Origin of the sequence: Ectopseudomonas chengduensis (assembly GCF_900102635.1) — a bacterium.
GTDB lineage: Bacteria > Pseudomonadota > Gammaproteobacteria > Pseudomonadales > Pseudomonadaceae > Aquipseudomonas > Aquipseudomonas chengduensis.
Map to the genome: position 1 here is coordinate 1 of NZ_FMZQ01000017.1, position 56728 is coordinate 56728.

A 56728-nucleotide genomic window follows, 5' to 3' on the forward strand; every position below is an offset into this window, starting at 1 on the left:
TGCAGAAGGCCTGCGCAGTGACCATTTGCGTCTCAGTCGACGCCTGATTGAGTACGCGATAGAACTGATCGAGTTCGGTTTGCAGGGCCGTGCGCGGCTGATTGAGCAGGAACAGGACGAGGTTCTTGAAGGTGAGCTGGCGTCGGCGGGTAAAGTCTTGAGGATTCTGGCGGTGGGCGGCGATGAAGGCGGGACAATCGAGCGGGCTGGTTATTTTTTGTACAATTTTCAAGCCAGGGTTTGGCTGGCGGTGTCAAGCGATGCGGTATAGGTAGTCAAAAGGGCTTCTCCCATGCACTGATTTGAGCGCTAATTATATGATATTTATGGATAATTTCCAAAGTTGATGACATTGAGCTTTAGCCTGTCCCAGCGAGCGAAGCGAGTGATTTGAGCCGCTTGTTAGGCAGGGGGTTGGTTGTTGTTTTTATGAAATTGCTCATACTGGTTTTGAGCTGCAACTTGCTCATTGCTGCTGTAGTACTCTGGAAGTAAAAGAAATTTCCACGCCAACTGATTAGCAGGGTCGAGTCTATTGGTTCTTGCGGCTTGATCAAGTTGGTGTGATGTCAATATTTCACTAAGAGCTATTGGGCTAGATGTGGAGCTAATATATTCACTGCACATTGAGTAGTAGCAGTTGATTAGCTCTGAGTATAACTCTTGTGCGGCAAACGCTATTTCTGAGCTGCTGCCGCAAGACCTTAGAACACCGCAGGCGCGCTCCGCATCCCGCCAAGAGCAACTCATGACTCTTCTGAGTTGATATAGGAGTGCGCGGAACTCAGAGGGAATATAGATTGATATTTTTGACAAGGCTGAGACCATCTTCTTGTCTTGCTCAAGTCTCAATCCCTCTAGCCTTTCTGGGTAAGACATGTTGTTGGCTATTGCGTGAGCATAAGTATTGAACATTAAATTGTGTTCGCTTATTGCGCTGTTGATTTTTTCGAGTAGCGGCAAAACTCTTTCTAATTTTACTTTTTCAAATTCTGCGTTTTTTAAAGTTAATTCTTTTTGAATTGAGAGTGCATTCCCAACTTCTTGCTTTTGTTGCTCTAGCTTATTTTTCCACCAAATCTCGAAGGCTGATTTTAAAACAAATTTCCATAGGCCTGTAATGAATGCCAGCACCGTTGCCCACTCAACTAGGTTAAGTTTGTTTATTAGTTCCATGGTAAATTCCAATTGGCTGCTCCGTTGAAGCCTAACTATAAATAGACACCAAATGCTGCATAACCTGCGGGCGATTCTGGTGGATAACCTTCCTGGTCATTTTCAAAATCCTTCTCTAGCTCGCGGGAGGTAGCGAGGCGATGGGGTGTTTGGGAGGTTATACACCATGTCGGATAACTGCTGGCAAGTGGCAATTACGCGAAGGCGGGGAAGGTTGGGAAGGGCGTAGGGAAGATCGCGAGCAAGCTCGCTCCTACAAAAGCAGGGCGGGGAGGGGAAGGCGCAGCGGTGAGCCGCTGCGCCTTTTGTTTCAGCGGTTGAAGCGTTCGACCAGGGCGTATTGGCCCTGTGCGGTGTTGGTCAGAGCCTCGCTGAGTTTGGCGGTGCTTTGTGCTTCGCCAGCGGTTTGATCGGCCAGTTGTGCGATGGTGATGATGTTCTGGTTGATCTCGTCGGCGACGGCGCTTTGTTCTTCCGCCGCTGCGGCGATCTGGTTGGCCATATCGGCGATATTGGCCACCGAGTCGCTGATGCCGGACAGCGCCTGATCAGCCTGCAGTACGCGCTCGACGCCTTCGTCGGCCTGCTTGCGGCCGATTTCCATAGTCAGCACGGCCTCTTCGGCGGTGCGCTGCAGTTTGGCGATCAGGGCGTGGATCTGTTCGGTGGACTCGGCGGTGCGTTGTGCCAGCGAACGCACCTCGTCGGCCACCACGGCAAAGCCGCGGCCCATTTCGCCGGCGCGGGCGGCTTCGATGGCGGCGTTGAGGGCGAGCAGGTTGGTCTGGTCGGCGATGCCCTTGATCACGTCGACCACGCCGCCGATTTCGCTGCTGTCCTGGGCCAGGCGAGTCACGGTTTCGCCGGTATCGCCCACCGATTGCGACAGGCGCTGGATGGCTTCGCGGGTTTCAGCGGCGATGGTGCGGCCTTCGCTGGTCAGGCGGTTGGCTTCCTGGGTGGCGATGGCGGTGCGGGCGACGTTGCTTGCCACTTCCAGAGTGGTGGCGGCCATTTCGTTGACTGCGGTGGCGACCTGCTCGGTCTCGCTGCGCTGGCGCTCGAGGCCGGCCGAGCTGTTGTGCGCCAGCTTGTCAGCTTCACGCGCTTGCAGGGTCAGTTGTTCGGCGGTGTCCTGCAGGCGGGTGAGACAGGTTTTCAGCCGTGCTTCCTGGCTGAGCATGGCCATTTCCAGGCGTGCTTCGGCGCCACGGCTGTCGGTGTACATCTGCGCGATCAGCGGGTCGGAGGTGGTTTGCTCGGCAAGGCGCAGCAGGCGTTTGACGCCGCGCGTCTGCCAGGCGATGCCAGCCAGACCCAGCGGCACGGAGAGTGCGGCAGCGAGGATGAAGCCCCAATTGCTGCCCATCCAGTGGCCGATCATGAAGCCGATCTGGCTGACCAGGATGAAGGGCATCCACGCCTGGACGATGGGCAGCCACTGGTTGCTGGCCGGAACGGCCGACTTACCGGCGTTGATGCGGGCGTATAGGACTTCGGCGCGGCGCACCTGCTCGGCGGTCGGTTTGACACGGACGGATTCGTAACCGACGACCTGGTTGTTTTCGGTCACGGGCGTGACGTAGGCGTTGACCCAGTAATGGTCGCCGTTCTTGCAGCGGTTCTTGACGATGCCCATCCACGGGCGGCCCTTCTTCAGGGTCGTCCACATATGCTCGAACACGGCCGATGGAACGTCCGGGTGGCGCACGATGTTGTGTGGTGCGCGCAGCAGTTCTTCACGACTGAAGCCGCTGATGTCGACGAAGGCGTCGTTGCAGTAGCTGATTTGTCCTTTGAGGTCGGTGGTGGATATCAGGCGTTGTTGTGCAGGAAAAGTGCGCTCACGCTGAGTGACCGGCTGGTTGTTACGCATGGCAGGTATCCGTCGTTGTAATGCCCTGTCATCGGCCGGCGAGCGGCGAAGTTGAGGGCTGAATCCATTTTTGGCGAGTGTAATCGCTTTTTGAATGGCGTCACATTTTTGTCACGGCATGAGCCGTCCTTGGCCCGACGGGGAGGCCCTGCCGCATGACACGGCAGGGCAGGTACATCACTTGGCGATCATCTGGCGCAGCACGTAGTGCAGGATGCCGCCAACCTTGAAGTACTCGACCTCGTTGAGGGTGTCGATGCGGCACAGCACTTCGACTTCCTCATGCGTGCCGTCTTCACGGGTGATGATCAGCGTCAGTGGCATCTGTGGGCGCAGTTCCACGCCTTCCAGACCTTCGATGGCCAGCACTTCCTTGCCGGTCAGTTTCAGGCTGGTGCGGTCGGTACCGGGTTTGAACTGCAGCGGCAGCACGCCCATGCCCACCAGGTTGGAGCGGTGGATGCGCTCGAAGCTCTCGGCGATCACCGCCTTGACCCCCAGCAGGTTGGTGCCCTTGGCCGCCCAGTCACGGCTGGAGCCAGTGCCGTATTCCTTGCCGGCGATGATCAGCAGCGGCGTGCCTTCGGCCTGATAGCGCATGGCGGCGTCGTAGATCGCCAGCTTCTCACCGCTGGGGATGTGCAGGGTGTTGCCGCCTTCCTCGCCGCCGAGCATTTCGTTGCGGATACGGATGTTGGCGAAGGTGCCGCGCATCATCACTTCATGGTTGCCGCGGCGCGAGCCGTAGGAGTTGAAGTCGGCCTTGTCCACGCCATGCTCGCTCAGGTAGCGCCCGGCCGGGCTGTCGGCCTTGATGTTGCCGGCCGGGGAGATGTGGTCGGTGGTCACCGAGTCGCCGAGCAGGGCGAGGATGCGCGCCTGGCGGATATCGGTGATACGTGGCGGATCTTCGGCGATGTGCTCGAAGAACGGCGGATGCTGGATGTAGGTGGAGTCGCCCTGCCAGGCGTAGGTGTCGGCCTTGGGCACGTCGATGGCCTGCCATTTCTCGTCGCCGGCGAAGACTTCGGCGTATTCCTTGCGGAACATGGCGGTGTCGACCTGGGCGATGGCCTGGGTGATCTCGGCCTGGGTCGGCCAGATGTCCTTGAGGTAGACCGGCTGACCGTCCCTGCCGGTGCCGAGGGCGTCGCGGGTCAGGTCGAGGCGCACGCTACCGGCCAGGGCATAGGCGACCACCAGGGGTGGCGAGGCCAGCCAGTTGGTTTTCACCAGCGGGTGCACGCGGCCCTCGAAGTTGCGGTTGCCGGAGAGCACCGAGGCGACGGTCAGGTCGGCCTGGGTGATGGCTTTCTCGATCGGCTCACGCAGCGGGCCGGAGTTGCCGATGCAGGTGGTGCAGCCGTAGCCCACCAGGTCGAAGCCGAGTTTCTCCAGGTAGGGCGTCAGGCCTGCGGCATTGAAGTACTCGGTGACCACCTTGGAGCCGGGGGCCAGCGAGCTCTTCACCCAGGGCTGGCGCTGCAGGCCTTTCTCCACGGCCTTCTTGGCCAGCAGGCCGGCGGCCATCATCACGCTGGGGTTGGAGGTGTTAGTGCAGGAGGTGATAGCGGCGATCACCACGGCGCCGTCTTTCAGGCGATGGGTATGGCCGTCGTCCTCATAGTCGATTTCGCCGCTCTGCTTGTCGCCACCGACGGCGGTACCGCCGCCGCCTTCGCTGAGCAGGCGACCCTCTTCCTTGGCGGTGGGCTTGAGCTGCAGGCCGATGAAGTCGTCGAAGGCCTGGCTGACCTGGCCCAGCGAGACACGATCCTGCGGGCGCTTGGGCCCGGCCAGGCTGGCTTCGACGCTGCCCATGTCCAGGCTCAGGCTGTCGGTGAACAGCGGCTCGGCGCCTGGCTCGCGCCACAGGCCCTGGGCCTTGCTGTAGGCCTCGACCAGTTGCACGGTGGCATCCGGGCGGCCGGACAGGCGCAGGTAGCCGAGGGTGATCTCGTCCACCGGGAAGAAACCGCAGGTGGCGCCGTACTCGGGGGCCATGTTGGCGATGGTGGCGCGGTCGGCCAGCGGCAGATCGGCCAGGCCGTCGCCGTAGAACTCGACGAATTTGCCCACCACGCCCTTCTTGCGCAGCATCTGGGTGACGGTAAGCACCAGGTCGGTGGCGGTGATGCCTTCTTTCAGCTTGCCGCTGAGCTTGAAGCCGATCACTTCGGGAATCAGCATCGACACCGGCTGGCCGAGCATGGCCGCTTCCGCCTCGATGCCGCCGACGCCCCAGCCGAGCACGCCGAGGCCGTTGATCATGGTGGTGTGCGAGTCGGTACCCACCAGGGTGTCGGGGTAGGCGAGGGTGACGCCGTCTTCCTCCTTGGTCCACACGGTGCGCGCCAGGTACTCGAGGTTGACCTGGTGGCAGATGCCGGTGCCCGGCGGTACCACGCTGAAGTTGTCGAAAGCGTGCTGGCCCCAACGCAGGAAGGCGTAGCGCTCGCCGTTGCGCTGCATTTCCAGCTCGACGTTGTCGTGGAAGGCGCTGGAGGAGGCGTAGCGGTCGACCATCACCGAGTGGTCGATGACCAGGTCCACCGGCGACAGCGGGTTGATCCGCTGCGGGTCGCCGCCGGCCTTGGCCATGGCGTCGCGCATGGCAGCCAGGTCGACCACCGCCGGCACGCCGGTGAAGTCCTGCATCAGCACGCGCGCTGGGCGGTACTGGATCTCGCGGTCGGAGGCGCGCTGGTCGAGCCAGTCGACCATGGCTTGCAGATCCTGCGGCTGCACGGTCTGGCCGTCTTCGTTGCGCAGCAGGTTTTCCAGCAGGACCTTGAGTGACTTGGGCAAGCGGTCGATGTTGCCGAGGCGCTGGGCAGCCTCGGGCAGGCTGAAGTAGTGGTAAGTGGCGTCGCCGACTTTCAGTTCGCGGCGGCAGTTCAGGCTATCGAGGGAGGGCATTGCACATCTCCTTGGGCCCGCACGGTTCGGGCTGTGTCTGATGGCGGCAGACCTTCAAGCTAGTTCGGCTTGAGCAGTCTGGCTAGCGCATATCCTTTATCGGTTGCTATGCGCTGCCTGTTCTGGGTGGCCGGGCCTCATCGAAACGCGATGGCTGGCGGCTCCCTATCTGTGGGCAGCGCATATGTAGCTGGACAGGTTTAGCGGCTCTGGGTTCCGGTCTCGGGTATCATGCGCGCCTTGAGGAGACCCTTTGATGAATACCCTGTTTCTGCATTGCCGCCCCGGTTTCGAAGGGGAGGTTTGCGCCGAGATCAGCGACCTCGCCGCACGCCTGGATGTACCGGGCTACTCCAAAACCAAGCCTGGCAGCGCGTGTGCCGAGTTCGTCTGCAGCGAGGCGGCCGATGGCGAGCGCATGATGCGTAGTGTGCGCTTCAACAGCCTGATTTTCCCCAGGCAATGGGCACGCGGTGGTTTCGTCATGTTGCCGGAGAGCGATCGCATCAGTGTGCTGCTCGACGCCCTGGCGGACTATCCGGTGTGCGGCAGCCTGTGGCTGGAAGTGGTGGATACCAACGACGGCAAGGAGCTTTCGACCTTCTGCAAGAAGTTCGAGGCGCCGCTGCGCAAGGCCTTGCTCAAGGCCGGCAAGCTGGTGGACGACGCGAAGAAGCCGCGCCTGCTGCTGACCTTCAAGAGCGGCCGTGAGGTATTCGCCGGTATCGCCGAGGCGGATAACCAGGCGATGTGGCCGATGGGCATTCCGCGTCTGAAGTTTCCGCGCGAGGCGCCGAGCCGCTCCACGCTCAAGCTGGAGGAGGCCTGGCACCATTTCATCCCTCGCGAGCAGTGGGATCAGCGCCTGGCGCCGGGCATGACAGCAGTTGACCTGGGTGCAGCACCTGGCGGCTGGACCTGGCAACTGGTCAATCGGGAAATCCGCGTTACCGCCGTGGACAACGGGCCGATGGCCGAAAGCCTGATGTACTCGGGGTTCGTTGTGCATCAGCGCGCCGATGGTTTCACCTTCCGCCCACGGCATCCGGTGCACTGGATGGTCTGCGATATCGTCGAGAAACCGGCGCGCACGGCGGCGATGATCGAGACCTGGCTGGGCGAGGGGCTGTGCCGCGAGGCCGTGGTCAACCTCAAGCTGCCGATGAAGCAGCGCTACGCCGAAGTGCGGCGTCTGCTCGATCGCATCGAGTCGGGGCTGGTCGAGCGGGGCCTGAAGGTCAGCATCGGCTGCAAGCAGCTGTATCACGACCGTGAGGAAGTGACCTGTCATCTGCGCCGGCACGGTAAGTGATGATGTGCGCGCAGGTCTCAGGATTGTGCGGGCAGGTGACCTGAAGGTCAGCTTTGCGCGACAATGCGCGCCTGTTTGTGGAGCCCCTTATGTCCGAAGCCCTGACCCTCAATCACGATGACCTGCTCGACGCCAGCGGCCTGAATTGCCCGGAACCGGTGATGATGCTGCACAACAAGGTGCGCGACCTGTCGCCGGGCGGCCTGCTCAAGGTGATCGCTACCGATCCGTCGACCCGTCGTGATATTCCCAAGTTTTGCGTGTTCCTCGGTCACGAACTGCTCGGTCAGGCCGAGGAAGACGGCACCTACCTGTACTGGATTCGCAAGAAGGCCGATTAGGCAGTTATCTCGTAGGGCGGGTGCAACCCGCCAAATAGCGGATGTTGTTGGTCGCGATGGCGGGTTACACCCGCCCTACGGTTTGCTAGCTTTCGCTGTGCCATCCCGCCTGTCCCGGCGCCAGGCCGCAGCTGTTTAGCAAAGTCTGCCAGGCCTTGACGTGACGCGCCGTGGCTATGCGGAAATCCTGCCATAACGAATCCTGTTCGCCTGCCAAACGCTGCAGGTGCTCGCGGGTGGTGGTGGGAATACCGTCGATGCGTTGCAATTGCAGCAGCGCCGCCTGCCACTGCTGGCCGCGTTGGTCGACCTGTGCCAGGTAGGGTTGCAGGCCGCCAGCGTAGAACTTGATGAAGATGTTCTGCAGGATGCGCCCGCGTGGCGTCGCCTGGCCCAGTGGGCAGAGTGGGCGATTGCGCTGGCGTTGCTCCAGCAGTTCGCTGCCTGCGTCGAGGGTGTGGCGCAGGCTGGCCAGGCTGGTAATCAACTGGCCGCCTTGCTCGCTGGCGTAGAGGGTGAAGAACTGCGGTTCCAGCTCACTGGCGCTCGGCGGCAGTTGCGCAGGCAGGGCGGCGCCGATGCTGGCCAGCCGCTGCAATGCGTCCAGCGCGGCGCTGTCTTCCAGCATGTCCACCGGCAAGGCTTTATCAGCGAAACGCAGGTAGTTCTCGAACTCCGGACTGCCGTTCAGCGCATTCCAGAATACTGCAGGCAGTTGCTGGCGCTTGTCGTCGGCCAGGCGTTGCAGGGTGGCCTTCAGGCTGGAGTCGTCCTGCAGATGCGGCAGGCAGTCGTCGATGGCGCGCAGCAGATCGCCTTCGTAGCCCAGGCGCTGGCTGGGCATCAACTGTTTGCCCAGGCTGCTGTTGCGTTGGCTGATCAACTGCTGCAGGTGCGGACAGCGCCGCGCGTCGATCACCAGATCGAGCAGGCCGATGCGCAGTTCGGGGATGTCCGAAAGCCGCTCGCGCCGGGCTGGCAGGCGGTACTGACTGATGCTGCGCTTATCGAGCGAGCTGACGTTCGGTGCATCGAGCGAGCGCTGCAGGCGTTCGAGGTAATCGCTCTGCAGGGCCAGGCCATCGTTGGCCGGGCCGCAGCCGGCGAGTGCAAAGAAGTAGAGGATCAGGGCAGGTCGAATCATGGGCTCAGTCTAGAGCTGATTTCCTGCCTATCCAATGACTCAGGCGGCCCGGCGGATGCGCTTGCGCGCGCTGCGCGCCAGGCGCACGGTGAGCATCGCTGCGGCGCAGGTCAGTCCGACCACCAGCCCTTGCCACAGGCCACTGGGGCCGCTGGGTTCGCCGAACAGGTCGGACAGCCCCAGCGCATAACCCACCGGCAGGCCGATGCCCCAATAGGCGAACAGCGTCAGCAACATGGTGATGCGCGTGTCCTGGTAGCCACGCAGCGCGCCGGCCGCCGTCACCTGGATGGCATCGGAGAACTGGAACAGCGCCGAATAGACGATCAGCGTTGCCGCCACGGCGATCACTGTCTTGTCCGGGGTGTAAATCTGCGCGATCTGCTCACGCAGCAGGAACATCAGGCTGGCCGATACGCAGGCGTAGCCCAGCGCCGCGGCCATGCTTACCCCGGCAGCGAAGCGCGCCTCGCGTGGCTGACCACGGCCCAGCGCCTGGCCGACGCGCACGGTGGCGGCCATGGCCAATGAGTAGGGAATCATGAATACCATGGAGCTGAAGTTGAGCGCGATCTGGTGCCCGGCCACCACGGTGGCGCCGAGGCCGCCGATCAGCAGGGCGATCACCGCGAAGATGCTCGATTCGGCAAATACCGCGATACCGATTGGCACGCCGATGCTCAGCAGGCGTTTGATCACTGTCCACTGCGGCCATTCGAAGCGGGTGAACAGCGCGCTGGCACGGTAGTAGGGCGCCCACTTCACCCAGACCAGCATGCCGATCAGCATGAAGCCCATCACCAGCGCGGTCGCCCAGCCGCAGCCAACGCCACCCATGGCCGGCAGGCCGAACTTGCCGTAGATGAAGATGTAGTTGGCAGGAATGTTCAGCAGCAGACCGAGAATGCCCAGCACCATGGCCGGGCGGGTATGGCCGAGGCCATCGCTGAAGCAGCGCAGCACGTGGTACAGCGCCACTGCCGGGAATCCGCAGGCCACCGCACGCAGGTAGCCCATGGCCGGAGTGATCAGCGCCGGGTCGACGTTCATGGTGCGCAGGATGAACTCGGCGTTCCATAGCAGCGCCGCAGCGCTACCGCCGACGGCCAGCGCCAGCCAGAGTGCCTGACGCACCAGCGGGCCGATATCGGCCTCTTGGCCAGCGCCGAAGCGCTGAGCCACCTTGGGCGTGGTGGCCAGCAGGATGCCGGTCATCAGCAGGAACACCGGCACCCAGATCGAGTTGCCCAACGCCACCGCAGCCAGGTCCTGCGGGCTGACGCGCCCGGCCATCAGCGTATCGACGAAGCCCATGGCGGTGTGCGCCAACTGGGCGATGATGATCGGCGTGGCCAGAATGAGCAGGCTGCGCAGTTCCGTGCGCACGCGGCCAAGGCGGGTGTCGGTGGACATTTCGATTCTTCGGGATAGCAGGAAACCGCGTAGTCTACGCTTTGACGTGTCGGTCAGGAAAGTACGATCTGCCCCTCTGTCTGGCGGCCTGTGGGGCGACGCTGAGGTGTCGGCTGACTTAGAATGGCGACCTGCCCGATGGAGCCTGTCATGCACCTAGTCGCCGACGAAAACATTCCCCTGCTCGATGAGTTCTTCGCTGCGTTCGGCAGCATCCGCCGCTTGCCCGGGCGCGCCATCACGGCGGCCGATGTGCGTGATGCCGACCTGTTGCTGGTGCGCTCGGTGACGCAGGTGAACCGCGCCTTGCTCGAAGGTAGCCGGGTACGTTTCGTTGGCACCTGCACCATCGGCACCGACCATCTGGATCTCGATTACTTCGCCGCAGCAGGCATCGCCTGGAGCAGCGCCCCCGGTTGCAATGCCCGTGGCGTGGTGGATTACGTGCTGGGCAGCGTGCTGACCCTTGCCGAGCGTGAGGGCGTTGACGCGGCTGCGCGTGTCTATGGCGTGGTCGGGGCGGGGCAGGTCGGTGGGCGTCTGGTGACTCTGCTGCAGGGGCTAGGCTGGCAGGTGCGGGTGTGCGACCCGCCGCGCCAGGCCGCCGAGGGCGGCGACTTCGTCAGCCTGGAGCAGATCATCGGCGAATGCGATGTGATCAGCCTGCATACACCGCTGGACGCTTCGACCCGTCACCTGTTCGATGCGGCGCGTCTGGCTGCGCTCAGGCCTGGCACCTGGTTGATCAATGCCAGTCGCGGTGCCGTGGTGGACAACGCCGCGCTGCGCAGCCTGTTGCCACAGCGGCTTGATCTGAAGGCCGTGCTGGACGTCTGGGAAGGCGAACCGCAGGCCGATGTCGAGCTGGCCGCGCTGTGCCAACTGGCCACGCCGCACATTGCCGGCTACAGCCTGGACGGCAAGCTGCGCGGCACGGCGCAGATCTACCAGGCCTGCTGCCGGGCGCTGGGCGTAGCCGAGCAGGTGAGCCTGGCCGATCTGTTGCCGGCGCCCTGGTTGAGTGAGCTGAGCATCGACGGCAGCGCCGATCCTGCCTGGGCGCTGGCCAGCATTTGCCGCGCGGTCTATGACCCGCGCCGCGACGATGCCGACTTTCGCCGCAGCCTGGTTGGCGATGCCGATACCCGTCGCGCCGGCTTCGACCGCCTGCGCAAGCATTACCCCATGCGCCGCGAGATCGATGGCTTGCACGTGCGTATTCAGGGTGATTCAGCGCCGCTGGCTGCTCTGGTACGAGCCCTGGGCGCCACCGTTTCGTAGGGTAGGTTGGCCGCCTGTCACGCTTGCAGAACAGTTTGCTAAGGCCGGTGCGGCGTAACCCACCATCGGCGCAACGCGATCCATCGCCCGGTGGGTTACGTGGGGTGGCCATCCGAGCGCGAGGAGTTCATCTGCGTCTGGAAGCTCGGCACTCGGCGCCGCTAACTAACCTACGGATAGTGCGATATCTGCATATGTTATTTTGCCTTAATTAAATTGCATGCAATTTAATTGCTCGCTACTTTATTCGTCACTTCAAGCCCATTCAGGACGATTCCCCATGAGCAACGCACTTTTCGATATTCCGGTCACCACCATCAAGGGCGAGCAGAAGACTCTGGCCGACTTCGGCGGCAAGGCTGTGCTGGTGGTCAACACCGCCAGCAAATGTGGCTTCACCCCGCAGTACAAAGGCTTGGAAAGCGTCTGGCAGCAATACAAAGACAAAGGGCTGGTAGTGCTCGGTTTCCCCTGCAATCAGTTCGGCAAGCAGGAGCCGGGTGACGAGGGCGCGATCTCCGAGTTCTGCGAGCTGAACTTCGGCGTCAGCTTCCCACTGTTCAAGAAGGTCGACGTCAATGGCAGCGATGCTCACCCGCTGTTCGTGCAGTTGAAGAAGCGCGCGCCGGGCCTGCTGGGCAGCCAGGGCATCAAGTGGAACTTCACCAAGTTTCTGATTGGCGAGGACGGCAAGGTGGTCAAGCGCTTCGCCCCGACCACCAAGCCCGAAGAGCTGAGCAGCGAGATCGAAGCCCTGCTGAAATGAGTGCTTTCGACACCGCCGGGCTGCAGCTGGACAATCAGCTGTGCTTCAAGCTCTACGCCGCTTCACGTGCGGTGATCCGCGGCTACAAGCCGATGCTCGACGCCCTCGGCCTGACCTACCCGCAGTATCTGGTGATGCTGGTGCTGTGGGAATGGCAGGAGCGGGCGCCCGAGCAGCCGACGCTCAAGGCGCTCGGGCAACGCCTACAGCTGGATTCTGGCACCCTGACGCCGCTGCTCAAGCGTCTGGAGCAGATGGACCTGGTGCAGCGTCGTCGCGCGCAGGCGGATGAACGCGAGGTGCATCTGGCCCTGAGCGAGGCTGGCAGGGCGCTGCAGGCGCAGGTCCTGCCGCTCAAGGCGCAGTTGCTCTGCCAGTTCGGTGATCAGGATCTGCTGGAGATGGAAGGGCTGCGGCGCAGCCTGGATCGGCTACTGGCTCGGCTCAGCGATTGACCTCATCGGGCAGCCAGGTGTCGAGCATGACTGCCAGTTCTTCACGGCGGAAGGGTTTGGCCAGGTAATCGTTCATGCCGGCAGCGCGGCAGCGCTCGCGCTCGTCGGACAGCGCATTGGCGGTCAGGGCGACGATGGGCAACTCCGGCCAGCGGCCATTGCTGCGGATGCGTCGGCTGGCTTCGTAGCCATCCATCACCGGCATGTTGCAGTCCATCAGGATCAGGTCGATGGGCTCCTGCTCCAGCACCTCCAATGCTTCAGCGCCGTGTGCGGCGACCAGCACCTGGTAGCCGAGCTTGGCCAGCATGCCTTTGGCGACCATCTGGTTGACCGGGTTGTCTTCGACCAGCAGCACGCGTGCTGTGCTTTCTCGCGCAGCTTGCGTCTGGGCGCTGTTGTGCAGGTTGCCATCGTCGCTGTGCAGGATGTGCCGCAGCACCTGTAGCAGGCCATTGCGCGCCAGCGGGCGGGCGATCTGCAGCAGCGGCATGAGACGCTGCGCCTGCTCGTGCGGCAGGAAGTTGCCATAGGCGGTGACCAGCAGCACCGGCGTGCTGATCGCCGGGCGAATACCCAGCAGGCATTCCGGGCAATCGCTGATCAGCAGGTCGGCATCCACGCCGTGCAGGCTGGCGTCGGTATCCAGGCGCTGATAACTCAGACCCCAGGTTGGCAGCCACTGACTGAGCATCTGCTGCAGGCCGCTACTGGCCGGTGTCATGGCCACGATGCGGCCCTGTAGTGATGGTTGGGAGCTGGCTTGCGCATGGGCGGGCAGCGGCAGTTGCGCGCAGAACTCGCTGCCGAAGCCCTCCTTCGACTGCAGCGTCAGCTTGCCATGCATTGCTTCGCACAGGCGCCGCGTCAGCGCCAGGCCGAGCCCGGTGCCGCCGTACTCACGGGTGATGCCGACTTCAGCCTGGGCGAAGGGCTGGAAGATGCGCGCCTGGGCATCTTCGGCGATGCCGATGCCAGTATCGCGCACGCGGATGCTGATGCCGTCCTTGCCGCAGGCGACGATCAGGTCGACACGGCCGAAACGGGTGAATTTGAGCGCGTTGGACAGCAGGTTGCTGACGATCTGGCGCACCCGTGTCGGGTCGCCCAGCACCTGGGTCGGCAGTGCCGGGTCGATCAGGCAGGTCAGCTCGACTGCGCTGGCGGCGTTCTGTGACAGCAGGCTGGCGGTTTCCTCGGCCAAGGCGCCGAGGTCGAAGGGGATTTCCTCCAGTTCGAGCTGGCCTGCTTCGAATTTGGACAGGTCGAGAATGTCGTTGAGTAGTTCCACCAGCACCTTGCCGGAGTCATGGGCGATACCCAGCTGCTGGCGCTGCTCGGCGCTGAGCGGGCCGTCCAGGGCCAGCGCAAGCATGCCCAGCAGACCATTGAGCGGCGTGCGGATCTCGTGACTCATGTTGGCCAGAAAGGCCGAGCGCGCCTGCGCCATGTTCAGGGCGGTGGTGCGCGCCACCTCCAGTTCGCGGTTGGACTGGCTGAGGCGGGCGTTGGTGGCCTTGAGCTCGGCAGTGCGCGCCGAGACGATGTTTTCCAGTTCGTTCAGGTACTGGGTCAGGCGGTCTTCGGCGTTACGCCTTTGTTCGATCTCCTGGGCGATGCTCGACAACTGGCGGTTGGTGACCTCCACCAGGGTGCCGATCTCGTCGCGCTCGTGGCCCTTGGGGCAGGGCACGGGGCGGTGCTGCGGGTCTTGCGGGTTACGTTCGCTGAGTGCGCGAATCACCCCGGTCAGGGGCTTGGTCAGCATGAAATAGAACAGCACCAGCAGGATCAGTGACAGCAGCAGGCTGCGCGCGAAACCGGTGAGCAGAGTCAGCAGCGAACGTCTGAGAAAGTGACTGCCGAAGGCGTAGGTGTCGACTTCCAGGCGTAGAAAGCCCAGGGCTTCGTTGGGTGCATGGCTGACGTGGAGTGGGTCTTGGAACTGCCGCTGGGCCCCGAACAGGCTGTCGCTGAAGACCCGGTAGCGGCTTTCCCGGCGCGGGCGGCTGACGCTGGCCAGCACCAGACCGTTGTTGTCGATCAGTTCGGCGCGGGTCACTGCGGGTGAGCGTAGCAGGCCGAGGACCAGCTCCTGCGCCAGTTCCGCGTCGATGTTGTAGGCGATACGGGCGGCGGGGTTGTGGCTGATTTCCAGCAGCGCGCGAATCTCGCGGTTGATGGAGGCCTCTTCGCTGGCATAATCGACCGCCACCTGGGTGACGCTCAGCAGCGTACCAAGAATAAACGCCACCAGGACGGTCAGGCCGGCCTGTTTGAACGACAGGCGATTGGTGAGCGAAATGTCCATAAAAGCGTGCGTGGTCTCTGATCCTTGGGCGCCTGCCAAGCATAGCTGATAGCGACCCTGTACCGGCAGAGCCTGCAACGTGCGGCTCTGCGCAAAAGGAGTAGTAGATCGTGGATTCCCGGTTACTGGATTTTCTTGCCCGCGCCGAGCAGGTGCTTGAGCGCATCGAACCCCTGCTGCCTGCACTGCGTCCGGAGGTGGACTGGAGCAAGTGCGTGGCGGCGCGCTGGGTGCGTGATGGCCGCAGCGGCTACCTGTTGCCGCTGGATGTCAGCCTCGACCTGTCGCTGAGCGACCTGCTGGGTGTGGACGCCCAGCGCGAGCAGCTGGCGCGCAACACTCGTCAGTTCGTCAGCGGCATGCCGGCCAACCATGCCTTGCTCTGGGGCGCGCGTGGCACTGGCAAGTCGTCGCTGGTGCGTGCCCTGCTCGCCGAGCACGCCAAGGTCGGCCTGCGCCTGATCGAGATCGAGCGCGATCATCTGGCCGACCTGCCGCGCGTGGTCGAGCTGCTGGCCGGCTTGCCGCAACGCTTCGTGCTGTTCTGCGACGACCTGTCGTTCGAAGCGGGCGAGGGTGACTACCGGGTACTCAAGAGCGTGCTCGACGGCTCGTTGGAGCAGGCGCCGGACAATGTGCTGCTGTACGCCACCTCCAACCGTCGCCATCTGGTGCCCGAGCATCAGAGCGATAACGAGAACTGGAAGCGGGTCGACGGCGAGCTGCATCCCAACGAGGCGGTGGAGGACAAGATCGCGTTGTCCGACCGTTTTGGCTTGTGGCTGTCGTTCTATCCCTTCACTCAGGATCACTTCCTGCTCGTCGTGCGTCACTGGGTAGAGGTGCAGGCGCGTCAGGTCGGGCTCGGCTGGAGCTGGGACGAGGCACTGGAGAAAGCCGCCATTCGCTGGGCGCTGGGTCGCGGTAACCGCAATGGCCGCTGCGCCTATCAATTCGCCCGCCACTGGGTCGGGCTGCAACTGCTGGAGCAACAGGCATGATCGATCTTTCTCAGACTGGTGGTGATCTCAACGGTTACCCGCTGCTGAGTGCACAATTGCAGGCATTGCTTAGCGGCGAGCGCGACTTCATCGCCAATGCTGCGCAGTTTTCCGCCTTCCTGTTTCACGAGCTGGCCGATCTGAACTGGGCCGGCTTTTATCTGGCGAAGGATGGCGAGCTGGTGCTCGGCCCGTTCCAGGGCAAGGTGGCCTGCGTGCGCATCGCCTTCGGTCGTGGTGTCTGCGGCGCCGCGGCGGCCAGCCTGCAAACCCAGCGAGTCGAGGATGTGCATGCCTTCCCGGGGCACATTGCCTGCGACAGTGCATCGAACAGTGAGCTGGTGGTGCCTCTGGTCAAGGAAGGGCGCCTGATCGGCGTGCTGGATCTGGACAGTCCGTCGGTGGGGCGGTTCACGGAGGTGGATCAGGCCGGTATCGAAGCGCTGGCAGCGATATTCCTGGCCGCCAGCGACTGCTGAATACGCCTTTGGCGATGCGCGGAGACTCGATCCGCTAGGGGCGCCGCGCGCACCGCTGGTTTAAGACGTCGCCGAAGCTGATTTCGCAATCGGTGCGCACGGCGCACCCCACGAAGCGGGCGTGTTCAGCGCTTGGCTCCGATCTTCTCCAGTGTGCGCAGTTCACGTGGCAGCAGTTGCTGTGTGGATGCGCGGGCCTTGATGCGCTCGTAGTGCGCCAGCAGGTTCGGCCAGCGGCCGGCATCCAGGGTTTCCCCGCCGTGCTCCATGTTGATCAGTTGGCTGGCCAGCGCCAGGTCGGCCATGGACAGTTGTTCGCCAAGGAAGTAGGGCGCGTCACCCAACGTGGCCTCGAAATAGTCGAAGTGGTTGGGCAGCTTGTCCCTGAGCGTCTGCTGCACCTTTTCCTCATCGCATGGCTGACCCATGGTGGCTTTCAGCACGCGGTTGCGAAATACGGTGAAGGTACACAGCGGCGCCAGCTCGTAGTCCGCGTATTTTTCCAGCCAGCGTACCTTGGCGCGTTGCTCCGCACCGTCGCCATATAGCGGCATGTGCTCAGGGTAGCGCTCTTCCAGGTATTGGCAGATGACGCTGGAGTCCGCCAGCTTCAGGTCACCATCGCGAAAGGCGGGAATCCGGCCTAGCGGATTGAGCTCGCGAAACCAGTCCGGCTGGCCGAAGGGCATGACCACCTCGAGCTCGTAATCCAGGCCCTTTTCGATCAGGCACAGGCAGAGTTTGCGGACGAAGGGAGACAGGGGTGCTCCGTAAACGGTCAGGCTCATTACAACTCCTATCGGCGGTCAACGTGGTTGACTGAGTGAAGGCGGTCGTCTGCTCAGTCGTAGATGTTCTTCTTCTTCCAGTCGTCTTCCAGGTCCTTCAGACCTTCGGTCAACTGGCTGGGTTCATCCGCGTTGGGTACGCTGTTGTTGAGCACCATGGCATTGGCGCGCGCCAATTGCTCTTCGAAACGCTTGAGTTGCGTCTGGTAAGGGGTTGGGTCAGGTTGCTTGCGCAGGTATTGCACGCCGCGTTCGAAGGCCAGGCGGGCCTGGCCGGGTTGATTCTGCTGCATGGCCGTCTGGCCCAGGGTGCTGAAGAACTCGATATGCACCAGTACCAGCATCTGACGAATCTGCTTGAGCCAGTGCTTGCCATCGTTGGCGGGCAGCAGGCCGCCCTGTACCGAACTGGTGATCAGGGCGTGCAGGTTTTCCAGAAGGAAACGTACGTCCTTGGCCTTGGCTTCGTTGGCGATGGGCTGTGGTGGGTTCTTCACCGGGATGGATTCGCCCTGAGCGACCTGAGCCCTGAGGGTGTCGATATCGGTCTTCAGTCTGGCGTTCTGCTTGTCCAGCGGCAGCAGGCGTTCGCTGACTTGCAGCTGCAACTGGCTCAGTAGCAGCTTCAGCTGCGGTGTCATCAGCTGCCCAGGCATGCGTTCGGAGATATCCTGGCAGCGACGAATGCGGTCGAGCAGATCAGCGCGCTGGCGCGCTTTCTCCAGCTTGCTGTTCTCGACGGCGTGGTTGATGTAGGCAATCACCATCAGCAGGGCGATGCCGCCGACGATCAGCATGGTTATCACGAGTGCGGACACTGCTTGGGACCTCTCGAGAATCGACTTTTCGACCGAGTGTAGTGGCTTGGCTGCATGGCTCCTAGTGGCATATCGATTTATGGGCTGAAGTCTTTGATTTTAAAAATTTTTTAGAGAGAGGTTGACGACCCTCGAAAGGCTCCATAGAATGCGCGCCACTTCCAGCGCAATGCTAGAAACAGAGCGAAGGAAGCCGGAAAGTTGCTTGATGTTCCGGGGTGTGTCCCCTTCGTCTAGTGGCCTAGGACACCGCCCTTTCACGGCGGTAACAGGGGTTCGAGTCCCCTAGGGGACGCCACTTCAAGTTGTACCGCGGGAATAGCTCAGTTGGTAGAGCACGACCTTGCCAAGGTCGGGGTCGCGAGTTCGAGTCTCGTTTCCCGCTCCAAAATTTGGAAATGCTGCTTCGGCAGGGTTTCAAACGAAGTTCCAGGTCCCCTTCGTCTAGTGGCCTAGGACACCGCCCTTTCACGGCGGTAACAGGGGTTCGAGTCCCCTAGGGGACGCCACTTCAAGTTGTACCGCGGGAATAGCTCAGTTGGTAGAGCACGACCTTGCCAAGGTCGGGGTCGCGAGTTCGAGTCTCGTTTCCCGCTCCAAATAAACGAAAACGCCGCTCAATCGAGCGGCGTTTTCGTTTCTATCGTTCGTACAGACACAAAACAAAAGGCCCGCCGGTTTACCGTGCGGGCCTTTTGTTTATTGGCCGATCAGTGCTTGGAGCCGTCGGTGGGCAGTGCCAGCAGCTGTTTTTCCTGATTCCAGTCGAAGGGTTCGTCGTTCTCCTCGGCTTCGAAACGGCGCTCGTCGAGGGCCTGGTACAGGGCGATTTCCTCGTCGGGCATGAAGTGCAGGCAGTCGCCGCCAAAGAACCACAGCAGGTCGCGCGGTACCAGATGGGCGATCTGCGGGTAGCGGTGGAACACCTGGCTGATCAGATCCTGGCCCAGGTACTGGCTGGACACCGGGTCGCGCGGCAGTTCGGCGAGCAGTTCGTCGTAGCGCTCGAGGAACAGGGCATGGCTGTCGTCGAGCACCTGTTCGGCTTCGCCCAGGGCGACGAGGATGCCGCGCAGGTGGTTGAGCAGGGCGAGGTGGTGTTCTAGATGGCTGGCCATGGTGCGGTTTCCTGAAGGGTAAAACGGGCGCAGGAGTATAGAGTTCCTGGCGCCCGCTGTCCCGTTTGGCTGGCCTTCGTGGGAGGGCTTTCGGCTAGGGCATCCTGCTTCGCTCTACCTCCTGCATCCCTGCAGTCGTAGCCGCGACGCAAGAAATTCACGGCTAAAAGCCCCTCCCACAAGCGGTTCGACTCAGCGTACCTTGCCGCGGCTCAGCTTGAGCTCTTCCTTGGCGAAGTCGTCGACGTCGATCACCCGACGGCGCGCCGCTTCGGCGGCTTGCAGGCGCTGGCCCTGTTCGCCGTCGAGGATGCCGGCAGCGATCGCCGCCTCGATGGCGTCCTGGCCCGGAGCCGGTTGCAGGCTGCCATCCTTGAGCGCCTGGTGCAGACGCTTGCGCGCATCCTGGCTGGCTTGCACCAGGTTCAGCGCGTGTTGCAGGGCCCCAACCGAATCCTGATCGGCCTGCGGCCGGTAGCAACCTTCCAGTACCGACTCCAGTGCCGGGTCGCCGGCCTGGCGGCCAATGATCGCGGCCACTTCGGCGTCCAGTTCGTCGCTCGGGCCGTGATGGCGGCGGCCCAGCGGGAACACCAGCACTTTCAGCAGGCAGCCGAACAGGCGGTTGGGGAAGTTGCTCAGCAGGTCATCGAGTGCCTGCTCGGCGTGGTAAAGGTTTTCCTCCATGGCCCAGCGCAGCAGCGGACGAATTGCTTCCGGGTAGTCCAGGTCGTGGTAGCGCTTGAGCGCGGCCGAGCCCAGGTAGAGATGGCTGAGCACGTCGCCCAGGCGTGCAGACAGGCGCTCGCGGCGTTTCAGGTCGCCGCCGAGCAACATCATGCTGCTGTCGGCGCATAGGGCGAAGGCCGCGGCCAGGCGGTTGAGGGCGCGGTAGTAAGGTTGGCTGAGGTCATCGCCGGGCACCTGGCCCAGGCGGTTCAGTGTCAGCCCCAAGAGGAAGCTGCTGGCGGCGTTACCGACGGCGAAGCCGATATGGCTCATCAGCAGTGAGTCGAACTCGGCCAGTGCCTGATCCTTGTCCTCGCGGTCGGCCAGGGCCATTTCCTTGAGCACGTAGGGGTGGCAGCGGATGGCGCCCTGGCCGAAGATCATCAGATTGCGCGAGAGAATGTTGGCGCCCTCGACGGTGATGAAGATCGGCGCGCCCTGCCAGGAGCGGGCCAGGTAGTTGTTCGGGCCCATGATGATGCCCTTGCCTCCGTGCACGTCCATGGCGTGGCCGATGCACTCGCGGCCGCGTTCGGTGAGGTGGTACTTGAGAATCGCCGATAGCACCGAGGGCTTCTCGCCCAGGTCGACGGCGTTGGCGGTGAGGATACGCGCGCTGTCCATCAGCCAGGCGTTGCCGCCGATGCGCGCCAGGGCTTCCTGGATGCCCTCGAAGGCGGCCAGCGGTACGTTGAATTGCTCGCGCAACTGGGCGTACTGGCCGGTGGCGAGGCTGGTGAACTTGGCCGCGCCGGTGCCGACTGCCGGCAGCGAGATGGAGCGGCCGACCGACAGGCAGTTCATCAGCATCATCCAGCCCTTGCCGAGGTACTCCTGGCCACCGATCAGGTACTCCAGCGGAATGAACACGTCCTTGCCCGAGTTCGGCCCGTTCATGAAGGCAGCGCCCAGCGGCAGGTGACGACGGCCGATTTCCACGCCGGGGGTATCGGTGGGGATCAGCGCCAGGCTGATGCCCAGGTCTTCCTTGTCGCCGAGCAGATGATCCGGGTCGTAGGCCTTGAAGGCCAGGCCGAGCAGGGTGGCCACCGGGCCGAGGGTGATGTAGCGCTTCTCCCAGTTCAGGCGCAGGCCGATCACTTCCTCGCCGTTGTACTGGCCTTTGCAGATGATCCCGGTGTCCGGCATCGCGCCGGCGTCGGAACCGGCCAGCGGGCCGGTGAGGGCGAAGCAGGGAATGTCATCGCCGCGCGCCAGGCGCGGCAGGTAGTGCTGGCGCTGCTCATCGGTGCCGTAATGCAGCAGCAGTTCGGCCGGGCCGAGGGAGTTGGGCACCATCACGGTGGAGGCCAGGTCGCCGCTGCGGGTGGCCAGCTTCATTGCCACCTGCGAGTGGGCGTAGGCGGAAAAGCCCTTGCCGCCGTACTCCTTGGGAATGATCAAGGCGAAGAAGCCGTGCTGCTTGATGTGTTCCCAGGCTTTCTCCGGCAGATCCATCTGCTGGCCAACCTGCCAGTCGCTGATCATCGCGCAGAGTTCTTCGGTGGGGCCGTCGATGAACGCCTGTTCCTCTTCGCTCAGCTTGGCCTTGGGGTAGGCCAGCAGCTTGTCCCAGTCCGGTTTGCCGCTGAACAGCTCGCCATCCCACCACACCGTGCCGGCTTCGATGGCATCGCGCTCGGTCGCCGACATTGGCGGTAGTACGCGCTGGAACCAGGCGAACAGCGGGCTGGTGAACAGTTGCCGGCGTAGATCGCCGAGCAGGATGAACGCGGCGACGGCGCCGGTGACGATCCACAGCAGCAGTTGCAACCAGCCCGGTACCGGGCTGAACAATGCCATGGCCACCAGGTAGGCTGCGGTGATGCCGAGGGCAGGTAGGGCGGCGGTACGGCTATGGGCCAGGTAGGCGACCCCGAGCAGCAGAACCAGCAACCAGATGACGAGCATGTGCATTCCTCCATGATTCGAGCGGGCGACGCCCCGAGCATAGCCATAAATGGCGGCAGGGGCGGTGAGCTTGGCCGGATCGTCGTCAACGTGGCGCAATTGACGGGATTAGACTGAAGCAAACTTCAGGAGCCCTCGCCATGCAGAACTGTCTACGTCCCGTCCGCTTCATTGACAGTGACCATCGCGCGGTAGTCGAGTTCGCCGAACGTTGGCGTGGTGCGTCACGAGAACCGACCAGTCAGGCCGTGGCCCTGTATCTGGCGGTGCGTGACGAGGTTCGCTACAACCCCTATGCCTTCAGCCTCGATGCGCAGACATTGAAGGCCAGTCATGCATTGGCGGCCGGTGAGTCCTACTGCGTGCCCAAGGCTAATCTGCTCGCTGCCTGTGCCCGGCATTGTGGGATTCCCGCGCGTATCGGTTTGGCCGATGTGCGCAATCACCTGTCCACGCCGCGCCTGCTGGAACTGCTGCGCAGCGAGGTGTTCGCCATGCATGGCTACACCGAACTGTATCTGGACGGGCGCTGGGTCAAGGCCACGCCGGCGTTCAACGAGGCGCTATGCCGGGTGTTCAAGGTGGCGCCGCTGGAGTTCGACGGCGTGCATGACAGCGTCTTCCACCCCTACAACGACCAGGGTGAGCGCTACATGGAGTACCTGGTCGACCACGGTCAGTTCGAGGATCTGCCGGAGCAACTATTCTTTGATCACCTGCGCGGCTGCTACCCGCATCTGTTCGAGTCCGGGGCGCTGCAGCTCGGTGGTGATATGCAGCGCGAGGCCAGTGTTATCGACTGAGTCGATAATCAAGATCGCCAGGATGGCCTTTTCTCTGCGCGCCAGGGTCGGTAGGGTGCATGCCAGTGAGGAGCGGATGAAACACCAGGTTGCAATCGCCGGTGTCCGCCCTCATCTATAACCACCTCACTCTCGCGCGGGAAATCCCATCTTCATGAGCTCCGCCCTGACCATTCGCCAGTTGACCAAGACCTACGGAAACGGCTTCCAGGCCCTGCACGGCATCGATCTGGACGTCGCCGAAGGGGATTTCTTCGCCTTGCTCGGCCCCAACGGTGCCGGCAAATCCACCACCATCGGTGTGCTCTCCACGCTGGTGAACAAGAGTGGCGGCACGGTCAGCGTGTTCGGCCATGACCTCGACCGCGAGCCTTATGCGCTCAAGCGCTGCCTGGGCGTGGTGCCGCAGGAGTTTAACTTCAACCAGTTCGAGAAGGTGTTCGACATCGTCGTCACCCAGGCCGGCTACTACGGTATTCCGCGCTCGATCGCCAAGGAGCGCGCCGAGCAGTACCTGACCCAGCTCGGCCTATGGGACAAGCGCGACGTCGCCTCACGCGAACTGTCCGGCGGCATGAAGCGCCGCCTGATGATCGCCCGCGCTCTGGTGCACCAGCCTCGCCTGCTGATCCTCGATGAACCGACTGCCGGGGTGGATATCGAGCTGCGCCGTTCGATGTGGAGCTTCCTCACCGAGCTGAACAAGCAGGGCACCACCATCATTCTGACCACCCACTACCTGGAAGAGGCCGAGCAGCTCTGTCGCAACATCGGCATCATCGACCACGGCCGTATCGTCGAGCTGAGCAGCATGAAGGATCTGTTGAAGAAGCTGCATGTCGAGACCTTCCTGCTCGACCTCAAGGATTCCTATAGCGAGGCGCCTAACCTGAGCGGTTATCCGGTGCGCCTGGTCGACCACCACACCCTGGAGGTGCAGGTGGAGAAGAGCCAGGGCCTCAATGCACTGTTCCAGCAGCTGGCGCAGCAGCAGGTCGAGGTGCTCAGCCTGCGTAACAAGAGCAATCGCCTGGAGGAGCTGTTCGTCTCCCTGGTGGAAAAGAACCTGGCCAAGGTGGCGCAATGACTTCTCAGTACCTCAACAGCGAATTCGCCGCCAACCTGGTGGCCCTGCGTACCATCGTTCACCGCGAAATCCGCCGTTTCGTGCGCATCTGGCCGCAGACGCTGCTACCGCCAGCGATCACCATGGTCCTGTACTTCGTCATCTTCGGTAACCTGATCGGCCGGCAGATCGGCGACATGGGGGGCTTCAGCTACATGGAGTACATCGTGCCGGGGCTGATCATGATGTCGGTGATCACCAACAGCTACGGCAACGTGGTGTCGAGCTTCTTCGGCAGCAAGTTCCAGCGCAACGTCGAGGAGCTGCTGGTGTCGCCGGTGTCACCGCATACCATCCTCATCGGTTTCGTCGTCGGTGGCGTGCTGCGCGGGCTGGCGGTGGGCTTCATCGTCACGCTGCTGTCGTTGTTCTTCACCCACCTGCAGGTGCATCACCTGGGCGTGACCGTGCTGGTGGTGCTGCTGACGGCGACCATCTTCTCCCTCGGTGGCTTCGTCAACGCGGTGTATGCGCGCAACTTCGACGACATTTCGATCATCCCGACCTTCGTGCTGACGCCGCTGACCTACCTGGGCGGGGTGTTCTACTCCATCACCCTGTTGCCGCCGTTCTGGCAGACGGTGTCGCTGGGCAACCCGATCCTGCACATGGTCAACGCCTTCCGTTACGGCATTCTTGGGGTGTCCGACATCCGTATCGGCGTGGCAGTCGGCTTCATGCTGCTGGCCACCGCTGCGCTTTATGCCCTGTGCATCCGTCTGCTGGTCAGCGGCCGTGGCATGCGTCAGTGATGTTTGCCGCTCATGTAGGGGCGGATTTATCCGCGATTCTCGCGGCGCCACCGCGACTAAACGTTAATGTGTAGCCCGGATGCAATCCGGGGGACGGCTGCTATGTTCCCCGGATTTCATCCGGGCTACGGTTGAATGCTCGCGGCTAGGCCGCTGCTACAGGATGTGGCGGCGACTGAAAAAACATAGCGAAATAACTTGCGCCCCTGTCAGTAACGCAGCAGCCGGTTAGACTCCGCCTCTACCAAGAAAAAGAGGCTGATCATGACCGTGCTGTTGCGTGCTCTTCCATGGCTGTGTCTGGGCTTGTTCATGACGCCTGCGCTGGCTGCCGAAGGGCCAATGGTCGAGATCGTGCCGGTGCGGCAGATGGAGGTGCGTGACGAGCTGATCACCTTCGGTTCGCTGCGCTCCGACGAGTCGGTGATGATTCGCCCGGAAGTGGAAGGGCGCCTGGCCACCCTGCATTTCCGCGAGGGCCAGGCGGTGACCGCCGGCGACCTGCTGATCAGCCTCGATGATGCGATTGCCCGCGCCGAATTTGCCCAGGCGCGGGCCAATCTTGATCTCGCTGAGAAAAACCACCAGCGTGCGCAGATGCTGTTTCAGCGTGGTGCCAGCAACGCCCAGGCGCTGGACGAGGCGCAGAGCCAGCTGCAGGCCGCGCGTGCCAGTCAGGCCCTGGCCCAGGCGCGGCTCGACAAGACCCAGATCAAGGCCCCTCATGACGGCACGCTCGGCCTGCGCCAGGCCAGCGTCGGTGACTACCTCAGTGCCGGGCAGAACATCGTCAACCTGGAGGTGCTCGACCCGCTCAAGGTCGACTTCCGTATTCCGCAGAAGGCCGTGGCCCAGGTGCGCCTCGGCCAGACCGTGGAAATCACCCTCGATACTTACCCCGGCGAACGCTTTCGTGGCGAAATCTTCGCCATCAACCCGCGCCTCGACGAAGCCGGGCGCAGCCAGGCGATCCGCGCGCATATCGGCAACGATGACCGCCGCCTGCGTCCCGGACAGTTCGTCCGAGTTTCGGTGATTCTCGAAGAGCGGCCCAATGCGCTGGTTATCCCGGAAGAGGCGGTGATGCCGCAGGGCGACAAGTTGCTGGTCAATCTGGTGGTCGATGGCAAGGTCGAGCGCCGCGAAGTGACCCTGGGCAAGCGTTTCGACGGGCTGGTCGAGGTGCGTGAAGGCCTGCAGGGCGACGAAACCATCATCAGTGCCGGTTGGCAGCGCGTGCGCGAAGGGCTGGCCGTACGCACCAAGAGCGGGGAGCGCCAGCCGTGACACTCTCCGATGTCTGCATTCGCCGGCCGGTATTCGCCACTGTTCTGTCGCTGATCGTGGTGCTGCTGGGGCTGATGGCCTACGACCGCCTCAATGTGCGTGAATACCCCAATATCGACGTGCCCATCGTCACCGTGCAGGTCACCTATCCAGGGGCCAGCCCGGAGATCATGGAGTCGCAGGTAGCGCAGCCGGTGGAGGACGTACTCTCCGGCATCGAGGGGTTGGACTTCGTCACCTCCATCAGTCGCGCGGAAAACACCCAGATCACCGCGCAATTCCGTCTTGGCCGCAGCGCCGACGAGGCTGCCAACGACGTGCGTGATCGCCTGGGGCGGGTGCGCAACCTGCTGCCGGACGAGGTGGACGAGCCCATCGTGCAGAAGGTCGAGGCCGACGCTCAACCGGTGGTGTGGATCGCCTTCCACAGTCAGCAGCACAGCGCCATGGAGATCACCGACGTGCTGGAGCGGGTGATCAAGGATCGCCTGCAGACCATTCCTGGTGTCTCCGAAGTGCAGGTGCGCGGTGCGCGTACCTTCTCCATGCGGATCTGGCTCGATCCGGAGAAGCTCGCCGCGCACAACCTCACCGTGCAGGACGTGGAAGACGCCCTGCGTCGGCAGAACGTGGAAATCCCGGCCGGGCGCATCGAGTCGCGCGAGCGTGAGTTCAGCGTGCTGTCGGAAACCGATCTGCGCACGCCGGAGCAGTTCAACGAGCTGATTCTCGACGATTCGCAGGGCTACCTGCTGCGGCTGTCCGATGTCGGTCGCGCCGAGGTGGGGCCGCGCGACGAGCGCACCGTGGTTCGCTTCAATGGCTTGCCGGCGGTGACTCTGGGTCTGGTCAAACAGGCCACGGCCAACCCGCTGGACATTTCCGATGGCCTCGAAGCCGCTTGGCCCGACGTCAAGGAGTTGCTGCCCGACGGCATGAACATGACGGTGGCCAACGACAACTCGCAGTTCATCCGCGAATCCATCGACAACGTCTTCACCACTATCTGGGAAGCGGTGGCACTGGTCATCCTGATCATCTTCATCTTCCTGCGCTCGTTGCGCGCGACGCTGATTCCGCTGGTGACCATCCCCGTTTCGTTGATCGGCGCCTTCGCTCTGATGTCGCTGATGGGCTTCACCATCAACACCCTGACCCTGCTGGCCATGGTTTTGGCCATCGGTCTGGTGGTGGACGACGCCATCGTCATGCTAGAGAACATCCATCGCCATATCGAGGCCGGGATGAAGCCCATGCAGGCGGCCTTCAAGGGCAGCCGCGAGATCGCCTTCGCGGTGATCGCCATGACCCTGACCCTGGCAGCCGTTTTCGCCCCCATCGGCTTCATGCAGGGTACCACCGGCAAGCTGTTCACCGAGTTCGCCTGGACCCTGGCTGGCGCCGTGCTGGTCTCGGGTTTCGTGGCGCTGACGCTGACACCGATGATGTGCGCGGTGATGCTCAAACCGCACCAGCACGGACAGCGTCATGGCCGCGTGTACAACCTGATCGAAGGCTTCCTCAATGGCCTGACCTACAGCTACAAGCACAGCCTGGACCGTGCCCTGCACGCCTGGCCGCTGGTGCTTGGCGTGCTGCTCGGCGCCTTCGTGATGTGCGCCTGGCTGTTCGGTGGCTTGCGTTCGGAACTGGCGCCGACCGAAGACACCGGCACCATCGTCGGCGTGTTCAATGGCCCGGACGGCGCCACCATCGATTACACGGCGCGCTACGCCCGTGAGGTCGAGGCTGCTTATGCGAGCATCCCGGAGACCAATCGCTATCTGGTCATTGCGGGTTTTCCGACCGTGGCCCAGGGCATTTCCTTCATGAAGCTGGAGGACTGGGGCGACCGCTCGCGTACCCAGTTCGAGATTCGCAATGAGTTGTTGCCAAAGTTGCAGGACATCGCCGGCATGCGCGTTACCCCGGTCAATCGCCCACCGTTGGGACAGAGCGCGCGTAACCAGCCGATCAACTTCGTCGTGCGCTCGTCCATGGAGTACGCCGAACTGCAGGGTTACGTCGATCAACTGATGGAGCGCATGCGTGATTATCCGGGCCTGGAGGGGCTGGACAGCGACCTCAAACTCAACTCGCCGCAGCTCAAGATCACCGTCAACCGTGAGCAGGCGGTGGCGGTCGGCACCGATGTATCGGTGATCGGACGCAGCCTGGAAAGTCTGTTCGGCAGCCGTCAGGTGACCCGCTTCAAGCAGAATGGCGAGCAGTATGACGTGCTGGTGCAGTTGCAGGACGTCGACCGCAGCAACCCGCAGGATCTGGATCGCGTCTATGTGCGTGACCGTGACGGCGGCATGGTGCAGCTGTCCAACCTGATCGAGGTGCGCGAGACGGTGGCGCCGCGCGAGCTCAATCACTTCAACCAGCTACGTGCGGTGACCATCAGTGCCAACGTCGGCACCGGCTACACCCTGGGCGAGGCGCTCAATCATCTGGAAGTCGCCGCCCGTGAGGTATTTCCGCCAGAGACGCAATACGACTACACCGGCACGTCGCGCGACTTCAAGGAATCCAGCTCGGGCATTCTGCTGATCTTCGCCCTGGCCCTGGCGTTCATCTTTCTGGTGCTGGCGGCGCAGTTCGAGAGTTTCAGTGACCCGCTGATCATTCTGTTCAGTGTGCCATTGTCGATGGCCGGCGCCTTGCTGGCACTGAAGCTGTTCGGCGGCACCTGGAATATCTACTCGCAGATCGGCCTGGTGACCCTGATTGGCCTGATCACCAAGCACGGCATCCTTATCGTCGAGTTCGCCAACCACCTGCTGCGTGAGGGCAAGGCCCTGCGCGAGGCGGTGATCGAGGCCTCGGTGCAGCGCCTGCGGCCGATCCTGATGACCACCGGCGCCATGGTACTCGGCTCGCTGCCGCTGGCCATCGCCAGCGGAGCCGGCGCGGAAAGCCGTCAGCAGATCGGCCTGGTGATCGTCGGCGGGCTGCTGGTCGGCACCTTCTTCACCCTCTACGTGATTCCGACGCTGTACCTGCTGCTGCGCCGCTGGGCGCCACTGCGCAAGATCGAGGAGGAGCCGGTGGCGGTCTGAATCCTGTAGGAGGCGCTTTAGCGGCGAGCTTTTGCAGCCTCTCACAGTTCACTGGGCTACTGATTTTTGTTGTAGGAGCGAGCTCTGCTCGCGAAGCTTCTGGCTGTAAGGCAATTCGCGAGCAGAGCTCGCTCCTACAGGTAGTCTGCGTAGTGCTTCGCGGGTGCGGCGTGGCGCTCAACCCGTTAAACTTGCGCGGTTTTTCGCCACCCTGGATTGCGCGCCATGCAGCACCCCGCCGAACATTCCCCGCTGGGCAAGTCCAGCCAGTACATCGCCGAATACAGCCCAGAGCTGCTATTCCCCATCTCGCGCACCACCAAGTGGGCGGAGCTGGGTCTGGATGGCGCCAGCCTGCCGTATCAGGGCGTGGACTACTGGAACTGCTACGAGCTGTCCTGGCTGCTGCCGTCCGGCAAGCCGGTGGTGGCCATCGGTGAGTTCGCCATCCCCGCAGACTCGCCGAACATCATCGAGTCGAAGTCCTTCAAGCTGTACCTCAATTCCCTGAACCAGTCCGCTTTCGCCGGTTGGGACGAGCTGCAAGCGACGCTGGTGCGTGACCTGTCGGCGGTGGCCGGTAAGCCGGTGGCGGTGCGCCTGCGCTCGCTGGCTGAAGTTTCTGAGGAGGGCGTGGCGACGCTGCCGGGTCAGTGCATCGATGAACTGGACATCAGTGTCAGCCAGTACGACCACCCGCAGCCCGAGCTGCTGCGTTGCGACGCTGGCCGGGTGCTGGAAGAGAGCCTGCACAGCCATCTGCTCAAGTCCAACTGCCCGGTTACCGGCCAGCCGGACTGGGGCAGTCTGGTAGTCGAGTACCGCGGCGCGGCGCTGGATCATGCCAGCCTGCTGGCTTATCTGGTGAGCTTCCGTCAGCACGCGGATTTTCACGAGCAGTGCGTCGAGCGCATCTTCCTCGATCTGCAGCGCCTGCTGCAGCCGCAGTCGCTGACTGTCTATGCGCGCTACGTGCGCCGTGGTGGGCTGGACATCAATCCGTATCGCAGCACCGAGGCGCTCAAGCCGGAAAATGGCCGCCTGGCGCGCCAGTAACCCATGAAAAATGCCGCTTAGACAATGCTGCCAATGCGGCCTTTGTAGGAGCCCCGCCCCGGGGCGAAGCTTTTCGCGTCAGCCCCGCCCAGGTTCGCGGCGGGGCGCCGCTCCTACACGTTCGATGCATCGACGCTTGGCTAAGTGGCATTGGCCAAGCGGCGACATTTTGCTTGAAACGCCGGGCCTGAGCCGGGGCAGGGCATTCAGATGCCCATATTGGCCAGGCTCTGCATAATGTTGCGCAGGGTGCCGGCGAGGGTAGGGTGGCTGGCCTCGAAACGTTCCACCGCCAGATTGACGCCATCGATCAGCGTGGCGTCAGGCGCTGAGGCGGCTTCACGCGCCAATTGCACTTCGATTTCCTGGGTCAGCAGGTAAAGCGATGCGCGTTCTTCCTCGCTGAGCGGCGTGTCCTGGGCCAGGTGTTGCTGGAGGGCTTCCAGTTGCTGCTGCAGGTCGCTTGCTGGCATAGAGTTCTCCTTGTCGAATCAGCTTAGGCATTGACCCCCAGCGGCGCTGGAAGTTTTCAACCCGTACCTGAAGGTTAATCCAAGCGGGCCGGCTTTGCCTGATCCGAGTCAAAGGCTCAGGGCTTTTCGCCCTTGCTCCGGCGCACGCCGATATCGTCCAGGCTGGCCTCGATTTCTCCCAGATGATCGATCACCGAGTGCACGCCCAGACGATAGAGCTGCAGCGTGGCCTCGGCGCGCAGGTGTTCCTGATCGCTCGCGCCCAGTGCCTGCCAGTCGGCCAGGGCGTAGCCGCACAGTGGCCCGCAGGCGGCCAGGCCGATGGTCCAGCAGCCGGCATTGAGCCCGGCTTGCAGCAGTAGCGGATTACCGCTGACGACAACACAGCCATCCAGGTGCTCGACGTCCAGCTGGCTCAATGCCTGCCAGCAACTGTCTGGCGCCGGCCATGGCCTGGCCTGGCGCGCCAGCACCGCTTCGACGGGCGTGGGCAGCGCTTCGGCCAGGCGCAGGCTGGCGTCGGCTGGAAGGTCGTCCAGCCAGGCGCAGGGCGTGCCGTCGGCATGCAGGGTTTGCAGCAACTGTGCAGCACCCGGGGTCAGTTCGGCATGTTCTCCGGCCACCTCGCTCAGCGTCTGTTGCAGCGCCTGCAGTTGTGTGCTGGTTGCCGACTTGCCTAACCATGCATCCAGCGCCTGTTGCGGCGTACCGGTCGGGTTCGCGGTTGTGCGCTCGGGATGCAGCCGTTGCAGCGCGACAGGTAGCGTGCGGGCGCCGAAGTCGACCAGGCAGCCGGACAGTTGAAAGATCAGGGCGGTGCAGGGGGAGGGCATGGGATCATCCGTGGCATTGGCCTAGGCCAATCTAACGCCGACGGATGACCGTAATGTGACTGCTAGGTGACGTTGAACAGGCCGCGTACATGCTCCGGCAGGGCTACCGACTTGCCACCTTCGTGGTCGATCCACACCAGTTTGCAGTAACCCTTACCGTAGACCGTGAGCGGGTCTTCGACGGTGGTCAGCCGGTGAGCGATCACCAGGCTGCTGCGCCCCACCGCGCCAGCCCTCAGTTCCACCACCACGGTGGCGGGGTGGATCACCGGTTTCAGGTAGGTGTGCTGGGTTTGCAGTACCACCGGACCGAACGGCACGTTGCTCATGGCTACGCCGGCCAGCTCGAACCAGGCGACACGGGCTTCTTCCAGGTACTGCATGTAGATGATGTTGTTGACGTGCCCGTAGCTGTCCATGTCGCCCCAGCGTACAGGGATGTGTGCCGTGTGCAGCAAGGTTTTGTCGGTCATCGCTTTTCTTCGCTATGCTGCCCAATCAGGGCTCCAGGCTTTATACTACGCGGCATTCGGCCCGCTGGCGGTGGCCACATTATTTTCCTCAAGGAGAGATTTAAATGCATGTGATCGGTGCTCGCTGGATCGCGCGCCTGGGTGGCCTGATGGCCCTCGTCGGCCTCAGCCTGCTGCCTGCGATGAGTCAGGCCGCTTCGGAAGAAGATCCTTGGGAGAGTTTCAATCGCCCCATCTTCCGCTTCAACGATACCGTCGACACCTATGCGCTGAAGCCGATCGCCCAGGGTTACCGGGCTGTCACGCCGCAGTTTCTCGAAGATGGCGTGCACAACGTCTTCGGCAATATCGGCGACGTTGGCAATCTGGCCAACAACCTGCTGCAGGGCAAGTTGCACAACGCCGGCGTCGATACCGGTCGCCTGATCTTCAACACCACCTTCGGTGTGCTGGGCTTCTTCGACGTGGCCAAGCACATGGGCCTGCGCAAGAATGACGAAGACTTCGGTCAGACCCTGGGTGTCTGGGGGCTGAACAGCGGCCCTTACCTGGTCATCCCGCTCCTCGGCCCAAGCACTGTGCGTGATGCCACCGGTCGAGTGCCGGACAGCTTCCTGACGCCGTATCCGTACATGGATCACGTACCGACGCGCAACGTCACCCGTGGCGTACAGGTGGTCGACACCCGTGCCAACCTGCTGCAGGCCGAGCGACTGGTCAGCGGCGACAAGTACATCTTCATCCGCAACGCCTACTTGCAGAGCCGTGAGTTCAAGGTGAAGGATGGGCAAGTCGAAGACGATTTCTAAGCCCTGTAGATACGAAAAAGGCGGCCTCTGAGCCGCCTTTTTCGTAAATGCAGATTTCAGCTCATGGAGATGATTGCCAGGCCCAGCGACTGACGACCGTCGCCCAGATCGCCTATTCGCACCACCTCGGCTTGGGCGTCGAGCCCGGCGAGTTCGCTGTGCTCTGAAGGGATGTGGACCTTGACCTTGTCGCCCATGCTCAGGGCCGCTTCAGCCTCGATTTGCATGCCTGTACTGGAAAGATCCAGGCACAGTGCAGGGATTTCCCGGCCAGCGTGATGGAGGACGACTGCAGCTTCCAGTCGCATGCGGATGTAGTCGCGTTTCTCGCTGTACGCTCGATCATTCTGACTCATGGACCCTGTCCTCTTCTTATGAGCTCTCCCGCGGCTCTTATAACCCTCGTCGATTTGACCTGTAAAGCCGCCGAACGACGACCGGTCCCGGCTTGAATCGGCCGGCAGATGGGAGTACCGTCTGCCCCTTGAAATCGCCCTGGCGCCATAGATGCGGCGCCGCGCCATGGGCAGTGACCAAAATTGCCCTGGCGCAGTTTGCCTGGATACCCCATGCACAAAACCAGTGCCACTCTGCTGATCATCGACGACGACGATGTCGTACGTGCAAGCCTCGCGGCCTACCTCGAGGACAGCGGCTTCAAGGTGTTGCAGGCCAACAACGGTTTGCAGGGGCTGGAAGTGTTCCAGCAGGAAGGCCCCGACCTGATGATCTGCGACCTGCGCATGCCGCAGGTCGACGGTCTTGAACTGATTCGACGTATCAACGCGCTGGGTGTCGAGGTGCCGGTGATCGTCGTTTCCGGCGCCGGCGTGATGAACGATGCCGTCGAAGCCCTGCGTCTCGGCGCTGCCGACTACCTGATCAAACCTCTCGAAGACCTGGCGGTGCTGGAGCACTCGGTGCGTCGCGCGCTGGATCGTGCGCGTCTGCGCGTCGAGAACCAGCTCTATCGCGAGAAGCTGGAGGCGACCAATCGTGAGCTCCAGGCCAGCCTGCATCTGTTGCAGGAAGACCAGAACGCCGGCCGTCAGGTGCAGATGAACATGTTGCCGGTGACGCCCTGGCAGGCCGATGGCCTGAACTTCGCGCACCAGATCATTCCGTCGCTGTACCTGTCCGGTGACTTCGTCGATTACTTCCGTATCGACGAGCGACGCATCGCGTTCTATTTGGCCGATGTCTCCGGTCATGGGGCGTCCTCGGCATTCGTCACCGTGCTGCTCAAGTTCATGACCACGCGCCTGCTCTACGAGTGGCGGCGTGGCGGTACGCTGCCGCAGTTCAAACCCTCGGATGTGCTCGGCCATATCAACCGCGGCCTGATCAACTGCAAGCTGGGCAAGCACGTGACCATGCTCGGCGGCGTGATCGACGAGGAGAGCGGCATGCTCACCTACAGCATCGGCGGGCATCTGCCATTGCCGGTGCTGTTCGAGAATGGCCAGGCGCGTTACCTGGAAGGCCGCGGTCTGCCGGTCGGCCTTTTCGAAGAAGCCGAATACGGCGATCTGGTGATGCAGTTGCCTGAGTCTTTCAGCCTGACCCTGCTCTCCGACGGCATTCTCGACCTGTTGCCCGGCGACACGCTGAAAGAGAAGGAATTGGCGCTGCCACAACTGGTTAGCCAAGCAGGCGGTACGCTGGGCGGTTTGCGTCAAGTTCTCGGTCTGGCCAATCTGGGCGAGATGCCGGATGATATCGCCTTGCTGGTGTTGAGCAGGAACCTTGCATGAATCCTGGGATAAGCCCCGGTCGCATCCAATTCGCCGAGCAGGATGGAACCTTCGTCCTGAAGTTTGTCGGTGAAGTCCGTCTGACGCTGTGTTCAGCTCTGGATGCCACGATTGAAAAGATTTTCACCGCGTTGAATTTTTCGGCCATCGTCATCGACTTGACTGAAACGCGCAGTATCGACAGCACGACTCTCGGTTTGCTGGCGAAATTGTCCATTCTGTCGCGGCAGAAGGTGGGCCTGTTGCCGACCGTTGTCACCACTCACGACGACATCACCCGTTTGCTGGAGTCTATGGGTTTCGATCAGGTGTTCAACATCGTCGATCGGCCGATTCCCTGCCCGGATTGTCTGGATGATCTGCCTTCGCAGGATCAGTCCGAAGAGGTGGTGAAGGCCAAGGTGCTGGAAGCGCACCGCATTCTGATGGGGCTCAACGACTCCAATCGCGAGGCCTTTCACGATTTGGTCAGCGCGCTCGAGCGGCACTGATCTTCCGCTTTCCTGTAGGTGCGCCGCGCGCACCGATACCTGCAAAGAAGATCGCTGGCGCGCACGGCGCACCCTAGGTTTCGAACTCGCAATGAAAAGGGGCGTCAGCTTGGCTGACGCCCCTTTGTCATTCAGGCCTTGGCGGCCAGCAGGGCTTCGAGTTTCTCCTGATCGCGGGCGAACAGGCGGATGCCTTCGGCCAGCTTCTCGGTGGCCATGGCGTCTTCGTTCAGCGCCCAGCGGAAGCCGCCTTCATCGAGGCTCTGGCGAGGTTCGCCGGTAGCACCAGAGGCGAGCTGGCGACTGAGTTGGCCATCGTCCTCAGCCAGTTTCTGCAGCAGGTCGGGGCTGATGGTCAGGCGGTCGCAACCGGCCAGCGCTTCGATCTGACCAAGGTTGCGGAAGCTTGCCCCCATCACCACGGTGTCGTAGCCGTTGGCCTTGTAGTAGTTGTAGATGCGTTTGACCGACTGCACGCCAGGATCATCGTTGCCTACGAAATCACGGCCCTCGGCCTTCTTGTACCAATCGTAGATGCGCCCCACGAACGGCGAGATGAGGAATATGCCGGCATCGGCGCAGGCCTGTGCCTGGGCGAAGGCGAACAGCAGGGTCAGGTTGGTCTGCACGCCGGCTTTTTCCAGCTGCTCGGCGGCGCGGATGCCCTCCCAGGTCGAAGCTATCTTGATCAGTACGCGATCGCGGCCAATACCCGCTTTTTCGTAAAGGCCGATCAGGCGCTCGGCGCGGCGCAGGGTCGCGTCGGTGTCGAACGACAGGCGCGCATCGACTTCGGTGGAAATGCGCCCCGGAATGACCTTGAGGATCTCCTGGCCGACGGCCACCGCGAAGTGATCGCAGGCCAATCCCAAGTCTCCCTTGCCGGTACTCACTGCCTGATTCAACAGATCGGCATAGCGGGGCAGGGCTGCCGCCTTGAGCAGCAGCGAAGGGTTGGTGGTGGCATCCACCGGTTGCAGCCGGGCGATGGCGTCGAGGTCACCGGTGTCAGCGACTACGGTAGTGAACTGCTTGAGTTGTTCCAGCTTGGAGGTCATGACGAGGCCTTGTCGTTGCAGATGGCATGACCTTACCCGAGGCGCTGCAAGCGCTCAACGGTCGGGTCACTGACAAAATTTACCTTTTCGGGCTGCGCTTTTCGCTGGCTCGTTCGTCTTTAGTAATGACGGTACGTGAGAACGTACCGAAGTCGGTGGAGTCCGACTTTAGACGAGCTGCCAAGGAGCCCGAACATGTCGACCCAAACCCTGCTTTCTCGTTCAGTTTCCGCAGGCCTGGATACGCGCCAGTGTCGTGAGTGGCTGCAGGCCGCCGGGCTGCGCTTCAGCATGCCCAGGCTCAAGGTGGTGGAGGCGCTGTGCAGCGCCAATGACGAAGAGGGTATCTCCGCGCGCGAGCTGCATCGGCAACTGAGCGACGCCGGCGAACCGCTATCGCTGGTCAGCGTGCGCCAGGTGCTGCGCCGCATGGAGGAAAACGGTCTGGTGCAGACGACGGGGCGTAGCCGCTACCGCCTCAGCGCGCCGGATTAATGCCCGCGTAGCAGTTCTGCTGCCTGGTCGAGCAGCGCTAGCGGGTCTTGCACCTTGTGAATGTCCACCGACAGCAACTGGCGGAAGCGCCGCGCACCTGGGAAGCCTTGAGCCAGGCCCAGCACGTGACGGCTGACGTGATGCAGGGTGCCTCCCTCGCGCAGATGCTGTTCGACGTAGGGTTTGAGTGTGAGCAGGGCGTCCATGCGGGAAATGCCCGCGTCCGCGGCGCCGAACAGGCGACTGTCCACCTGCGCCAGCAGATAGGGATTGTGATAGGCCTCGCGGCCGAGCATCACGCCGTCGAAGGTCTGCAGGTGCTGCTCGCATTCCTCAAGGGTCTTGATACCGCCGTTGAGGATGATCTCCAGGTCGGGGAAGTCCTGCTTGAGTTGGGCAGCCACGTCGTAGCGCAGCGGCGGGATTTCGCGATTTTCCTTCGGCGACAGGCCTTCGAGGATGGCGATACGCGCATGCACGGTGAAGCTGCGGCAACCGGCATCACGCACCTGGCCGACGAAATCGCACAGCTCGGCGTAACTGTCACGGCCATTGATACCGATGCGGTGCTTGACCGTCACCGGGATGTTCACGGCGTCCTGCATGGCTTTCACGCAGTCGGCCACCAGCGCGGGATGGCCCATCAGGCAGGCGCCGATCATGTTGTTCTGCACCCGGTCGCTGGGGCAGCCAACGTTCAGGTTCACTTCGTCATAGCCGTGTTCTTCGGCCATCTTCGCGCAGCTCGCCAGGTCCTGCGGGTTGCTGCCACCCAACTGCAGGGCAATCGGGTGTTCGCACTCGTTGTAACGCAGAAAACGCTCGCGATCGCCATGGATTAGCGCGCCGGTGGTGACCATCTCGGTGTAGAGCAGGGCATGGCGCGACAGCTGACGGAGAAAGAACCGGCAGTGGCGGTCTGTCCAATCCATCATCGGGGCGACGGAAAAACGGCGAGACAGGGCGGACGGCGTGGCTACAACATTTTCTAAAGACATGTGGGATGACGCGTTCTGACGTGTTGACGGGGTTTTCAGGCAAGAAACTCTGGCGCGGCGCTGTTTTACTGGTATCCGTCGCACAGTGGCGCAACTGCTGGCAACGGCGTGCAAGTCTACCAGAGCTGTGACTTTTCTCTCGCGACGCGTATCGGTTTAACGCTACAAGCTGCATGCTTTAGGTCGAGCCGCTCTCCAGACAGCGGCCAAATAACAACAACGCCTGCGTGAATTGCCTGCATGAAGATTCAACCTCTGCCTCCACTCAACAGCCTGGTGGCGTTCGAGTCAGCCGCGCGAAACCTGAGTTTCACCCTCGCGGCCAAGGAACTGAACGTCACCCAGGGTGCGATCAGCCGGCAGGTTCGTCTGCTTGAGGACTACCTCGGCAAGACCCTGTTCGAGCGCACCACCCGCGAGATCAATCTCAGCCCGACCGGCAGCCACTACTACGACACGGTGCGTGAGTCCCTGCTGCAGTTGGCCCATGCCACTGGCGAGATTCGTCATTGGCGTGGCGCGCAACAGGTCACGGTGGTGACCAGCACCGCCATGGCCTCGCTCTGGCTGTTGCCGCGGGTCGCCGAGTTCCAGCGAGACAATGAAGAAGTGGACCTGCGCATCATCGCCTATGACCACGTCAAGGATTTCTCCCGCCTGGACTGCGACCTTGCGCTGTACTACTGCCGCACGCCGCCGAAGAACATGCAGGTGACGCCGCTGTTCGCCGAAGAAGTATTCCCCGTGTGTAGCCCTGGTTACCTGGCCAAGCACCCGGATTTCTGCGACCCGACGCAGCTGGCCACCGGCACCTGGCTGTGGCTGGAAGACCCGCAGCGTGACTGGATCAGCTGGCCGGAGTGGTTCCAGCGTCTGGGCTACAAGGCGCGCGAGCCGCGGCACCGAATCAATATCAACAGCTATTCGATGCTGATCCAGTCGGCGCTGAGCGGGCAGGGCATTGCGCTGGCCTGGTCGAACCTGGTCGACAACCACCTGCAGACCGGCGCGTTGGTGCGACCCATCGATGTCACGCTGCATACCGATGCACAGTTCTGCCTGCTCGAACCGCTGGGGCGCAGCAGTCGACAGAGCGTGCAGCGCTTTCGCAACTGGTTGATGGAGCAGGTTACCAGCGAGTCCGGTGATGAGCTTCAGGCGGGTTGAAACGAGGCTGCCGCAGGCTTTTGGCCTGAGGCAGCTCGTACGTCGCCCGTAGCGTGGGCGATCAGTGAGGAAGGCGGTTTCGCGGCTGTTGGCGTGGAACCGCTGCGCAGCAGGCAGCGCTTGCCGGGTAGGCAAGTGCCTGCAGAGCGTTGCGCAGTGGCGGCAAGATGGCACCGGCGGCAACGCCGGACAAACCATTTCTCGTCATGAGTCGATGAGTTAACGACATGCATCAGCCCGCGTAATCACTGGCTTTACTCACCCATCTCTTCTGATATTTATGATTTTTTATCATAAATATCAGTGCAAAAAATCGTTTGTCGAACAATCCCCTGCTTTTCGACACTGGTGACCAACGAGCAGCGCCCTAGCGACTGCCGATCACCACCACCGTGCCTTGCAGGGGATAACAACAATGACTCAAGCCACTTCTCAGCAAATCCCAGTGCACCAACTGGAAACCGTACTCGCACCCATCCACCAAGCCACCGGCCTGTCCAACGAGTTCTATACCGACCAGAAACTGTTCGAGCTCGAGCGCGACCAGGTCATGGGCAAGACCTGGGCCTGTGTCGGTTTCGCCAGCGACCTGAGCCAGAACGGCTCGGTAAAACCGGTCGACTTCATGGGCCTGCCGCTGCTGCTGATGCGCAACCGTGAAGGCCTGGTGCAGGTGTTCCACAACGTTTGCAGCCACCGTGGCATGAAGCTGGTGGAAGAGGCCGGCACCGTGCAGGGCGTGATTCGCTGCCCGTACCATTCCTGGACCTACGACCTCAACGGTGGCCTCAAGGGCACGCCGCACGTGGGCGGCATCGACAAGCACAAGGACGAGCGTTTCGCCTGCGAGAAGCACGGCCTCAAGGCCATCCGCAGCGCCATCTGGATGGACATGGTATTCGTCAACCTGTCCGGCGACGCGCAGCCGCTGGAAGAGATGCTGGCGCCGCTGACCGCGCGCTGGAGCCAGTTCCTCGGTGATGACGGCATGGGCCTGATGCGCCGCCGCGCCAACATGGACTCCACCACCCTCGACATCGCCTGCAACTGGAAGCTGGCCGTGGAGAACTACTGCGAGGCGTACCACCTGCCGTGGGTGCACCCGAGCCTGAACACCTACTCGCGCCTGGAAGATCACTACAACATCCTCTTCGACGAGCAATTCGCCGGCCAGGGCAGCTACGCCTACAACCTCTCCGATGTTGCCGGCACCCACCTGCCGCAGTTCCCAAGCTGGCCGCAGGACCGCCTGCGCAACGCCGAGTACGTGGCTTTCTTCCCCAACGTGCTGCTGGGCATCCAGGCCGACCATGCCTTCGCCATGCAGCTGGAACCGGTCGCACCGGGCCGTACCATCGAGCACCTGCGCCTGTTCTATGTCGGTGACGAGGCGCTGAGCGACGAGTACGCCGCCTGCCGCAACGCCATTCTGGAGTCGTGGAAAGTGGTGTTCGCCGAGGACATCGCCTCGGTCGAGGGCATGCAGAAGGGCCGTCACTCGCCGGGTTACGGCGGCGGCGCGTTCTCCCCGGAAATGGACATCCCGACGCACTACTTCCACCAGTGGGCCGCGCGCAAGTTGCTGACCATCGCGCAGAACGCCTGAGGAGGCCGTCATGTATCCGATCGCCTCTCACTGGCTCAATTACATCGATGGTGACTGGGTCGACAGTGCCCAGCACCTGAGCGTGAACAACCCCGGTACCGCCGAGCCACTGGCGACCATTGCCCAGGCCACCGTCGAAGACGCCGAGCGCGCGCTGCTGGCGGCGCGTCGCTGCGCCGACAGCGGTGAGCTGACCCGCGCCCGCCCGGCGCAACGGGTCAGCTGGTTGCTGCGTATCGCCGAGGAAATCCGCGCGGTGGCGGACGAAGGCGCCTGGGTGCTGTGCCAGGAGAATGGCAAGAGCATCAACGATGCCCGCGATGAGTTCATCGAAGCCGCGCGTTACTTCGAGTACTACGCCGGTATGGCGGACAAGATCGAGGGCACCTCGATCCCGCTAGGCAACGGTTACATGGACTTCACTGTTTACGACCCGATGGGCGTATCTGCGCAGATCGTGCCGTGGAATTTCCCGGTGTCCATCTGCGCTCGCTCCCTGGCGCCGGCGCTGGCAGCCGGCAACGCGGTGGTGATCAAGTCGCCGGAGCTGTCGCCGCTGGGCATGTGCGTGCTGGTGCGCGCCATCGTCAAGGCTGGCTTGCCGCAGGGTGCGATCAACCTGATCTGCGGCCGCGGTCGTGAGGTCGGAGCGCACCTGGTGAGCAGCGCCAAGGTCGACCAGATCGTCTTCACCGGCTCGGTGCCTACCGGCCAATCGATTCTCCGTGATGCGGCGGCCAACGCCATTCCCAGCGTCATGGAACTGGGCGGCAAATCGGCCGCCATCGCCTTCGCCGATGTCGACCGCAAGCAACTGCTGGCCAGCGTCAAGAACGGCATTTTCTTCAATGCCGGGCAGGTCTGCTCGGCCATGTCGCGCCTGCTGGTGCAACGCGAGATCTACGAAGACATCGTCCAGGCGGTGGTCGAGCTGGCCGAAGGGCTCAGCGTCGGTCTCGGCCAGGACAACCCGGACCTCACCCCGGTGGTCAGTGCTGCTCAACTTGCTGGAATCGAAACCCTGTGTCGGCGCGCAGTCGATGAAGGCGCGGTACTGGCCACCGGTGGCGAGGCTCATAACGAACTGGCCGGGCACTTCATGCTCCCGACAGTATTTCGCGATGTGCGCGCGGACATGTGCATCGCCCAGGAAGAGGTGTTCGGCCCAGTGCTGGCGGTCATCCCCTTCGACAGTGAAGAGCAGGCCATCGAGATTGCCAATGGCACCGATTTCGGTCTGGTCGCCGGCGTCTTCACTCAGGACATCAGCCGCGCCATGCGCTGCGTGCGGCGCCTGCGCGCTGGCCAGGTATTCGTCAATGAGTGGTATGCCGGTGGCATCGAAACGCCGTTCGGCGGTGTTGGCCTGTCAGGCTTCGGCCGCGAGAAGGGCCAGGAAGCGCTGTACAGCTACGTACGCACCAAGAACATCGCCATTCGCGTGGCGGGGGAGTGAGCGCAATGTTCAAGACCTGGCTGTGTGTGGTTTGCGGCCTCATCTACGACGAGGCCCTGGGCTGGCCGGACGACGGCATTGTCGCTGGCACCCGTTGGGAAGACGTACCGGCGGACTGGAAGTGCCCGGAATGCAAAGTCGGCAAGGAAGATTTCGAGATGCTCGATATCAGCCCGGTCGTCGCTGCCGCCGCAGCGCCGCTCAGCACGCCGCTGCCGGTGCCGCCGCAACCGCTGCAGACGCTGGCGGCCGACGTGCGTCAGCCCATCGTCATCATCGGCAGCGGTTATGCCGGTTATGGCCTGGCCCAGGCCCTGCGCCGCGCCGATGCCGAGGTAGAAATACGTGTGCTGACTCAGGAATCCGGGCACCTGTATTCCAAGCCGGCGCTGTCCATCGGCTTGGCTCAAGGCAAGAGCGCCGACGCGCTGGCCGGTGAGTCGGCGCTGGCCATCGAGAAGCGCCTGAAGATTCGCGTCTACCCGCATTGCACCGTGGAGCGCATCGACACCACGGCGCGGCGCCTGCACACCAATATCGGTGAGATGGAGTACGGCCAACTGGTGCTGGCCAGCGGTGCCGCGCCGATTCGCCTGCCCATCGAAGGGGCCAGCGACGCGCTGATCAGCGTCAACAACCTGCATGACTACCGCAGCTTCCGCGAACGCCTGGTCGGCGTGCGACGCGTGGCGATTCTCGGCGACGGCCTGATCGGCTGCGAGTTCGCCAACGACCTGGCGGCCAGCGGTTTCCAGGTGAGCGTCATCGGCCTCGGTAAATGGCCGATGGAGCGCCTGCTGCCGGCCGAAGCTGGGCAACATCTGCAAAGTGCGCTGGCCGCGCTGGGCGTCAGCTGGCACTTGCAGAACACCCTGCGCCGCGTCGATGCGCTGGAGCAGGGCTACTGCCTGACCCTGGCCAATGGCGAAAGCCTGGAGGCCGATCTGGTGCTCTCGGCCGTCGGCCTGCAGCCCAATCTGGGCCTGGCCAAGTGTGCCGGGCTGGCCGTGGGCCGTGGGATTAGGGTCGATGCTCAGCTGCAGAGTTCGCAGCCGGGCATCTACGCGCTGGGTGACTGCATCGAGGTCGATGGGCAATTGCTGCCCTATCTGGCGCCAATCAACCAGGGCATCGCCGCGCTGAGCAAGACCTTGCTCGGCCAGCCGACGGCGGTGAGCTATCCGCTGATGCCGGTGACGGTGAAAACCCCGGCCGCGCCGCTGTGCCTGTTGGCGCCGGCACCTGGCACCGCCGGTGAGTGGCGCTGCACACCAAGCGCCGATGGTCTGAGCGCCGGTTTCTACGATGCCCAGGGGCTGGCGTGCGGCTTCGTCCTGCTCGGACGACAGGCACAGACCCAACGCAACAGCTGGCTGCAAAGCTGCCAGAACGCACAACGATCAGTGGCCTGAGGGCACGCACATGAGCAAGCAAATCAATCTGCCCCATGACGACAGCAGTTGCGGCTGGTACGCCGCACTGCCGCAGCAACCCGCTTGCAAGCGCCTGCACGGCGAGCAACGCGCCGACTACGCAGTGATCGGCGCCGGTTTCGCCGGCCTGGCCGCTGCGCGCCGCCTTGGCGAGTTGCTGCCGGACAAACGCATCATCCAGGTCGACGCCCAGCGTGTCGGCCAGGGCGCTTCCGGACGCAACTCCGGTTTCGTCATCGACCTGCCGCACAAGTTCGCCCTGGAACATCCCGACCCGGCACACAAACAGCGCCTGCTGTCGCTCAACCGCGCTGCCATCGCCCAGCTGCAGGGGTTGATCGAGCGTCACGGCATCGACTGCCAATGGTCCCATGCCGGCAAGTATCAGGGCGCGGTGGGCCAGCGTGGCCTGGCGTATCTGCAGCACTTCGAGCAGTTGCTGAAGAATCTGGGCGAACCCTTCCGCCTGGTCGAGCGCGACGAGCTGGCGCAGGTGCTGGGCAATGCCTATTACAGCCGCGCGATTTTCACACCGGGCTGCTATCTGATGCAGCCGGCGGCATTGGTCACCGGGCTGGCGCACTCGCTGCCGGAGAATGTCGAGCTGCTGGAAGAATCGCCCATCACCGGTCTGCAACGCGACGGTCACGGCGGCTGGCTGCTGCAGGGCAGTCAGGGCACGATTCGCACCGAGCAGTTGCTGCTCGGCACCAGCATCTTCACCCAGGAGTTCGGTTACCTGCGCAACCGCCTGCTGCCGGTGATGACCTTCGCCAGCTGGACGCGTCCGCTGAGCGATGCCGAGCTGGCGGCCTACGGCGGTCAGCTCGACTGGGGCCTGACTCCGGCCGATCACGCCGGCACCACGGTACGCATGACCCAGGACCGTCGCCTGATCATCCGTAACACCTACAAGCACGTGCCCAAGTACGGCAAGAGCACCAGCGACGGCATGCGCGAGTCGGTGCGCGCCGATCATCGCAAGGCCTTCCTGGCGCGCTTCCCGCAACTGGCCGATGTACCGTTCAGCCACACCTGGGGCGGCGTTTACGCGATCTCGCGCAACTTCACCAACTTCTTCGGCGAGCTGGAGCCGGGCGTGTTCGCCTCGGCCTGCGACAACGGCGTCGGCGCGGCCTGGGGCACCATCTCCGGCACGCTGCTGGCGGAAATGGCGGTGGGCAGCGATTCGGCGCAGTTGCGCGATATCCAGGCGGTCACCGGCATGCCATCGCTCAATCCTCCGGAGCCGTTCCTCGGTTTGGGCGTGCGTTCGCGCATTCGCCTGGCGGCCTGGAACAGTCGGAGCGAGCTATGAACCAGGCCGTTTCCGGGAAGGGCCCGGTGCTGCTGGTCGATCACCATGATCTGGAGTTCCTCCCGCGCGGCGGACCGCCCGGAGCAGCCTTCGTGGCGCGGGCGATCAGCAACGAGATCTCGCCGAATATCGGCATCGGCTTCGCCCGCTGGGAGGGCGCCGAGGTGGCCTGGACCCTGCTGTATGACGAGGTGATCTTCGTCATCGAGGGCTGCTTCGAGCTCAATGCCAACGGCGAGCTGTATCGCGTCAAGCCAGGGCAACTGCTGTGGATTCCCGAAGGCACCGAGTTGGTCTACGGCGGACATGCGCTGTTCGGTTATGTGGTCCATCCGGGTGACTGGAAACAACGGCACGGTCTGGCTTAGCCAGGGGAGCGTTGCCTATGGTCCCGCGCGCAGATGGAGCACGTCGGCTCCGGCGGCGTCCACTTTCATCCCTCAGGAAGTCTAGCCATGTTCGAAAACAAGAATAAGTATCTAGCCGACGAGGTCGCCACGCAGCCACTGCGCAATCCGGTCAGTGGCGAGACCCATAAGGCTGCTCGCGCCTATCGTTTGCAGCGAGTGCGTCAGCAACTCAAGGCCGTCGATTGCGCGGCGATACTGCTGTATGACCCGGTGAACATCCGCTACGCCACCGACACCTCCAACATGCAGGTGTGGACGCTGCATAACTACGCCCGCTATGCGCTGGTATTCGCCGATGGGCCTGTGGTGCTGTTCGAGTTCCACAATTGCGAACACCTGCACCAAGGCAACGAGCTGCTCGACGAGATACGTCCCGCGATCAACTGGAGCTATTTCGGTGCCGGCTCGCGCATCGGCGAGAAGGCGCTGGCCTGGGCCGACGATATACAGGCGGTGATTCGCCAGCATGCCGGCGACAAGGTGCGCCTGGCGGTGGACAAGGTCGACCTGGAGGGCCTCGACCTGCTGCGCGAGGCTGGCCTGACGCTGATAGAAGGGCACAGCCTGATGGAGCAGGCACGGCGGATCAAATCCCCCGCGGAGTTGGAATTGATGCGCTGGACCATCGCCGTGTGTGAGCGCGGCATCCAGCGCATGCACGGTGCACTGCGCCCCGGCATGACCGAGAACGAGCTGTGGGCCTGGCTGCACTACGAGAACGTGCGCCACGGTGGTGAATGGATCGAAACCCGCCTGCTGGCCTCAGGGCCGCGTACCAATCCCTGGATGCAGGAGTCCAGCGACCGGGTGATGCAGGAAGGCGAGATCGTCTGCTTCGACACCGACCTGATCGGCCCATACGGCTACTGCGCCGACATCTCTCGAGCCTGGACTGTCGGCCACGTTTCCCCCAGTACCGAGCAGCGCAAGCTCTATCGTCTGGCCCATGAACAGGTACAGCACAACATGGCGCTGTTGCGTCCGGGCTTGAGTCACCGCGAGTTCGTCGAGCAGTCCTGGGACATTCCACCGGCCTACTGGCACAACCGTTATTGCTGCGTCGTGCACGGCGTCGGCCTGGTCGACGAGTACCCGGCTCTGGCGCACAAGGGCGCCGACTGGGCCAGCAGCGGCTACGACGGCGTATTCGAGGAAAACATGGTGCTCTGCGTGGAAAGCTATATCGGCGAGCAGGGTGGCAAGGAGGGCATCAAGCTGGAGCAGCAGGTACTGATCACCGCCAACGGCTGTGAAGCCTTGTCGCGCTACCCGTGGCAAACGGACTGGCTGTGATTGGGGTGGGCCACAATAACTGGTGGAGGAGAGCACCACGGTGCACATGACCCAGAATCGCCGTCTGATCACCCGTAATACCTGCAAGCACGTGCCCGCGTACTGCAAGCGCCGCAGCGGCACCATGCGCGAGTCGGTACGCACCGATCATCGCAGGGCTTTCCTGGCGCGCAGCCCGCAGTGGGGCGATGTGCCGTTAAGCCATCGCTTCGGCGAGCTGCAGCCGGGCGTGTTCGCCACGGCCTGCGACAAGGGTATCGGTGCGGCCTGGAACAGTCGGGGCGAGCTATGAGCCAGGTCGTTTCCGAGAAATTCCCGGCGCAGCTGGTCGATCACCATCGATCTGAAGTTCCTCCCGTCCGGCGCCGCCTTCGTCGCGCAGGCGATCAGCCACGAGAACTCGCCGAACATCGGCATCGGGTTCGCCCGCTGGGAGGATTACCGATGGTCCCATTTTGCTGCGCGCCCGGCTCAGGCGTGGTGGTTTTCCGTGAGAAAGGGGTGAGCAATTGCTCGGATTGACCCAGGCGTTCGCTGCACTCTATCTGGCCAGCCTGCTGATGCAGCTCGGCTCGACCCTGCTGATGACCTATCTGGCGCTGCGCCTGACTGCCGGCGGCGTCGCCGAATTCTGGGGCGGCGCGCTGATGGCAGCCAATGCCCTGGGCATGGTGGTCGGCGGCAAGGTCGGCCAGGTGCTGATCGGCCGTGTCGGTCACATCCGGACCTACGTGGCCTGTTCCGGCATCATCTGCGCGGCAGTGCTGACACATGCCTTCAGTGAGGCATTGCCGCTCTGGCTGTTGCTGCGCTTTGTCGTCGGCGTGGCGATGATGTGCCAGCTGATGGTGGTGGAGAGCTGGCTCAACGACTGCGCGCAGAGCGATCAGCGCGGCAAGGTGCTGGGCATCTACATGGTCGCGGCCTACGTCGGCATGATGCTCGGTCAACTGGCGCTGAGCATCGACGGCAATCTCGGCCTGCATGCGCTACTCGGCGTGGTCATCGCCTTTGCCCTGAGCCAGGTGCCAGTGGCGCTGACCCGCAGTACCCATCCGACCTTACCGGACTCCGAGCCGATCGACCTGCGCCTGTTTTTGCAGCGAGTACCGCAGTCGCTGTTCACCGTACTGATCTCGGGGATGATCAACGGTGGTTTCTATGGCTTGTCGTCGATCTATGCCAGCCGACAGGGCCTGAGCACGGTGGAAGTGGGCCAGTTCATGGCCCTGGCGATTGCGGCTGGGCTGCTTGCACAACTACCACTGGGCTGGCTGTCGGATCGCCTGCCACGCGCCAGCCTGATTCGCGGTGTGGCGGCGTTGCTGATCCTGACCTGCCTGCCGCTGGCGTTCTATCAGGGCCTGTCGTTCGGCGTGCTGCTGCTGTTCAGCGCTTGCATCGGTTTCCTGCAGTTCTGCCTGTACCCGCTGGGCGTGGCCCTGGCCAACGACAACATGGAGCCGCGTCTGCGCGTGTCACTGGCGGGTTTGTTGCTCGCTACCTTCGGCGTGGGGGCCTGCATCGGCCCGCTGCTGGCCGGTGCGCTGATGGGGCATTTCGGCCCCTCCAGCCTCTACCTGTTCTTTGCCATCAGCGCGGCGGTACTGGCGGTTGCCGTGGGACAAGGGCGCGTGACCGGCGAGCACCTGCAGGACGATGCGCCGCTGCAGCATCAGGCCACACCCAATGCCCTTGCCTGCACGACCCTGGCTGCGGTTATCGAGCCAGCGGTCAGCGTGGAGGAGCGAGTCGAGGAGGCACCCAGCCAGAGGCTCTGAGCGATCCATCCCTACCTGCGAATGGATGCGCAAAGCTCAGCCAGAACGACGAGCCGGCAGGTGCCTGCCTGGCGGCTCGCCAGTGCCCGTGAAATATGGCTTTGAGGCTTTCTGGCGGCGCCCTGAGCGATCGTGTTTATTGATGATTAAAAGTCATAAGTCGCGCAGATTAAATGGTTTGTCGATGGATTCGGGCCTGTTCGACTATTGATCACCCGCAGCGTTTACCGAGCCGCCAACTGCACCTGCAGGGCTCGGCCCGGATGCGGAGAAAACTATTACAAGAACAAAATCGAGGTGCGTGCATGAAGCCTATGGTTGCGGAAAACATAGTCGGTCGAGACTTGAATATTCGAGTGCTCGGCTTGAACTTCCATCGCGTCATATTCCCCGTTTCCTTCTCCATCATCCTGTTGCTGGTTCTCCTGGCACTGAGCAATCCCGTGGTCTTCGGCGAGACGCTGGAAGGCATCAAGGGCTGGATCCTGAAGAATTTCGACTGGTTCATCATCATCATGGGCAATCTGGCGGTGCTGTTCTGCGCCGGTCTGGCGCTGTCGCCGCTGGGTAAGGTGCGTCTCGGTGGGCGCGATGCCAAACCCGAATTCAGCACCCTGTCGTGGTTCTCCATGATGTTCGCCGCCGGCATGGGCGTCGGCCTGCTGTACTGGGGCGTCGCCGAGCCGGTGGCGCAATACACGGCCTGGTGGAAAACGCCGCTGAACGTGGCTGCCAGCACCCCGGAGGCCGCCCATGCGGCGATGGGCGCGACGCTGTATCACTGGGGCTTTCACCCTTGGGCGATCTACCTGACCAGCGCGCTGGTGGTGGGGTACTTCTCCTACAACAAGGGCCTGCCACTGTCGCTCAGCTCCGGCCTGCAGCCGCTGCTGGGGCGTGGGCATCGTGGCTTGCCGGGGCAGATGGTCGACGTGTTCACCGTGGTGCTGAGCATCTTCGGCCTGGCCACTTCCCTCGGTCTGGGCGCGATGCAGGCCACGGCCGGTATTGCCCACGTACTGGGCACCCCGAACACCTTCGCCTTTCAGCTGCTGTTCATCGTCGCGGTCACTGGTCTGGCAGCGTTCTCGCTGTGGCGGGGGCTGGATGCCGGGGTCAAGGTCCTGAGCAACATCAACATGCTGCTGGCGTTGGTGCTGTTTCTGCTGGTCGCGGTCGGTATTGGCGGCATGGCGTTCTTCTCCAACACCCTGAGCGCAGCGGTCGACTACGGTCAGATGTTCCTGCCACTGAGCAACTGGATCGATCGTCCTGATCAGGACTGGTTCCAGGGCTGGACGGTGTTCTATTGGGCCTGGTGGTGCACCTGGGGCCCGCTGGTGGGCATCTTCGTCGCCCGCGTTTCCAAGGGCCGCACCCTGCGCCAGATGGTGGGCATGGTGATGCTGGCGCCGACCGTGGTCACTCTGTTGTGGTTCTCTGCCTTTGGAGGCGGCGCCATCGCCCAGGTGATCGACGGCAGCGGTGCTCTGGCGGCAGGCCTCAGTGACGTCAACATGGCTATCTTCCAGTTCCTGGAAATGCTGCCGCTGGCCGGTATCGGTTCGCTGCTGGTGGTCGCCTTGTTGGTGTTCTTCATGGTGACGTCGGTGGACTCCGGTGCGCTGGTGATCGACAACCTGTCGGCCGGTGGCGACCCCGACACCCAGCCGGTGCAGCGCGTGCTGTGGCTGGTGATGATCGCGTTGGTGACCGTCACGTTGTTCGTGATTGGCGGCGATACTGCGCTCAAGGGCATTCAGGCTGGTGCTGTGGCCATGGCCCTGCCGTTCATGGTGCTGATGTTGTTGCTGATGATTGGTCTGGTCAAAGGCCTGATCGAAGACTGCCGCAACTGACGTCTGCCAATCGACGCCCCGACACTCGCCGCAAGGCTGGTGTCGGGGCGTTTGCGTTTCTGCGTGCACCACTTTTACGACCAAAGGTGCGTTTTACCCAGCCGAAAGCAGCATTGTCTGGCGCTGGTTCGTTGTCGAAGCTGGACGCTAGGCTGCCCAGAGAACCCTCGATGACCCTGCACGCTCCACGTTCTGCCCCTGTTCGGCGCCTGGCCAATGGTGCTCTGCTGCGTGCGCAGCAACAGCCCTGGGCGCGACAGGCAGGGTTGTGCCTGCGTGTGGCCGCCGGCAGTCATGACGAGCCACCGGCCTATCCGGGCCTGGCGCACTTTCTCGAACATCTGCTGTTTCTCGGCAGCCGCAATTATTCGCCTGATCAGGGGCTGATGGCGTTCGTTCAGCGCCACGGCGGGCTCGTCAATGCCTCGACTCAGGCGCGCCACACCGATTTCGTCTGCGAGCTGCCGGCCGAGTTGCTGCAGCCGGCGCTGATGCGTTTGCTGGATATGCTTGGCCAGCCGTTGCTGGAGCTCGACGCGCAGGTGCGCGAGCGCGAGGTGCTGCACGCCGAGTACCAGGCGCGCAGCCAGGATGCCGACAGTCGCATCAATCATGCTCTGGGACAGGCGCTCGCTGCCGGGCATCGCTGCGGCGCGTTTCTGGCAGGTGATCGCAGCACACTCGTTGTGGAGTCCGCGGAATTTCAGCGGGCGCTGCGTGATCATCACCAGCGTCACTACCAGGCTCGGCATATGCACCTGACTCTGGTCGGCCCACAACCGGCCGAGCAGTTGCTGGATATCGCCGAGGCGCTACTTGGAGCGTTGCCGGCAGGCGAGGGCGACGCCTGTTCCGCTCCGCCGCTGGACCTGCTGCCGCTGCGAGCGCCGTGCCTGCACCTGCAACACAAACACCCCGGTGTGTACCTGGGCCTTGCCGTGCAGCTCGACACCCCCCACCTGAATGCATCGTTGGATCTGTTGCTGGATGCCTTGCAGGACCCTGAGCCCGGCGGCTTGCTCGACGGCTTGCGTGAATTGCAGCTGTGTCGGCAGTTGCAGGCAAGGGTGCTGTATCAGCATGGGGGGCAATGCCTGCTGCGCCTGGACCTTCCCGGCGCAGCAGCGGAGCAGGGTGCTGCGTTACGCGCGGCCGTGCAGAGTTGGGCCGCGCAGCTGCAGGGCCATGCAGATTGGTCATTGCGACTGCAGCACCAGCAGCAGGTGGCAGCGCTCAGGTTGCTTGGGCTCAGTCCGTTGGCGGCGGCCAGGGAGCTGCAAACGCCTGCTCAGGACGACAGCCACACCTTGCGCGATCTGAATGCCTTGCTGGTTTGTCTGGCTCGTGGTGAGGGGCTGATCGAACTGCAGTGCGGCGAGCAGGCGCAGCCGCCGTGGCCGGCAATCGGATTGGATTTGCCATTGCAGGCCTTGCCGATGCCATCACCAACTCCAATTCCAATTCCGAACCACCCGTGGCGGCTGCCTGGCGATGATCCGTTACTGGCCGGCGCTGTCGTGGCATCGGCCGTTTTGCCGTTGGCCGCGTTGCGACATCATCCGGGGCAGACCGAGGGTGGGCCGGCGGCGCTTTACTGGCGCGGCCCCTGTTCGGGTACGGGTGATGCGATAGCCATCGAAGCGGGGTTGCTGGCGCGCAGCACCGATCTGCGCTGGCGTGGTGAGCGGCTGGGCATCGTCAGCCAGCTGAGCGTGCAAGCGGCTGGCTGGAGTCTCTCATTGCGCGGGTCGGCACCACTATTGCCGACCTTCAGTGCTTTGCTGGTACCGCTACTGTTGGCCGCGCGGGATGAACCCGTCGAGCCCGATTCCCAGGGCATGTTGTTGCGGGCGCTGCTGCAACGTTTGCCGCAGCTCTGCGAGCTACCCAGGGCCTCGCGGTTGGAAGGGCTGAGTGTTGGGCTTGGGGCGCGCGAGCAGGCGCAGTTGAACGAGTCGTGCGTGGCTGTCGAGGCGCTTACGGATCTGTCGCCCGCGCCGTGTATCGAGACTGGAGTCGACTGGCACCAGGTCGCGCAGCCAAGTACGGATGCCGCGTTGCTGTTGTTCTGTCCCTTGCCTGCCGTCGATGCCTGCACCGAGGCTGCCTGGCGTGTGCTTGGCCAGGTGCTGCAGGGGCGTTTCTATCAGCGCCTGCGTGGCGAGCTGCAATTGGGTTACGCGCTGTTCGCCGGTTTCCACCAGGTCGAGGGTTGCCGGGGCCTGTTGTTTGCCCTGCAGTCACCCGTCTGCGAGGCGGCCGGCATCTTCGACCATATCCGCGCCTTTCTGCGCGAGCAACGGCAGGCGCTCGCCGCACTGGACGATACGGCCTTGTCGCGTTACCGCGATGCCTTGCTGCCAGCGCTGAGCCCGGCCAAGGCCAACCTGGCGCGTGCCGAGCAGCTGTGGCAGCTGCATCTGGCAGGCTTGCCCGAGGTGCACCTGCAACGGGTGCAGCAGGCGCTGACAGCCCTGACCCAAAACGATCTGCTCCAGGCTCATGAGCAGTTGCTAAGCGCCCGCGACTGGCGCGTGTTGGCCAGCGGAACTCCGTCGCCGGCCTAGGCTGCGTTCTCTTCAGCGCTCTTTGCGCGACTGCGATCAAATTTCCCACGCCATTTTTTCTGCAGGAGCCCCGGTCCGGTGCAAGGCTCTGGCTTTGCGTCGTTCTTTCGATTCGCCGCGGGGCGCGGCTCCTACAGGGTGAGGCAGTGTCTGGTGCTTGTGTAGGAGCCCCGACCCGGGGCGAAGCCTTGTGCAGCTGCGCCGCTTGTTGCTGGTGCATTTCTACGTCCTAGGGCTGGCACGGTACTAATACCTTTCTCCCACTACCGGTAGCAGGTCGGTCGCGAGCCGGCGGAAGCGCGACGGTAGCGCCCGGCCAAAGCAGCAGCGAATCGCTGCCAAGGCAGCGTATGGCCCGCCGGACCCGCTTTCGATAATCGCCTCCGACACGACTGCCCTGGCGGTCGCCACTCAAGCGGAGAGCGTTATGCACAACAACAAGATCGCCATCACTCGACTTCTGCCCCTGACCCTGGCCACCGCCGTCGCTCTGGCGACCGCGCAGCAGGCCGCCGCCGAGATCGTCCTGTATGACAAGGACGACACCACATTCTCCACCGACGGTTACATCAACGCCTTCTACGTCAACAGCGACGTGGACCGCGACGGTGAGCAGTTCGACCGCCGTCAGTCGCGGGTGAAGATGGGTTTTCTGCCCAACTGGATCGGCTTCAACTTTGGCAAGCAGATCGATGGTCTCAAGCTGACCGGCCGCTCGTCCTTCTGGGTCACCATCAACGACAGCGAAACCAACGGCACCGACACCGCCATCGACGTTCGTCAGTTCTATGGCACCGTTTCCAGCCCGGAATGGGGCGAGGTGCTGGTGGGCAAGGACTTCGGTTTGTTCTCGCGCTCCAACATCTTCCTCGACGAGCTGCTGGCCGGTTACGGCAACGTCTCCGATACCCTCGGCCTGGTGGACGGCAATGGCGTGTCCTTCGGCAACATCGGCACCGGCTACCCGTACCCGTTCCCGACCTCGCAGATTACCTACCGCAACAACAACCTGGCTGAAGGCCTGCGCTTTGCGGTCGGCATCATGGACCCGGTCGACACCAACGACGACAGCGCCACCGGCAAGGCCTATCAGGAAAACCCGCGTTTCGAATCGGAAGTCAGTTACCAGTTCGATGTGGGCGGCTCGACCATCTACACCTGGGTCAACGGCGCCTACCAGACCTCCGAGAACACCGACGACACCGTCGACAAGGTCACCTCGAAGGGCCTTGGCTATGGCGTGCAGGCCAAGTTTGGCGGCCTGTCGCTGACCGGTTCGGGCTTTCAGGCCAAGGGCATCAACCCGTTCTTCACCAACAACCTGGGCGAGCCGACCCTGCGTGACATCGACAGCGACGGCTACCTGCTGCAGGGTTCCTACACCTGGGGCAAGAACCGTGTGGCGCTGTCCTACGGCAAGACCGAGGACGACGGCAACGGCCTGGGCGTGGCAGCGGACTACGAGACCCGCGGCATCGCCTATTTCCGCACCATCAACGACAACCTCAAGCTGGTCGCCGAGTACAACCAGTACCAGATCGATGCCGCCGCCGGCAGCGGTCTGAACGAGGACACCGACACCTTCGCCGTCGGTGCGGTACTCAGCTGGTAAGCCACGCGGCTTGCGGATAACGGGAGGCCTAGGGCCTCCCGTTCTTTTAGGGATCGAAAGAGAAAAAACTGATGATCGGACTCTGGAACGAATCTGCTCAAACCTATCTGCTGGTGCTGGCGATCAGCACCACGCTGGTCTTCGCGTTACCCATCTTCCTCGTGCCGCTGACCTGGGCGCGCCTGATGCGCTGGCGCATCCCGCAGGACATCGACCTCGCGGTGTACTTCGGGCGTTGCCTGGGCGCCTTCATCCTCATCGTCGAAGCGCTGATGCTGCGAGCGGCGCTGACCGGTGAAGCGCTGCACACCACCTTCGAGGTGCTGGCCGCGGTGGCCTTGCTGATGGTGTTGGTGCATGTGCATGGCGCGATCAAGCGTATCCAGCCGTGGACGGAAACCCTGGAAATTGGCTTCTACGCCGGGATGTTCGTGCTGACCCTGATGTTCTGGCCGGCCCTGTAAGAACGCTGGTGCGCACGGCGCACCAGTTTGTAGGGCGGGTGCAACCCGCCGTTGCCCCACTGGCGGGTTGCACCCGCCCTACCTATTGAATTGCAGCGGGTTGTCGACCCATGCATGGCGTGACCAGGGTTGCGGCGGGCGTCGCGTACTGCTTCGCGAGTACGCCCTACGGATCGACTACCCAGTACTCAAGTAGCATGGGGCGGGCAGCGCCGGCCTCGTAGAATTTCCCCATGATCAGCAGGTGCATTGGGGCGTGATATGGCCTTGGAACAGTCGGAGGGCGTGCTCAGCGCCGTCTCCAGCACGAAGGATGTGGAATTGGCCGCCCAGGAACTGGCACGTCAGCTGATCCATCCCTATCTCGGTTTCGTGCTGTTCTTCTGCTCGGCTGAATACGACCTCGACGGCCTCGGCCAGGCGCTGGAGGCCCACTTCGGCGGCGTCAGCCTGGTCGGCTGTACCAGCGCCGGCGAGATCACCCCGCAGGGCTATGGCCGTGGCTGCGTGGTAGCGCTGGGCTTCGACTTGCGCTGCTTCTCCATCGCCAGCGTGCTGATCGACGAGATGGAACGCTTCAATCTGCTCGATGCGCAGCAACTGGTCGATGGCCTGGTCAAGAACTGTCGCAGCAACGAGCTGGCCTCGATCAAGGGCCATAGCTTCGCCCTGACCCTGCTCGATGGCCTTTCCAGCCGCGAGGAATTGGTGCTCGGCGCACTCAGCGCGGCGCTGGGCAGCATCCCGCACTTCGGCGGTTCGGCTGGCGACGACAACCACCTGACCCATACCCACGTCTATCACGGCGGGCGCTTCCACAGCGGCGCGGCGGTGGTGGTGCTGTTCAATACCTGGCTGGAGTTCGAGGTGTTCAGCACCCATCACATCCAGCCCAGTGCGGAAAAGCTGGTGGTGACCCGTGCCGACAGCGCCACGCGCCGGGTGTACGAGCTCAATGCCGCGCCGGCCGCGCAGGAATATGCCGACCTGATCGGCCTGCCGATCGAGGCTCTGGATCTGCGCGCGTTCGCCGCCTATCCGCTGGCGGTGCGGATCAGCGATCACTACTACGTGCGCTCGATCCAGCAGGTGCACGACGACCTCAGCCTGACCTTCTACTGCGCGGTGGAGAACGGCATCGTCCTCACCGCCATGCACCCCGGCCCCTTGCTGCCGAACCTGCAGCAGTTGTTCGCCGGGTTGGAGCAGCGACTCGGTCCGCTGCTGCTGACCATCGGCTGCGACTGCTTCCTGCGCCGCCTGGAGATCGAGAACGATGGCGGCGTCGAGTCGGTCGCCACACTGCTGCGCCAGCAGCGGGTGATCGGCTTCAACACCTACGGAGAGCAGTTCAATGGCATGCACATCAACCAGACCTTCACCGGTGTCGCCATTGGCCGACCTGTTGGGCGTGGCGAGCGCTGAGCTGCAGGCACGTTGTGCGGCGCTGGAGCAGGAGAACGCCAAGCTCAAGCGCATCAACGCCGCGCTGATCGAACGGGTTGAGTCGATCCATTCCCGTGGTGACGATGCCTATGCGGCCTTTCAGCATTCGGTGGTGCTGTCCGAGCAGGTGCGTGAACGCACCGATGCGCTGAACCAGGCGATGGCCGAGCTGAAATCCAGCAACCAACTGCTCAGCGATGCACGCCTGCGCGCCGAGACCGCGCACCAGCATTTGATCGACGCCATCGAGAGCATCTCTGACGCCTTCGTGCTGTTCGATGACCGCCAGCGTATCGTGCTGTTCAACAGCCGCTTCAAGGCGCTGTGGGCGCGCAGCCGCGCGCGCATCGGCACCGGTACGCGGTTGGAAGAAATTCGCCGGCTGAGCCGCAGCACCGGCCTAGTGGTGGAAGCGCAGCTGGGCAAGGAGGGTGAGCCGAGCCTGTTCCGCCTGCAGGACGGGCGCTGGGTGCAGGTCAGCGAGAGGCCGACCCGCGAGGGTGGGCTGGTGATCCTCTATACCGACATCACCGAGGTCAAGCAGAGCGAGGCGCTGCGCCGCGAGCAGGCCCTGGCGCAGAAGTCGCGCCTGCTGCAGCGCGCGGTCGACAACCTGTCGCAGGGCATGGCCATGGTCAATGCCGATGGCGCGCTGGAGTTGTGGAACCACCGTTTCCTCGAACTCTGCGGCCTGGCGCCGATCAACGCCCATCGGCCGTTCGCCGAAGTGATGGCGGAAAGCGAACTTGAGCCGCTGACCCCGGACAGCCGCGATGCCGCCGGCAAACCGCTGCGCCAGGTGGAGGTGCGTCTGTTCGACGGGCGCATGCTCGAAGTGCGCACCCATCCGCTGCCTACGGGCGGCTTCGTCAACACCTTCACCGATATCACCGAGCGCCATCGCCAGGCTCAGGCACTGAGTGACAGCGAGCGCTGGATTCGCCTGATCACCGACCACGTGCCGGCGCTGATCGCCTATCTGTCGGCCGATCTGGTCTACGAATT

At 63.0% G+C, this 56728-nt stretch carries 48 protein-coding genes, 4 tRNA genes and 1 pseudogene (1 of these 53 cut by a window edge); 36 read left to right on the plus strand and 17 right to left on the minus strand.

Features of this window, described 5'->3' with window-relative positions; genetic code table 11:
• From BLS08_RS22110 to acnA, 4 genes and pseudogenes are all read right to left on the minus strand, one after another.
• A pseudogene (locus tag BLS08_RS22110) lies at positions 1 to 232 on the minus strand (IS4 family transposase); the annotation flags it as partial.
• A 170-nt stretch (positions 233 to 402) separates the two neighbouring features.
• Positions 403 to 1176, minus strand: coding sequence for a hypothetical protein (locus tag BLS08_RS26225; protein WP_131515332.1), 774 nt, complete (start codon positions 1174 to 1176; stop codon positions 403 to 405).
• 310 nt (positions 1177 to 1486) lie between these two features.
• Positions 1487 to 3052 carry a methyl-accepting chemotaxis protein gene (locus BLS08_RS22115; RefSeq protein ID WP_017679249.1) on the minus strand — a complete coding sequence of 522 codons (1566 nt, stop codon included), beginning with the start codon at positions 3050 to 3052 and terminating at the stop codon, positions 1487 to 1489.
• A gap of 177 nt (positions 3053 to 3229) precedes the next feature.
• Positions 3230 to 5971, minus strand: a complete 2742-nt coding sequence (gene acnA, locus BLS08_RS22120; RefSeq protein ID WP_017679250.1) for an aconitate hydratase AcnA — start codon at positions 5969 to 5971, stop codon at positions 3230 to 3232.
• A gap of 256 nt (positions 5972 to 6227) precedes the next feature.
• Between acnA and rlmM the strand changes: the two genes are divergently transcribed.
• Complete coding sequence (gene rlmM, locus BLS08_RS22125) at positions 6228 to 7283, plus strand: 23S rRNA (cytidine(2498)-2'-O)-methyltransferase RlmM (protein ID WP_017679251.1); 1056 nt, start codon at positions 6228 to 6230, stop codon at positions 7281 to 7283.
• 89 nt (positions 7284 to 7372) lie between these two features.
• Positions 7373 to 7624: a sulfurtransferase TusA gene (gene tusA / locus BLS08_RS22130; RefSeq protein WP_003460892.1), complete on the plus strand. Its 252-nt coding sequence runs from the start codon at positions 7373 to 7375 to the stop codon at positions 7622 to 7624.
• 85 nt (positions 7625 to 7709) lie between these two features.
• Here tusA and BLS08_RS22135 read toward each other — a convergent pair whose 3' ends face one another.
• Together BLS08_RS22135 and BLS08_RS22140 are read right to left on the minus strand one after the other, a co-directional pair.
• Positions 7710 to 8768 (minus strand): DUF3080 domain-containing protein, encoded by a 1059-nt coding sequence (locus BLS08_RS22135; RefSeq protein WP_017679252.1) that lies wholly within the window; start codon positions 8766 to 8768, stop codon positions 7710 to 7712.
• A 39-nt stretch (positions 8769 to 8807) separates the two neighbouring features.
• Positions 8808 to 10181 (minus strand): MATE family efflux transporter, encoded by a 1374-nt coding sequence (locus BLS08_RS22140; RefSeq protein ID WP_017679253.1) that lies wholly within the window; start codon positions 10179 to 10181, stop codon positions 8808 to 8810.
• 150 nt (positions 10182 to 10331) lie between these two features.
• Here BLS08_RS22140 and pdxB point away from each other — a divergent pair, with 150 nt between their 5' ends.
• The 3 genes from pdxB to BLS08_RS22155 all read left to right on the plus strand — a co-directional run bounded on the left by pdxB (position 10332) and on the right by BLS08_RS22155 (position 12683).
• Positions 10332 to 11462, plus strand: a complete 1131-nt coding sequence (gene pdxB / locus BLS08_RS22145; RefSeq protein WP_017679254.1) for a 4-phosphoerythronate dehydrogenase PdxB — start codon at positions 10332 to 10334, stop codon at positions 11460 to 11462.
• A gap of 280 nt (positions 11463 to 11742) precedes the next feature.
• The gene (locus BLS08_RS22150; protein WP_017679255.1) at positions 11743 to 12228 is read left to right on the plus strand and encodes a glutathione peroxidase; all 486 of its coding nucleotides are present in this window, start codon (positions 11743 to 11745) and stop codon (positions 12226 to 12228) included.
• Positions 12225 to 12683: a MarR family winged helix-turn-helix transcriptional regulator gene (locus BLS08_RS22155; RefSeq protein WP_017679256.1), complete on the plus strand. Its 459-nt coding sequence runs from the start codon at positions 12225 to 12227 to the stop codon at positions 12681 to 12683. The genes BLS08_RS22150 and BLS08_RS22155 overlap by 4 nt, the downstream gene beginning before the upstream one ends.
• Here the strand turns inward: BLS08_RS22155 and BLS08_RS22160 are convergent.
• Positions 12673 to 14994, minus strand: a complete 2322-nt coding sequence (locus tag BLS08_RS22160) for a response regulator (RefSeq protein WP_017679257.1) — start codon at positions 14992 to 14994, stop codon at positions 12673 to 12675. The two genes, BLS08_RS22155 and BLS08_RS22160, sit on opposite strands and share 11 nt — an antisense overlap.
• 110 nt (positions 14995 to 15104) lie before the next feature.
• Here BLS08_RS22160 and BLS08_RS22165 point away from each other — a divergent pair, with 110 nt between their 5' ends.
• A complete protein-coding gene (locus BLS08_RS22165) occupies positions 15105 to 15995 on the plus strand; it encodes an ATP-binding protein (protein ID WP_017679258.1) in 891 nt (296 codons plus the stop codon).
• Positions 15992 to 16474, plus strand: coding sequence for a GAF domain-containing protein (locus tag BLS08_RS22170; protein ID WP_017679259.1), 483 nt, complete (start codon positions 15992 to 15994; stop codon positions 16472 to 16474). Before BLS08_RS22165 ends, BLS08_RS22170 begins: the two co-directional genes overlap by 4 nt.
• Positions 16475 to 16599: 125 nt before the next feature.
• On the opposite strand, the gene BLS08_RS22175 is transcribed toward BLS08_RS22170, so the two are convergent.
• Together BLS08_RS22175 and BLS08_RS22180 are read right to left on the minus strand one after the other, a co-directional pair.
• Positions 16600 to 17262: a glutathione S-transferase family protein gene (locus BLS08_RS22175; protein ID WP_017679260.1), complete on the minus strand. Its 663-nt coding sequence runs from the start codon at positions 17260 to 17262 to the stop codon at positions 16600 to 16602.
• A gap of 53 nt (positions 17263 to 17315) precedes the next feature.
• A complete protein-coding gene (locus BLS08_RS22180) occupies positions 17316 to 18059 on the minus strand; it encodes a hypothetical protein (RefSeq protein ID WP_017679261.1) in 744 nt (247 codons plus the stop codon).
• Between the two features lie 243 nt (positions 18060 to 18302).
• Here BLS08_RS22180 and BLS08_RS22185 point away from each other — a divergent pair.
• The 4 genes from BLS08_RS22185 (at position 18303) to BLS08_RS22200 (ending at position 18679) form a co-directional block, all read left to right on the plus strand.
• A tRNA-Glu gene (locus BLS08_RS22185) sits at positions 18303 to 18378 on the plus strand.
• Positions 18379 to 18392: 14 nt separating this feature from the next.
• Positions 18393 to 18468, plus strand: a tRNA-Gly gene (locus BLS08_RS22190).
• A 45-nt stretch (positions 18469 to 18513) separates the two neighbouring features.
• Positions 18514 to 18589, plus strand: a tRNA-Glu gene (locus BLS08_RS22195).
• A gap of 14 nt (positions 18590 to 18603) precedes the next feature.
• A tRNA-Gly gene (locus tag BLS08_RS22200) sits at positions 18604 to 18679 on the plus strand.
• Between the two features lie 111 nt (positions 18680 to 18790).
• Here BLS08_RS22200 and BLS08_RS22205 read toward each other — a convergent pair.
• Both BLS08_RS22205 and BLS08_RS22210 read right to left on the minus strand, forming a co-directional pair.
• A complete protein-coding gene (locus BLS08_RS22205) occupies positions 18791 to 19198 on the minus strand; it encodes a PA2817 family protein (RefSeq protein WP_090337542.1) in 408 nt (135 codons plus the stop codon).
• Between the two features lie 192 nt (positions 19199 to 19390).
• The gene (locus BLS08_RS22210) at positions 19391 to 21838 is read right to left on the minus strand and encodes an acyl-CoA dehydrogenase (RefSeq protein ID WP_090337544.1); all 2448 of its coding nucleotides are present in this window, start codon (positions 21836 to 21838) and stop codon (positions 19391 to 19393) included.
• A 140-nt stretch (positions 21839 to 21978) separates the two neighbouring features.
• On the opposite strand from BLS08_RS22210, the gene BLS08_RS22215 reads away from it, so the two are divergent.
• The 6 genes from BLS08_RS22215 to queF all read left to right on the plus strand — a co-directional run bounded on the left by BLS08_RS22215 (position 21979) and on the right by queF (position 29927).
• Positions 21979 to 22641 carry a transglutaminase-like domain-containing protein gene (locus BLS08_RS22215; protein WP_090337546.1) on the plus strand — a complete coding sequence of 221 codons (663 nt, stop codon included), beginning with the start codon at positions 21979 to 21981 and terminating at the stop codon, positions 22639 to 22641.
• A 154-nt stretch (positions 22642 to 22795) separates the two neighbouring features.
• Positions 22796 to 23728: an ABC transporter ATP-binding protein gene (locus BLS08_RS22220; RefSeq protein ID WP_090337548.1), complete on the plus strand. Its 933-nt coding sequence runs from the start codon at positions 22796 to 22798 to the stop codon at positions 23726 to 23728.
• Complete coding sequence (locus BLS08_RS22225) at positions 23725 to 24519, plus strand: ABC transporter permease (RefSeq protein ID WP_017679266.1); 795 nt, start codon at positions 23725 to 23727, stop codon at positions 24517 to 24519. The genes BLS08_RS22220 and BLS08_RS22225 overlap by 4 nt, the downstream gene beginning before the upstream one ends.
• 264 nt (positions 24520 to 24783) lie before the next feature.
• The gene (locus tag BLS08_RS22230) at positions 24784 to 25806 is read left to right on the plus strand and encodes an efflux RND transporter periplasmic adaptor subunit (RefSeq protein WP_090337550.1); all 1023 of its coding nucleotides are present in this window, start codon (positions 24784 to 24786) and stop codon (positions 25804 to 25806) included.
• On the plus strand, positions 25803 to 28871 hold the full coding sequence (locus BLS08_RS22235; RefSeq protein WP_090337552.1) for an efflux RND transporter permease subunit: 3069 nt from the start codon (positions 25803 to 25805) through the stop codon (positions 28869 to 28871). The genes BLS08_RS22230 and BLS08_RS22235 overlap by 4 nt, the downstream gene beginning before the upstream one ends.
• 225 nt (positions 28872 to 29096) lie before the next feature.
• Positions 29097 to 29927, plus strand: a complete 831-nt coding sequence (gene queF, locus BLS08_RS22240; RefSeq protein ID WP_090337554.1) for an NADPH-dependent 7-cyano-7-deazaguanine reductase QueF — start codon at positions 29097 to 29099, stop codon at positions 29925 to 29927.
• A gap of 206 nt (positions 29928 to 30133) precedes the next feature.
• On the opposite strand, the gene BLS08_RS22245 is transcribed toward queF, so the two are convergent.
• From BLS08_RS22245 to BLS08_RS22255, 3 genes are all read right to left on the minus strand, one after another.
• Positions 30134 to 30400 carry a DUF4404 family protein gene (locus BLS08_RS22245; RefSeq protein WP_003460925.1) on the minus strand — a complete coding sequence of 89 codons (267 nt, stop codon included), beginning with the start codon at positions 30398 to 30400 and terminating at the stop codon, positions 30134 to 30136.
• 116 nt (positions 30401 to 30516) lie between these two features.
• Complete coding sequence (locus BLS08_RS22250) at positions 30517 to 31233, minus strand: HAD superfamily inactivated hydrolase PcrP (protein WP_090337556.1); 717 nt, start codon at positions 31231 to 31233, stop codon at positions 30517 to 30519.
• Between the two features lie 62 nt (positions 31234 to 31295).
• Positions 31296 to 31706: an acyl-CoA thioesterase gene (locus tag BLS08_RS22255; protein WP_090337558.1), complete on the minus strand. Its 411-nt coding sequence runs from the start codon at positions 31704 to 31706 to the stop codon at positions 31296 to 31298.
• 104 nt (positions 31707 to 31810) lie between these two features.
• Here BLS08_RS22255 and BLS08_RS22260 point away from each other — a divergent pair, with 104 nt between their 5' ends.
• The gene (locus BLS08_RS22260) at positions 31811 to 32515 is read left to right on the plus strand and encodes an MlaA family lipoprotein (RefSeq protein WP_017679272.1); all 705 of its coding nucleotides are present in this window, start codon (positions 31811 to 31813) and stop codon (positions 32513 to 32515) included.
• A gap of 56 nt (positions 32516 to 32571) precedes the next feature.
• On the opposite strand, the gene BLS08_RS22265 is transcribed toward BLS08_RS22260, so the two are convergent.
• Positions 32572 to 32871 carry a PilZ domain-containing protein gene (locus BLS08_RS22265; RefSeq protein ID WP_017679273.1) on the minus strand — a complete coding sequence of 100 codons (300 nt, stop codon included), beginning with the start codon at positions 32869 to 32871 and terminating at the stop codon, positions 32572 to 32574.
• A 213-nt stretch (positions 32872 to 33084) separates the two neighbouring features.
• On the opposite strand from BLS08_RS22265, the gene rssB reads away from it, so the two are divergent.
• Positions 33085 to 34269: a two-component system response regulator RssB gene (gene rssB / locus BLS08_RS22270; protein ID WP_045735379.1), complete on the plus strand. Its 1185-nt coding sequence runs from the start codon at positions 33085 to 33087 to the stop codon at positions 34267 to 34269.
• An 8-nt stretch (positions 34270 to 34277) separates the two neighbouring features.
• Positions 34278 to 34760: an anti-sigma factor antagonist RssC gene (gene rssC / locus BLS08_RS22275; RefSeq protein WP_026088796.1), complete on the plus strand. Its 483-nt coding sequence runs from the start codon at positions 34278 to 34280 to the stop codon at positions 34758 to 34760.
• Between the two features lie 131 nt (positions 34761 to 34891).
• Here the strand turns inward: rssC and tal are convergent, their stop codons facing one another.
• The gene (gene tal, locus BLS08_RS22280; RefSeq protein ID WP_090337561.1) at positions 34892 to 35818 is read right to left on the minus strand and encodes a transaldolase; all 927 of its coding nucleotides are present in this window, start codon (positions 35816 to 35818) and stop codon (positions 34892 to 34894) included.
• 195 nt (positions 35819 to 36013) lie between these two features.
• Here tal and BLS08_RS22285 point away from each other — a divergent pair, with 195 nt between their 5' ends.
• On the plus strand, positions 36014 to 36313 hold the full coding sequence (locus BLS08_RS22285) for a transcriptional repressor (RefSeq protein ID WP_017679276.1): 300 nt from the start codon (positions 36014 to 36016) through the stop codon (positions 36311 to 36313).
• Here the strand turns inward: BLS08_RS22285 and dusA are convergent.
• Positions 36310 to 37311 carry a tRNA dihydrouridine(20/20a) synthase DusA gene (gene dusA / locus BLS08_RS22290; protein WP_082469401.1) on the minus strand — a complete coding sequence of 334 codons (1002 nt, stop codon included), beginning with the start codon at positions 37309 to 37311 and terminating at the stop codon, positions 36310 to 36312. The genes BLS08_RS22285 and dusA overlap by 4 nt on opposite strands.
• Before the next feature lie 240 nt (positions 37312 to 37551).
• Here dusA and BLS08_RS22295 point away from each other — a divergent pair, with 240 nt between their 5' ends.
• From BLS08_RS22295 to nahK, 15 genes are all read left to right on the plus strand, one after another.
• Complete coding sequence (locus BLS08_RS22295; protein ID WP_017676549.1) at positions 37552 to 38478, plus strand: LysR substrate-binding domain-containing protein; 927 nt, start codon at positions 37552 to 37554, stop codon at positions 38476 to 38478.
• Between the two features lie 415 nt (positions 38479 to 38893).
• Complete coding sequence (locus BLS08_RS22300; RefSeq protein WP_026088532.1) at positions 38894 to 40084, plus strand: aromatic ring-hydroxylating oxygenase subunit alpha; 1191 nt, start codon at positions 38894 to 38896, stop codon at positions 40082 to 40084.
• 10 nt (positions 40085 to 40094) lie between these two features.
• Positions 40095 to 41540 carry an aldehyde dehydrogenase family protein gene (locus tag BLS08_RS22305; RefSeq protein WP_017676551.1) on the plus strand — a complete coding sequence of 482 codons (1446 nt, stop codon included), beginning with the start codon at positions 40095 to 40097 and terminating at the stop codon, positions 41538 to 41540.
• Positions 41541 to 41545: 5 nt separating this feature from the next.
• Positions 41546 to 42952: an FAD-dependent oxidoreductase gene (locus BLS08_RS22310; RefSeq protein ID WP_017676552.1), complete on the plus strand. Its 1407-nt coding sequence runs from the start codon at positions 41546 to 41548 to the stop codon at positions 42950 to 42952.
• A gap of 10 nt (positions 42953 to 42962) precedes the next feature.
• Positions 42963 to 44291 (plus strand): NAD(P)/FAD-dependent oxidoreductase, encoded by a 1329-nt coding sequence (locus tag BLS08_RS22315; RefSeq protein ID WP_017676553.1) that lies wholly within the window; start codon positions 42963 to 42965, stop codon positions 44289 to 44291.
• Positions 44288 to 44659, plus strand: a complete 372-nt coding sequence (locus tag BLS08_RS22320; RefSeq protein ID WP_017676554.1) for an ethanolamine utilization protein EutQ — start codon at positions 44288 to 44290, stop codon at positions 44657 to 44659. Before BLS08_RS22315 ends, BLS08_RS22320 begins: the two co-directional genes overlap by 4 nt.
• An 87-nt stretch (positions 44660 to 44746) precedes the next feature.
• Entirely contained in the window at positions 44747 to 45994 is a 1248-nt protein-coding gene (locus BLS08_RS22325; RefSeq protein WP_017676555.1) for a M24 family metallopeptidase, read from the plus strand.
• 46 nt (positions 45995 to 46040) lie between these two features.
• On the plus strand, positions 46041 to 46286 hold the full coding sequence (locus BLS08_RS22330; protein ID WP_017676556.1) for a hypothetical protein: 246 nt from the start codon (positions 46041 to 46043) through the stop codon (positions 46284 to 46286).
• Positions 46287 to 46503: 217 nt separating this feature from the next.
• Positions 46504 to 47775 (plus strand): MFS transporter, encoded by a 1272-nt coding sequence (locus BLS08_RS22340; protein WP_026088533.1) that lies wholly within the window; start codon positions 46504 to 46506, stop codon positions 47773 to 47775.
• A 305-nt stretch (positions 47776 to 48080) separates the two neighbouring features.
• Complete coding sequence (locus BLS08_RS22345; RefSeq protein ID WP_026088534.1) at positions 48081 to 49634, plus strand: BCCT family transporter; 1554 nt, start codon at positions 48081 to 48083, stop codon at positions 49632 to 49634.
• Between the two features lie 170 nt (positions 49635 to 49804).
• Positions 49805 to 52201, plus strand: coding sequence for a pyrroloquinoline quinone biosynthesis protein PqqF (pqqF, locus tag BLS08_RS22350; protein ID WP_017676559.1), 2397 nt, complete (start codon positions 49805 to 49807; stop codon positions 52199 to 52201).
• Between the two features lie 427 nt (positions 52202 to 52628).
• The gene (locus BLS08_RS22355; protein ID WP_017676560.1) at positions 52629 to 53813 is read left to right on the plus strand and encodes a porin; all 1185 of its coding nucleotides are present in this window, start codon (positions 52629 to 52631) and stop codon (positions 53811 to 53813) included.
• 71 nt (positions 53814 to 53884) lie between these two features.
• Entirely contained in the window at positions 53885 to 54277 is a 393-nt protein-coding gene (locus tag BLS08_RS22360) for a hypothetical protein (protein WP_017676561.1), read from the plus strand.
• Between the two features lie 261 nt (positions 54278 to 54538).
• Positions 54539 to 55702: a nitric oxide-sensing protein NosP gene (gene nosP / locus BLS08_RS22365; protein WP_017676562.1), complete on the plus strand. Its 1164-nt coding sequence runs from the start codon at positions 54539 to 54541 to the stop codon at positions 55700 to 55702.
• Positions 55632 to 56728 carry the 5' portion of a hybrid sensor histidine kinase/response regulator NahK/ErcS' gene (gene nahK / locus BLS08_RS22370; protein WP_164092079.1) on the plus strand. It continues 1546 nt past the right edge of the window, so 1097 of the gene's 2643 nt are visible here — the first part of the coding sequence; the start codon lies at positions 55632 to 55634; its stop codon lies beyond the right edge, outside the window. The genes nosP and nahK overlap by 71 nt, the downstream gene beginning before the upstream one ends.

Bases quoted from the DNA above. Each gene is read 5' to 3' on its own strand.
- BLS08_RS26225 (WP_131515332.1), bottom strand. From the start codon at position 1,176: ATGGAACTAATAAACAAACTTAACCTAGTTGAGTGGGCAACGGTGCTG.
- BLS08_RS22115 (WP_017679249.1), bottom strand. From the start codon at position 3,052: ATGCGTAACAACCAGCCGGTCACTCAGCGTGAGCGCACTTTTCCTGCA.
- acnA (WP_017679250.1), bottom strand. From the start codon at position 5,971: ATGCCCTCCCTCGATAGCCTGAACTGCCGCCGCGAACTGAAAGTCGGC.
- rlmM (WP_017679251.1), top strand. From the start codon at position 6,228: ATGAATACCCTGTTTCTGCATTGCCGCCCCGGTTTCGAAGGGGAGGTT.
- tusA (WP_003460892.1), top strand. From the start codon at position 7,373: ATGTCCGAAGCCCTGACCCTCAATCACGATGACCTGCTCGACGCCAGC.
- BLS08_RS22135 (WP_017679252.1), bottom strand. From the start codon at position 8,768: ATGATTCGACCTGCCCTGATCCTCTACTTCTTTGCACTCGCCGGCTGC.
- BLS08_RS22140 (WP_017679253.1), bottom strand. From the start codon at position 10,181: ATGTCCACCGACACCCGCCTTGGCCGCGTGCGCACGGAACTGCGCAGC.
- pdxB (WP_017679254.1), top strand. From the start codon at position 10,332: ATGCACCTAGTCGCCGACGAAAACATTCCCCTGCTCGATGAGTTCTTC.
- BLS08_RS22150 (WP_017679255.1), top strand. From the start codon at position 11,743: ATGAGCAACGCACTTTTCGATATTCCGGTCACCACCATCAAGGGCGAG.
- BLS08_RS22155 (WP_017679256.1), top strand. From the start codon at position 12,225: ATGAGTGCTTTCGACACCGCCGGGCTGCAGCTGGACAATCAGCTGTGC.
- BLS08_RS22160 (WP_017679257.1), bottom strand. From the start codon at position 14,994: ATGGACATTTCGCTCACCAATCGCCTGTCGTTCAAACAGGCCGGCCTG.
- BLS08_RS22170 (WP_017679259.1), top strand. From the start codon at position 15,992: ATGATCGATCTTTCTCAGACTGGTGGTGATCTCAACGGTTACCCGCTG.
- BLS08_RS22175 (WP_017679260.1), bottom strand. From the start codon at position 17,262: ATGAGCCTGACCGTTTACGGAGCACCCCTGTCTCCCTTCGTCCGCAAA.
- BLS08_RS22180 (WP_017679261.1), bottom strand. From the start codon at position 18,059: ATGCTGATCGTCGGCGGCATCGCCCTGCTGATGGTGATTGCCTACATC.
- BLS08_RS22205 (WP_090337542.1), bottom strand. From the start codon at position 19,198: ATGGCCAGCCATCTAGAACACCACCTCGCCCTGCTCAACCACCTGCGC.
- BLS08_RS22210 (WP_090337544.1), bottom strand. From the start codon at position 21,838: ATGCTCGTCATCTGGTTGCTGGTTCTGCTGCTCGGGGTCGCCTACCTG.
- BLS08_RS22215 (WP_090337546.1), top strand. From the start codon at position 21,979: ATGCAGAACTGTCTACGTCCCGTCCGCTTCATTGACAGTGACCATCGC.
- BLS08_RS22220 (WP_090337548.1), top strand. From the start codon at position 22,796: ATGAGCTCCGCCCTGACCATTCGCCAGTTGACCAAGACCTACGGAAAC.
- BLS08_RS22225 (WP_017679266.1), top strand. From the start codon at position 23,725: ATGACTTCTCAGTACCTCAACAGCGAATTCGCCGCCAACCTGGTGGCC.
- BLS08_RS22230 (WP_090337550.1), top strand. From the start codon at position 24,784: ATGACCGTGCTGTTGCGTGCTCTTCCATGGCTGTGTCTGGGCTTGTTC.
- queF (WP_090337554.1), top strand. From the start codon at position 29,097: ATGCAGCACCCCGCCGAACATTCCCCGCTGGGCAAGTCCAGCCAGTAC.
- BLS08_RS22245 (WP_003460925.1), bottom strand. From the start codon at position 30,400: ATGCCAGCAAGCGACCTGCAGCAGCAACTGGAAGCCCTCCAGCAACAC.
- BLS08_RS22250 (WP_090337556.1), bottom strand. From the start codon at position 31,233: ATGCCCTCCCCCTGCACCGCCCTGATCTTTCAACTGTCCGGCTGCCTG.
- BLS08_RS22255 (WP_090337558.1), bottom strand. From the start codon at position 31,706: ATGACCGACAAAACCTTGCTGCACACGGCACACATCCCTGTACGCTGG.
- BLS08_RS22260 (WP_017679272.1), top strand. From the start codon at position 31,811: ATGCATGTGATCGGTGCTCGCTGGATCGCGCGCCTGGGTGGCCTGATG.
- BLS08_RS22265 (WP_017679273.1), bottom strand. From the start codon at position 32,871: ATGAGTCAGAATGATCGAGCGTACAGCGAGAAACGCGACTACATCCGC.
- rssB (WP_045735379.1), top strand. From the start codon at position 33,085: ATGCACAAAACCAGTGCCACTCTGCTGATCATCGACGACGACGATGTC.
- tal (WP_090337561.1), bottom strand. From the start codon at position 35,818: ATGACCTCCAAGCTGGAACAACTCAAGCAGTTCACTACCGTAGTCGCT.
- BLS08_RS22285 (WP_017679276.1), top strand. From the start codon at position 36,014: ATGTCGACCCAAACCCTGCTTTCTCGTTCAGTTTCCGCAGGCCTGGAT.
- dusA (WP_082469401.1), bottom strand. From the start codon at position 37,311: ATGTCTTTAGAAAATGTTGTAGCCACGCCGTCCGCCCTGTCTCGCCGT.
- BLS08_RS22295 (WP_017676549.1), top strand. From the start codon at position 37,552: ATGAAGATTCAACCTCTGCCTCCACTCAACAGCCTGGTGGCGTTCGAG.
- BLS08_RS22300 (WP_026088532.1), top strand. From the start codon at position 38,894: ATGACTCAAGCCACTTCTCAGCAAATCCCAGTGCACCAACTGGAAACC.
- BLS08_RS22305 (WP_017676551.1), top strand. From the start codon at position 40,095: ATGTATCCGATCGCCTCTCACTGGCTCAATTACATCGATGGTGACTGG.
- BLS08_RS22310 (WP_017676552.1), top strand. From the start codon at position 41,546: ATGTTCAAGACCTGGCTGTGTGTGGTTTGCGGCCTCATCTACGACGAG.
- BLS08_RS22315 (WP_017676553.1), top strand. From the start codon at position 42,963: ATGAGCAAGCAAATCAATCTGCCCCATGACGACAGCAGTTGCGGCTGG.
- BLS08_RS22320 (WP_017676554.1), top strand. From the start codon at position 44,288: ATGAACCAGGCCGTTTCCGGGAAGGGCCCGGTGCTGCTGGTCGATCAC.
- BLS08_RS22325 (WP_017676555.1), top strand. From the start codon at position 44,747: ATGTTCGAAAACAAGAATAAGTATCTAGCCGACGAGGTCGCCACGCAG.
- BLS08_RS22330 (WP_017676556.1), top strand. From the start codon at position 46,041: ATGACCCAGAATCGCCGTCTGATCACCCGTAATACCTGCAAGCACGTG.
- BLS08_RS22345 (WP_026088534.1), top strand. From the start codon at position 48,081: ATGAAGCCTATGGTTGCGGAAAACATAGTCGGTCGAGACTTGAATATT.
- pqqF (WP_017676559.1), top strand. From the start codon at position 49,805: ATGACCCTGCACGCTCCACGTTCTGCCCCTGTTCGGCGCCTGGCCAAT.
- BLS08_RS22355 (WP_017676560.1), top strand. From the start codon at position 52,629: ATGCACAACAACAAGATCGCCATCACTCGACTTCTGCCCCTGACCCTG.
- BLS08_RS22360 (WP_017676561.1), top strand. From the start codon at position 53,885: ATGATCGGACTCTGGAACGAATCTGCTCAAACCTATCTGCTGGTGCTG.
- nosP (WP_017676562.1), top strand. From the start codon at position 54,539: ATGGCCTTGGAACAGTCGGAGGGCGTGCTCAGCGCCGTCTCCAGCACG.